Origin of the sequence: Allopusillimonas ginsengisoli, from assembly GCF_004153455.1 — a bacterium.
In the GTDB taxonomy this organism is placed as follows: Bacteria; Pseudomonadota; Gammaproteobacteria; order Burkholderiales; family Burkholderiaceae_B; genus Allopusillimonas; species Allopusillimonas ginsengisoli.
This window is the reverse complement of record NZ_SDQE01000018.1, coordinates 1-57133: the sequence shown is the minus strand read 5'-3', so window position 1 is coordinate 57133 and position 57133 is coordinate 1. Positions and strand designations below refer to the sequence as shown.

Below are 57133 nucleotides of genomic sequence, written 5' to 3'. Positions count from 1 at the left end.
GGTGTCAGAGGTGGGCCCGAATCGGGTGCGTATCAACGGGGTGCAGGGTCATGCGCGCCCAGACACGCTCAAGGTCAATATTTGCTACCGCGGCGGCTGGCTTGGCGAAGCAGAGATTTCCTACGCCGGCGTTCAGGCAGAAGCGCGGGCGCGGCTTGCCGCGGACACCATACAAAAACGCCTGGGTTCGCAGATCACACTGCGCTTTGACCTGATCGGCGTGCTCAGTATTTTTAGCGATGACGATGGCAAGCTGCAGGCCGGGGCCAAGCCCGGTCAGGCGCGCGATGTGCGACTGCGTGTGGCGGGATCCCATCAAGATCGGCGCGTTGCCGAGCGCATTCTGCGAGAGGTCACCGCACTGTATACCTGCGGCCCCGCTGGCGGCGGTGGCGTACGAACGTCCTTACGCTCGCGATTGGGCAGCCTCTCTGCGCTGATGCCCCGCGACCTGGCGCCGGCAGGGTGGCGCTTCGCCGATTAGCCGTTCGGCTGGTATCCCAGGAACTCACACCATGACCCAACACAAAGATTACATCGACATCCCACTGTACCGTCTGGCGCACAGCCGCACAGGCGACAAAGGCAATATTTCGAATATTAGTGTCATTGCCTACAACGAGGAGCACTACACCCTGTTGCAGGATCAACTGACAGCGTCCGCGGTCCACCAATGGTTTTCCTTTCGCGGACCCTCGAAAGTGGTACGCCATAGCGTTGCATCCCTGGGCGCGCTCAATTTTGTGCTGCACGACATCCTGGACGGCGGTGTCAACAGCGCACTCAATCTGGACACGCACGGCAAGGCCTTATCTTTTTACCTTCTGGATTTTCCAATACGCGTTCCCCGAAGCCTGGCTGAAAGCCTACCGGATATTTCCAGCTGAAGTCCTTTATCCATAACCAGGAGACAAACCATGATGCCTAATTTCATTAACGCCACGCTGCTGGCCTGCGCGCTCGGGCTGGGCATATCGCCCGCTGCCTACGCAAAGTATCCCGATGACCGCCCCATTACCTTTGTGGTCCCTTTTGGGGCGGGTAGCGCGACAGATCAGCTGGCGCGCGCGCTCGGCCAGGGCGTATCGGAACAGAGCGGACAGACCGTTGTCATTGAGAACAAAGCGGGTGCCAGTGCAATGATAGGCGCCACCGATGTGGCCCGCGCCGGGCCTGACGGCTATCGGGTGCTGATCACCACCAATACTTCGCAGGCCGCTAACCCGCACCTGTACAAACAACTGAATTACGACCCGGTATCCGACTTTCAGCCGGTCACGCTGCTGGGTATGGGTGGGCAGATTATGGTGGTCAACCCAAAATCCCCCGCGAAAAACGTGGAGGACTTCATCAAGCTCGCCAAGGAAAATCCTGGCAAACTGACGTTCGGCAGCGGCAGCTCAAGCAGCCGTGTTGCGGGGGAACTGTTTCAGCAAATGGCTGGCGTTGAGTTGCTGCATGTGCCATACAAGAGCAATCCATTGGTCATCACTGATCTACTGGGAGGCCAGATCGACATGATGATGGCTGACATGGCTACCGGCTTGCCCCAGGCCACATCCGGCAAACTGCGCGCCCTGGGTGTGACAACACCGCAGCGCTCTCCCTTGGCGCCAGATGTGCCGACGATCGCCGAGGCAGGCGTGCCAGACTATCAGATGGGCTATTGGTTTGGCGCTTATGTTCCTGCCGGCACGCCGCGCGACGTGGTGTCTACGCTGCATGACCTTCTGGTCAATGCAACGGCCCGACCCGCTGCCGTGCAGTTCTACACACAAACGGGAACCCAACCTGTAACATCCACACCCGAGGAACTTGCCGAGTTCCAGAAGCAAGAAACAGAGAAATGGGGGGAGATTATCAAGAAAGCAGGCATTGAGCCTGCGTAACGCTTGCAATCTGGAACCATCAGGATCGTTTACACCTAATACAATAATGAAATTACACGCCCGTTAAAACACGGGCGTGCCTGTTATGGCGATTCCGGAGAACTTATGGCTGTTGCACCCGTCGACTACGATGCCGCCCTGCGTGCCTGCGCGCGCGGCGACGAAAACGCCTTCCAACAACTTTATGAGCATGAAGCACCGCACATGCTTGCGCTCGGCCTGTCCATGCTGGGCCAGCGCGCCAGCGCAGAAGAACTGCTGCGCGATACATTCACCTTGATCTGGAAGAACGCGGAAAGCTTCGACGAAGACTCTGGCACGGGTCGTGCCTGGATGTATAGTATTTTGCGTTACCGTGCGCTCAAGCGACTGCGTCAGGCGGCTCGCAATCCGCTGCTGGATGCCCAGGCCGCAGACAATCTGCCCGATGCCACGGATGTGCGCAATGCGGCGACCAGCAGCCTGTTGCGCGCACTGTCCCAACTGGACGAAAGCCAACGAGCCCCCATCATGATGGCTTTCTACAAGGGATATACCTATGAGCAGATTGCCGCTCGCCTGAAAGTGCCGGCCGCACAGCTCAAGACACGTGTCCAGGTCGGCCTTAGCCTGCTCAAGGAGCTGCGGCAAGCATGAGCAGCAATAAAACACCCAACAGCCATAACATCCTGATTGCGGAATACACGCTCGGCCTGCTCGATCGCCATGATATGGCCAGAGCCCATCAGTTGCTCAGCCACGACGACAGCGCAGTCACGGCCGCTCTGGACTGGGAAAACAGTCTGCTGGAGCTGACCGACCTGCTGCCGCCTGTTGACCCCTCACCCTTGCTGCTGCAACGCATTCAGGCCACGCTGGGCCACGATGCCATTCCCGCTCCGTCCAGCCTGTATCGTCAGCCTGCCAGCCTGCGCCCCAAGGAACACGACGGATCCGGCGACCTTCCTGCGGCGTCCGCCGAAGCTGGCGCCACGCGCACTGCGCCGCCGGCACCGAACGCCCGCCCAGTTGTCACCGAAATACCGCGACCGGCACAGCCTCCCGCGCCACTGGCACCAGTCCCAGACAGGCCAGGCAGGCAGCCTGAGCCTCTCGCGCCCCAAACACTGCCCCAAACACCGGCGGCATCGCCTGCAGCCCCCCATTCATCCACCCCCAATGCATCAGGCGCCGTTGTCACCCCATTCGCGCGCCCTCCCGCGCCCGACCCGGCCTCGCCTGCCACGACACCCCCGACTTCGCGTACAAACGCGGGCGCGCCAACCAGCCGAAAAGAACCCTCGACCGGGCCCTCCCCGTCGACGATCTCGCCCATCAAGTCCGACAACGTCCGCAGCGCACCCATCGACAGAACCGCCGAGCGTAACGCGGTTGCCGGATCGAGATCCGTTGAACATACCCTGGGTTCCGAGGCCGGCGCTGCGCCGCCGTCGGTGGCCAATGCCATACCGCCCAAGGAAAGCACGCCTCCCCTGCCCGACGCCATCCCGATCACGGCGCCATCGTCGCTGCCACCCGCCCAGTCCCGCCGCCTTGTCAACAGTGTCTGGATCTGGCGTGGCGCCACTGTGATTTTTGCCGCCCTGGCGCTGGCACTCGCCCTCATGCCGGCAGCACCGACCGAACCGCCTGTGACGGTGGTCAAAGTGGCTCCGACCAAGGCAGCCATTCTTCAAGCTCCCGGGCAAAGCTCCACCCCTGCCTGGATCGTCACGTTCGACCCGCAAGGCAACGTGCTCATGTCTCCCCAGGTGCGCAGCGATATCCCCGCCGACGCTTCCGTGCAACTATGGACCTACAACGCCACCTTGCCTCAGCCCCGCTCCATGGGTTTGATCGACCCCAACAAGCCCATTACCGTACCTGCGACGCTCATGGGTGAGCTAGGGGACGAACAGTATTTCGAAATGACGCTGGAGCCACAGGGCGGGTCGCCAACGTCCAGCCCAAGCGGGCCGGTGCTGTTCATAGGCCGGGTCGTCACATTCGGTGCGCCCGATGCGGAGCCAAGCCTCTCGCAAGGCAACCACTCTCAAGGCGAAACACTGCCATCCTCGTAAGCCCAGCAGAAACACGGCAATCTATGAAAGACAGAAGACCCGGCCTCGACCCCGGACCTTCTGCCGGGGGAGGTCTGGCTCCCACACGGTTAAGGGCTCAACCGTGATCCTGAGAGGTCGTCGCGGCCTCTTGCAGCAGCGCATCCAGTTCTTCGTCGCTGAAGCCTGCAGCGCGACGGGCGGGTAGATTGAATGGGCCACGCAGCCGTGGCGCGCGATAGCGCTCAGCAAGCATTCTGAAGCTGGCGATGGGATCCAACCCACGCTGCGTGCAGAGGTGTCTATACCAGCGATTGCCGGTCGCCACGTGGCCAATCTCGTCACGCAGAATAATGTCTATGATAGCTGCGGCGGCCTCGTCGCCTGCGCCCGAGAGTTTGTCCCGCACAATGGGCGACGCATCCAGCCCACGGGCTTCCAGCGTGCGCGGCACCAGCGCAAGGCGGGCCAAGAGATCTTCGCGGGTTCGTTCTGCCATTTCCCACAAGCCGTCGTGTGCCGGCATATCGCCATAGGCATAGCCCATCGCCTGCAGATGCGCGCAGAGCAACTCGAAATGCAAGCCCTCTTCGCGCGCCACCTTTGCCCAATCTCTGTAAAAGGCGTCGGGCATTCCTGGGAACCGCCACAGGACATCCAGCGCCAGGTTGATGGCGTTGAACTCAATATGGCACAGAGAGTGTATAAGTGCGGCTCTTCCCTGCGGCGATCCGACCGAGCGGGACTTTACCTTGTGCGGCGGAACGAGCTCGGGTCGGTGGGGGCGGCCCGGAATCCCCGCCGGGACAGCCATTACCATAGCCGTGTCTATGACGAGCGTATCATCCAACCGTCTCGCGGCAGCGGCCTTTGCCGCAGGCTCGGATTCAAGCAGTGCAGAGAGCGCCCGCGATCGCAGTGAAGCGTCAATCATGTCTGGCAAAAGATGGCGTGTTGCGGCCTTGCGCGGAATCCGGAAATAGAAATACGCATCAGGTTGGCAAGGCGCCGATCAGAAGAGTTGCGAACCCTCTGTGCCATTCGATTCGTTTTCCTGCAACGCAGCCGACAGCATGTCTTTGACAGCCGTGAGGTCGTTGCGCAGCGATTGCAGTTCGGCGCCCGAAAGGCGTACAGCCGCGTCCTGGTCGCGCGAAATGTCATGCGTATCGCCCAGACGGTTGCGCGCGCCGCTGATGGTGAACCCCTGCTCGTACAGCAGGTCGCGGATACGGCGGATAAGCAAAACCTCGTGATGCTGGTAATAGCGCCGATTGCCGCGTCGTTTTACGGGCTTGAGTTGCGTGAACTCTTGCTCCCAGTAGCGCAGGACATGGGGCTTGACACAACACAGGTCGCTGACTTCGCCGATCGTGAAATATCGTTTTGCCGGAATGGGCGGCAGAATGACGGGGGTTTCGCTTGTGCTCATGGGCGGATTGTAAGCCGGTTGATAAGTCTACGGAAATAATCCCGGAAGTACCTGCGGGGCCACAATGGTTATAGCCCGAATTGCAGATGCGCCGCAACGCACCCGCAAACGATACTTTTATTGCTGATCGGACGCGGCATCGGGTTTGCTGGATAGTTCCACGATGCTTTTCAGTTTTTGACTGGCGTGAAAAGTCACCACCCGCCGCGCGGCAATTGGAATGATTTCGCCCGTTTTCGGATTGCGTCCGGGGCGTGGCGGTTTATCGCGCACCTGGAAATTGCCGAAACCAGACAGCTTGACTTCTGACCCGCTCGCCAGGCATTCCCGTATCTCTTCAAAGAAGGTATCGACAATGTCTTTGGCTTCGCGTTTGTTCAGGCCAACACGATCAAATAGCAGCTCTGCAAGCTCCGCTTTGGTTAGCGTGCGGTCGGTTTTCATATGTGCTCCTTAAGCGCGCTGGCGTACGCCATGCGCAGCAACCAGTGCATCCAGCAGCCTGGACAGGCATTGTTCTACCGTTGCATCATCCAGCGTTGCATCGTGCCCCTGCAGCCAGAAGCGAAAGGCCATGCTTTTTTCGGAGGTTTGCGCCGTTTTGTCACGCCAGACATCGAACAGTTTAATGTCTTTCACGATGCCAAGCGTATCATCAGATTGGATAGTATGGGTAAATGTATCCAGCAAGTCTTGATAGCTGACGGCTGTATTCACCCACAGCGCCAGATCGCGAATAACGACCGGCTGCCGGGAAAGCTCGCCTGGCGCGGGCAGCAAGCTGGCGGACACGGCATCGACGTCGATTTCGAACACAACGGGCGCCTGAGCCAGATCACAGCGCTGTGCCCAGCGCGGATGGATTTCGCCTATCCAGCCCACCGTCTGCCCAGCGAGCTCAAGACGCGCCGATCGCCCAGGATGCAAGGCGGGATGGGCATGAGCAATGCAGACCAGGTCGTGGGCTGATTCGCCCAACAGATTCTCGAGGTCTTTCTTGACGTCGTAAAAATCGACCTGACGCGTGGCGGTGCCCCACTGCTCATCCAGCGCCGGCCCCCAGGCAGCGCCAGCCAGCCGCACAGGCTGGCGCACACCCGCTACTGCGAGGTCGCCATCCACGACGGTATTGTCCCGCGCAAAGACCCGGCCCAGTTCGAATACGCGCACACGGCTCTGCTTGCGGTTCGCGTTATGGACGATGTTGGCAAGCAGGCCGCCGATCAGGCTTGAACGCATGACCGCCAACTGACTGGCGATCGGGTTAAGCAAGCGGATGGGATCGTCGTTGCCCGCATAATCGTGCTCCCAGGCTTCTTCGACGAAGGCAAAATTGATGACCTCCTGATAGTCGAGTGCCGCCATGCGGGCCCGCAGCATATGGGGACCGCGCAAGGTTTCGGGTTCGATCAGCATGTCTGCGCGCGCGACGGGGGGCAGATCCGGAATACGCTCAAAGCCATAAACGCGCGCCACTTCCTCAATCAGATCTTCTTCGATGGCAATATCGAAACGATAGGAGGGTGGCGTCACGATGAAGGCATCATCCTGCTGGACGTAAGGCAGCGCCAGGCGGGTAAAAATGGCCTCGACCTCGTTGCTGGCAACCGCCAGCCCGAGCACTTTGCGGCAGCGCGATAGCCTCATGGCGACGGGCTTGCGCTCCGGAAGGTTGATTACCTGATCGTCGACCGGACCCACCTGCCCGCCGCAGATATCGACGATCAGACGGCTCATGTATTCGAGATGCTCCGAGATGGAGGCAAAATCCACACCCCGTTCGAAGCGATGACTGGCCTCTGAGCTGAACTTGTAGCGACGCGCGCGCCCCATGATGGCTTCTGGCCACCAGAAAGCGGCCTCGACGTAGATATCAGTGGTATCCAGCGTGACGGACGATCCCTCGCCGCCCATGATGCCTGCCAGGCTTTCGATTTGATCTCCCGCGCAGATGACGCCCACGTCGGGGTCGAGCTGGACGGTCTGGCCATTGAGCAGCTCAAGTTGCTCGCCATGCCTGGCCCAGCGCACGGTCAGGCCGCCATCGACCCGCTTGAGATCGAAGACGTGCGTTGGACGACCCAGTTCCAGCATGACGTAGTTGGAAATATCGACCAGCGCCGAAATAGACCGCTGCCCTGCCCGTTCGAGCCGGGTTCTCATCCATGAAGGTGTTTGCGCCCGGGCATTGACACCCCGTATCACCCGGCCGGCAAAGCGCCCGCAAAGGTCGGGGGCATCGACGCGAACCGGCAAGATGTCTTCCAGGGTGACAGCAACCGGCTCATACGTTGGCACGACAAGCGGAGCCCCGGTAAGCGCCGACACCTCGCGCGCGACACCCAGGATGGACAGGCAGTCGGCCCGGTTGGGGGTTAGCTTGAGTGTGAATACAGTATCGTCCAGGTCCAGGGCTTCGCGAAGCGACTGGCCGGCTTGCAGCGCGGGGTCGAGCACCAGCAGGCCATCGTGATCCTGAGAAAGTCCGAGCTCGCGCGCCGAGCAGAGCATGCCGGAGGACGCCACCCCCCGCATCTTTACGACACCTATCTGCATGCCGTTCGGCAATTGCGCACCCACGCGCGCCAGCGGCACCTTGATGCCTGCCGCGGCGTTGGGCGCACCGCATACGATTTGCAGCGGCGAACCGGTGCCATCGTCCACTTGGCAAACACGCAACTTGTCCGCATCGGGATGGGGTGCAATATCGACGATGTGCCCGACCACCACACCCTCGAATGGCGGCGCAGCCGGGTCGGTTTCTTCGACCTCGAGGCCCGCCATGGTCAGGCGATGCGACAAGGCCTGCGTATCGATGTCGGGGTTAACAAAAGCGCGTAGCCAGGACTCTGGAAATAACATGATCCGCTCGTTGAGTTCGTGATAGTCGGGGGTTATCGGTTGAACTGGCGCAAGAAGCGCAAGTCGCCCTCGAAAAACTGACGCAGGTCGTTGACACCGTAGCGCAGCATGGTAAGGCGCTCGAGGCCCGAACCAAAGGCAAAGCCAATATATCGTTCGGGATCGAGACCGTAGTTGCGCACGACTTCGGGGTGCACTTGCCCGGAACCGGAAATTTCAAGCCAGCGCCCCTGATTCGGGCCCGACGTGAACATCATGTCGATTTCGGCGGAAGGTTCGGTAAACGGAAAAAAGGAGGGGCGGAACCTGACGCTCAGGTCGTCGGTTTCGAAAAAGGCGCGGAGAAAATTGGTATACACACCCTTGAGGTCGGCGAAGGAAATGTCTTCGGCAATCCAGAGGCCTTCGACCTGATGGAACATCGGTGAGTGCGTGGCATCGCTGTCCACGCGATAGGTGCGCCCTGGGGCAATGACCTTGATTGGAGGCTTGTGCATGCGCGCATAGCGCACCTGCATGGGGCTGGTGTGCGTGCGCAGCAGCAGCGGCAACCCTTGCGCGTCGTTCATGTCGACATAGAACGTATCCTGCATGGAGCGGGCCGGATGGTTTTCGGGGTTGTTCAGCGCGGTGAAGTTGGTCCAGTCGTTCTCGATCTCGGGGCCGTCCGCAACATCGAAACCGATCGAACGGAAAATGGCTTCGACGCGCTGCCAAGTCTGGATCACGGGATGTATGCCACCCATCGCCCTGCCGCGGCCTGGCAGCGTGACGTCGATGGTTTCGGCCGCAAGGCGTTTATCGAGTTCCGCCTGGGCCATTTGGGCGCGACGGTCATTGAGCAGGCCTTCTATCTGCTGCTTGAGCTGATTGATGCGCGCGCCCTCAGTTTTCTTTTGCTGTGGGTCCAGCTTGGCAAGGCCCTTGAGCAGAGCGGTTAGCTCGCCCTGCTTGCCCAGAAAACGGGCTTTGGCATTCTCGAGCGCAGCGGCGTCGGGCGCCTGTGCGAAAAGTTCTTTGGCCTGAAGGATCAGGTCGTCGACCGGAGGTGTCATAGTGTCGCGTGTCCAAATGCAAACGGAGCCCGACAAAGGCCCCGTTTGCAGTGTTACAACAGAAAATGCAGGCCGATCAGGAGGCCAATGCGTTCTTGGCCTGTGCAACGACGGCTGCAAAGCCTGCCTTGTCATTGACAGCCATGTCGGCCAGTACCTTGCGATCAAGCTCGATAGAGGCTTTCTTGGTGCCTGCGATGAACACGCTGTAGGAAACGCCCAGCTCGCGGCAGGCCGCATTAATACGGGTGATCCAGAGTGCGCGGAAGGTACGCTTTTTATTGCGGCGATCACGGTAGGCATATTGCCCAGCCTTCATGACCGCCTGTTTGGCTATACGGAATACATTACCGCGGCGACCGCGGTAGCCTTTGGCTGCTTTAAGGACTTTTTTATGACGGGCTCGGGCGGTAACGCCGCGTTTTACGCGTGGCATGGTAGTAGATCTCCGATAATCAAGCGAAAGGCATCATTGCCTTGACCGAGGTGACATCTGACTTGTGCACCGCGGTAGAACCGCGCAACTGGCGCTTGTTCTTGGTTGTTTTCTTGGTGAGGATGTGGCGCTTGAACGCCTGGCCCCGCTTGATTGACCCGCTACCGCGAACCTTGAAGCGCTTTGCGGCGCCCCGCTTGGTTTTCATCTTAGGCATGATGCAAAACTCTATGATTTATGAATGCAGGTGGACCCCAGCCTTCTGGCGACACTTGTTAGACCTTGCAATTCACTTATTTGATTTTCCCGGCCGCTGAGCAAGCGAAGCGCAGCCGTTGGCTACACGCCGCCCCGGCACGCGCGCCCTGACTGGGCACTGCAAAAAGCGATAACACCGGAAAAGCCCTTGATTATAAGACGATTTTCTAGCGCTTGTCCACTGCAATCCACCGTGCGCAACAGCGGCCCCTGATTGACGATCAACCTGCCGCAGCCTTGATCCGTTTCAAGAGCAGAGGCAACAGGAACACCAATGCGGCGAGACTCAGGAAAACAATGGACAGCGGATCGGCGACCAGCGCCATGGGACTGCCCTGCCCGATGGCCAGCGCGCGCCTGAGCTGAGTTTCGGCCATGGGCCCGAGTATGAGTCCAATCAGTACCGGTGCGATCGGAAAATCATAGACCCGCATCACATAGCCGGCCACGCCCACCACAAACATGATGAGCAAATCCATCCAGGAGGTGGAGATGCCCCATATGCCGACCATGGCAAAGATGAGAATACCGGCATAAAGATAAGGCCTGGGTATCAGCAGCAAGCGCACCCACAAACCTACCAACGGCAAATTCAGCACCAACAGCATCACGTTGCCCACATACAGCGATGCAATCACCGCCCAGACCAGATCGTGGCTATTGGTGAACAAAAATGGCCCTGGTTGCAGCCCATAGCTCTGAAAGGCGGCCAGCAGGATGGCTGCTGTCGCCGACGTGGGCAGGCCCAGTGTCAGCAAGGGAACCAGAATGCCGGCTGCTGCCGCATTATTCGCTGCCTCTGGCCCCGCCACCCCCTCGATGGCGCCGTGGCCAAACTCTTCAGGATGTTTGGACAGCTTGCGCTCTACGGTATAAGAAAGAAAAGTGGGAATTTCCGTACCACCTGTTGGCAAGGCGCCAATCGGAAACCCAAAAAGCGTACCGCGCAACCAGGGCTTCCAGGAGCGCTTCCAGTCGTCTTTGGTCATCCAGGCCCCGCCCGACAAGGGATTCATTTGTGGCGGCATGCTGCTGTAGCGGCTCGCGACATACATAATCTCGCCGACTGCGAACAAGGACACCAGCACCACGGTGAGCTCAATGCCATCAAGAAGCGCCGGCGACCCAAAGGTCAGCCTCGCCTGCCCTGTCTGGCCATCAATGCCCACGACGCCAAGCGCCAGCCCCAGCAGTAAAGCGATCAGGCCACGCACGCGCGACGTACCCATGACAACGGAAACCGACATCAAGGACAGCACCATCAAGGCGAAATAGTCGGCGGCCGTAAAAACAAATGCCAACTCCGCCACCAGCGGGGCAAAGAAAGTGATGCCCAGCGTTGCCAACGTACCGGCCACAAAAGAGCCGATGGCCGCCGTTGCCAACGCGGCTGCCCCTCTGCCCGACTTGGCCATTTTGTTGCCTTCTAGCGCAGTCATCATAGACCCGCTTTCGCCCGGCGTATTCAGTAGAATCGAAGTCGTTGAGCCCCCATACATGGCGCCGTACAAGACGCCCGCAAACATAATGAAGGCGGCAGTGGGAGCGATCTGTACCGTGACAGGCAGCAGCAAGGCGATCGTGAGCGCAGGCCCGATACCTGGCAATACGCCGATGGCGGTACCGAGCACCGAACCCAGAAGTGCCCAGAGCAGGTTGATGGGATGCAGCGCAACGCCGAACCCGGTCATTAACGCGTTCAGAGAGTCCATTTCACCACTCCACCAGAGGCATGATCTGCCCCAGGTTCACGCCCAGTTTCGAAAAGCCAATCCAGCAGATAACGCCCAGCACCAGCCCAATCAAGCAGTCGAACACAATGCGGCGCGACCCGAATGCCCGTGTAACGAGTGCAAACGAGAACATGGCGGTCAGGGGAAAGCCCAGTCGCTGCATGGTTAACAGCGGCACAGCAGCCGCCGCGGCGGCGTAAAACAATGAAGGCCAGGAAACCGCCGCATTGGCCTCTGCATTTTCGGTGTCCTGAGGCGTAAATTGTTCCCCGCGCGCTATCTGCACCAGCAGGATGACGCCCAGCAATACAATCAGGCCGCCGATGACGGTTACGAAGAATCCCGGCCCCAGCGCGGCGTAACCACCGAGCTGAGGCAGACTGCGTCCCTGAAAGAACCAGAGCAGCCCGATGGCAATCACAGCCAGCCCCAACCACCAGGGGCGTTGCTTCTTGGGCATCATCAATTACTTAATCAGGCCGACCGACTCAAGCACCTCTTTCTGGCGCTCTTTTTCCTCGTCAAGAAATGTCGCGAAGTCATCACCGGCCAGATAGGCATCTGTCCACTCATGATCCGCGAGCGCCTTTTTCCATTCTGGCGTCGCATGCATTTTCTCAAAACGATCCAACCACATTTTGCGGCCGTCGTCGGACATCCCGGGTGCGCCCACGATGCCGCGCCAGTTGCCAATGACGACATCAAGGCCAGACTCTTTCAGGGTGGGTACATCCGTACCTGGCAACCGTTCGTCGGAGGTGACCGCAATCAGGCGCAGCCTGCCTTGATCCGCGTAGGGCTTGAGCTCGGACAGGCCCGAAATCGCCAATTTCAACTGCCCGCCCGCCAGCGCGGTAATCATTTCAGCGCCGCCGGTGTAAGGGACATAATTGATGGTTTTGGGGTCGATATCCGCAGCCTGCGCCAGCAAGGCTGCCGTCACGTGATCCACGCCGCCGATAGACCCTCCGCCGATGGGATTGGCCCCAGGATTATCTGCCAGGGCCTTGGTGATGTCTTCGATGGTTTTGAAGGGAGAGTTGGGGGGAACAGCCACGGCCCCCGCATCGTCAGCCAACCGCACAAGGGGCACAACGTCGTCGAGCGAGACCGGTGACTTGTTCAAAATGATGGCGCCGACCAGAATCGACCCGATCGACATGATGGCGTTATCGTTGCCCTTGGCGGTACGGACAAATTCCGCAAGGCCTATCGTGCCGCCCGCGCCGCCCTTATTGGTGACTTGTGCGCCGTCCGTGAAGATGCCCGCTTCCTGCATGACCTGCAGCGGCACCCGCGCAGCGGCATCGTAACCGCCACCGGCCCCGCCTGGCGCCATGACGACGGCAGGATCTGCAAACGCGACGGAAAGCGGCAATGCCGCCACCACGACAGCCGAACAGATTTTCTTTAACAATGCCATTGAATGTCTCCTTGTGGTTTTCTTGTTGCTGCGCCTGAGTGTCAAGCATTGACCGCATGTGGATCTAAGGATACTGGATGCGTGACAAAAAGGCACGTTTTGCCATGTTGAAAATATTTACGCCTCACCCCAGACCCAACCCCAAGCTTTGTGTCGAGGGCGTTCCCACACCTATGTCTCCCAGGGCTGACGCAGCCGAATGGCATCGGCAAGATGGGCGGCGGCAATCCCGCGGGCGTCATCGAAATCTGCAATTGTGCGCGCGATGCGCAACAGGCGATGCAAGACACGGGCAGACCAGCGCCATCTTGCCAGGCCCCGGCTGAGCATTTGCCGCGCATCGGCCTCCAGACGGCAATGAATGTCAATCTGACTGGCATCCAGCATCGCGTTCACGCACTGCTGCCGTGCCAGCTGACGTTCCCTGCATTTGAGCACTCTTGCCCGCACCTGTGCCGAGGGTTCGCCTGGCGGCGCGTTGAGCCAGTCTATATCCGCTGGCGGTAAAGACACCTGAATATCTATTCTGTCGAGCAGCGGACCGGATATTTTCTCGCGATATCGACGCACGGCGTCAGGGCTACAGTTGCACGGCTTGAAGGGATGCCCCATCCACCCGCAAGGGCAGGGATTCATCGCCGCGACAAGCTGGAAGCTGGCAGGATAGGTCAGCGTACGGCTGGCCCTTGCGATGGTGACCTTGCCAGTTTCCAGTGGTTCACGCAGCGATTCTAGCGCCTGGCGATTGAACTCGGGCAATTCGTCCAGAAACAATACTCCGCGGTGCGCCAGACTGATTTCACCGGGTTTCGGAAAACGCCCGCCGCCCACCAATGCGGCCACCGAAGCCGTATGATGCGGAGATCGAAAAGGCGGCAGGTCGCTGAATGGCTGCTGTCCTCCCGCGATATTGGCCAACGCCACCGCCTCCAGCGCCTGGTATCTGTCGAGGCGGGGCAAAATGCCAGGCAGGCGCTGGGCGAGCATGCTTTTGCCAGTACCGGGCGACCCGGACATCAATAAACTATGTCCACCTCCCGCGGCCACTTCGAGCGCTTTGCGCGCCAACGGCTGGCCCCGCACTGCGGACAGGCAGGCTTCGGCGCCGTGCTCAGCAAGCCCGCCCTGGCTGTGGTCCGGCCCCAACTGTGTGTCAAGGGCTTCATGCGCATCGGCGGCCTCCCGCCCCGCAAGCGCCTGGCGCCTTCCCTGCCTCACTTCACATCCCTCTTGACTGTGCAGCACAACAAAGGGCAAGGGCTGGCTGCCTGTGAAATGCCCCACCAGATCCCCCAGGGTCGGTGGCGCCAGCACCTTGAGGCCAGGCACTTGCGCCGCTGCCTGAGCGCAAGCGGGAGGCATTACCAGTATGGCTTGCGGATCGGTGCGCGCCACGGCCAGCGCAATGGCCAGCGGCGCGGCCACGGGCATGACAGCCCCCGTAAGCGAGAGCTCTCCGGCAAACACGTAGTTGATCAAGGATGCTTCACCGCCTGGCGCCGCGAACGTGATCTGTCCCGACGCCAGCAATATCCCGAATGCAATCGGCAGGTCGAAACGCCCAGATTCCTTTGGGATATCAGCTGGCGCGAGATTGACCGTGATACGTCCCGGGGGAAATTCGTAGCCGCTGCTGACAATGGCGGAGCGAACACGGTCGCGGCTTTCGCGCACCCCTGTATTGGGCAAACCTACCATGGTGAAGGTAGGCAGCCCACTGCCAACATGAACTTCCACTCGAACCGAGTGACCCTCCAGGCCGCAAAGCGCCCGGCTGGCCAGTACAGCAAGCGACATGCCCCCCTCCGTCAACCCATGCGCATGTCACAGCGCCAGAACAGTCGGCCTGTGACATGCGCAGGAAAACAAAGGGAATCAGTATGTCATTTCGCCACCGACCCCGGGATGGGGTCTGGCCAAAGATGTCCGAATCAATACGCCGGGATAAGGAATACCAGGCACCCGCCCTACCATGGCGGGCATCACGCGGCCGTCAGCATTGCCCAAGACCGTGCCGCAGTGCGGTCAGGAGCGGACAGTGCCTTGCTGAAGCGGCGTGTCTGGCCGGCCTTCCAGGGCCTGTATGCGAGATTCGAGCGCCGTGACACGCGTCATGGCCCGTTCCAGCATCTCTGCCTGAACATCAAACTCTTCGCGTGTCACGAGATCCATCCGGGAAAAGGTCTGGGCCATCATTGCCTTGATGTTGCGTTCGATGTCGGCGGCGGGGCTTTTGGCAATCAGTTCGGATATGTTTTTCTGAAAATCTTCAATCCATTCATTGCGGGCGATCATGGCTGCCTCCTGATGCAGTAATTCCTCTAGTTTATAGCAGACAGCCTCCCAATTCCGGAACGACTTTCCGGTATTGGGAGGCTGCCAGTGACTAGCCGGACCGCAGTTCGACTACTCGCGTTGTGCTTACCCCTGGTTTTCAGGCGGCGTTTCATCCGTGCTGGGCGAGCCATCACCCAGGTTTTCCTGGATGGATTTATCTGCCTTGTCGGCGCCCTCACGAATCGCCTCGCCAGCCTGATGGGCTTTCTCCGCCGCGGCATCCTTCACGTCACCCGCTTTTTCGGAAATTGTGCTGCCTGCGCTCTTGGCGTCGGCCTTCAATTGGTCACCGGCGGATGGCTCCGTGCTGGTGCCGTTCGCCGCGGAAGGAGCCGGGGTGACTGAAGAAGTATCCGGCGCAGTCGAGGAGGTGTCCGGTGCGGTAGATGAAGTATCTGGCGCAGTGGATGAAGTATCTGGCGATGCAGGCGGTATGGCAGGCGCGCTTTCTGTCGCCGGTGCGGGTTCAGTGGTTGTGGCGCCCGTGTCCGCAGCATCCGATTCTTCCTTGGAGCATGCCGCGAGCAGGCTCATCGAAGCAGCCAATGCAATGATGGCGAGATGGGTACGAGTCTTGTTCATAAATACCTCACTTATCCAGCGTCGCAGATTAGATCTGGCTGAGGCCGGTGCGACTAACGGTTCAGCAGCGAGCTTGTTACAACTGGCTGAAACCATTCTAGCCAGCGATGCTGCCTCTGCGAGGAGCCTAGTGTAAATCCTGATTTCAATAATTATTTTTTTTAGGTTTGAATTTTCATTCAGTCCCTTGCCACGGGCGGCGTCCCGCAGTTTCGCTTGTTTTTCGCGCAAATACAGTTAGATACAAAGGCTGTCTGCCGAGCGTGTCTTGTTACACATTTGTGCAAAGCCGGCTCCCCCGGATTGACGGGCACATCCCCGGGATGGCCCGCTCCAGCTTGGTGCGCGGTTCTGGCCCCCGCACCACATTGGCACACCTCATGCGGATCGGCGCACCGCATTGCAGCATTTCCGGCCCGCAGCGCCAGAAACTCGCAATGTGGGCAACGAAAAACTGGCACGGCTATTGCATTACCTGTATCGACGACCACAACAGGAACCGCCATGAAGCTAATTACCGCAATCATCAAACCGTTCAAGCTGGACGAGGTTCGCGAAGCGCTTTCGGACATCGGCATACAGGGCATGACCGTGAGCGAAGTCAAAGGGTTTGGCCGCCAGAAAGGCCATACCGAACTGTATCGGGGCGCTGAATATACCGTGGACTTTCTGCCCAAGCTCCGGCTGGAGCTTGCCGTGTCCGACGCCCAAACGGAACAGGCGCTCGAATGTCTATGCAACGCCGCGCGGACGGGCAAGATCGGCGACGGCAAGATCTTCGTCACCACCATTGAGCAGACCATACGCATCCGAACCGGCGAACAAGGCGATAACGCGCTTTAGTTGCTCGCCGCCCTTCTATCGACAACCTCTGTGGCGTAACAACGAAAAGGTTTGCGCGCATTCTTCAGGAGTACAAAATGGATAAAGCCGATCTGGCATGGGTAAGCATCTCGACGGTGCTGGTACTGTTCATGGTCATGCCCGGCCTCGCACTGTTCTACGGCGGGTTGGTGCGTTCCAAGAACGTATTGTCAGTGCTGGTGCAGGTTACCTCGATATTCGCGCTGGTCCTGGTGGTCTGGTTCGTCTATGGCTACACACTTTCATTCACCGATGGCTCGGCCGTGCTGGGCGGATTTTCCCGCACGCTGTTTCGCGGCATGCTCGATCTGGGCGCCGGCACATACAACATGTCGGGCAGCATTCCCGAGCTGAGCTTTGCCACGTTCCAGGCCACCTTCGCCGGCATTACCTGCGCACTGATCGTGGGTGGATTCGCCGAACGGGCCCGTTACGGCGCCGTCCTTGTGTTTACATTAATCTGGATGACCCTGTCCTACATCCCCATCGCCCATATGGTGTGGGGGCCGGGGGGATTTCTGCTTGAGCGGGGCGCCCTGGATTTCGCCGGCGGCACCGTCGTGCACATCAACTCGGGCGTTGCGGCGCTGGTAGGGGCCTACTACCTGGGCAAACGCGTCGGTTACGGGCGCGAATCCATGCAGCCTCACAACCTGCCTATGGCGATGATCGGCGCCTCGCTGCTGTGGGTAGGCTGGTTCGGTTTCAACGCCGGCTCTGCGCTTGCCGCAGACGAAACAGCGGTTCTCGCATTGTTCAATACCGTTATTGCCACGGCGGGCGGCATACTCTCCTGGATCGCAGTCGAGTGGGCGATCAAGGGCAAGCCTTCATTATTGGGTGCCGTTTCAGGGGCTGTCGCAGGCTTGGTTGGCATAACACCAGCCGCAGGGCTCGTCGGGCCTGGCGGGGCTCTCATCATCGGCCTTGCGACCGGCGCAGCCTGCGTATGGGGAGTAAATGGCCTGAAGCGCATGTTGGGCGCTGACGACGCGCTCGACGTATTTGGCATCCATGGTGTAGGAGGAATCGTGGGCGCCCTGCTCACAGGCGTGTTCAATGCCAAGCCTTTGGGTGGGCCAGGCCTGGATAGCCTGGGCGACATCCCCTGGCAGGTCTGGCTGCAGCTTGAAGGCGTGCTCATCACCATCGCGTGGTCCGCGATCGCCGCCCTGATCGCCTACTTTGTCGCGGACAAGCTATGCGGGGGCATGCGCGTCAACGCAGATCAGGAACGCGAGGGGCTGGACATCAGCGCACATGGCGAAACCGCTTATCACCCCTAGATCCGGTAGCTGAGCAAGAGAAACAAACAGGCTGATGGCCGCGGTGCCATCAGCCTGTTTGTCAGGAAGATTCCGTCAGGGCCTGTTGCTAGCTTGACAGCGTGGCCAGATCAATGCGCTCTGCCCGGTTCAAAGCCATGGCGACCTTGAGACGCAACGCGTTGGAATGCGCCTGGCGCACCTCTTTCTTGACATCAAGCAACTGCTGTGGATGCATGGAAAACTCAGTCAACCCCAAGCCCAGCAGCATGCGGGTGACACGGGAATCACCTGCAATCTCGCCGCATACGGCAACCGGCTTGCCGGCGCGTTCTCCTGCGTTGATCGTGTGGGCAATCAGTCGCAACACGGCAGGATGCATCGGATCGTATAAGTCCGCCACGTCCGAGTCGCCACGGTCTACCGCAAGCGTATATTGAATCAAGTCGTTGGTGCCGATAGAAAGAAAATCCAGGGCCTCGACAAAGGGCTCAATCGCAATTGCAATGGCCGGAATCTCCACCATCGCTCCCAAGGAATAATTGCGCGCATAGGTGACGCCACGCGCGTCAAGCTCGCGGCACGCTGACTCGATAGCCAGCCGCGTCGCATGCACCTCATGAATATGAGAAATCATGGGAATCAAAATGCGAACATGCCCAAACACCGATGCGCGCAGCAAGGCGCGCAACTGGGTGGCAAACATTTCCGGCTTGGCCAGGCAATAGCGTATGGCCCGCAGTCCCAGTGCAGGATTGGTCGCAACCGTCACGTCGCCGTCCAGGGTTTTGTCCGAGCCGATATCCAGGGTGCGTATTGTCACCGGCCGCCCGTCCATCGCCTTGACGACCGCTGCATAGGCTTCGTATTGCTCTACTTCGGTAGGCAGATCCGAGCGACCCATGAACAGAAACTCACTGCGGAACAAGCCAATGCCATCTGCGCCGGCCTTCTTGGCGGCTTCGGCCTCTTCGGGCAATTCGATATTGGCCTCGAGTTTGATCACGATGCCATCGAGCGTTACAGCCGGTGCATCACGCAACAAGGCCAGCTCGGCACGCTCTCGCTCGTATTCGGCCTGGCGTTCGCGATATTCCTGCAATACCTGCCCCGACGGATTAATCAAGACTGTACCAGTGAACCCATCGACAACCAGAATGTCGCCATCTCGAACCAGACCGCGAAAGTGCCCAAGACCGACGATCGCCGGCACATTCATGCTGCGCGCCACAATGGCGGTATGCGAGGTTGGACCGCCCAGGTCCGTGAGAAAGGCAGCAAAGCGCCCACCGCGCAGCCGAAGCATGTCGGCTGGTGAGATATCCCGGGCAACCACAATCAGTGAATCTTCCGCATCGCTGGCGTAGAGACTGGGCAACAACGATGTTGACCCGGACATCACCCGCAGAATGCGCTCAATGACCTGGCGTATGTCAGCACCACGCTCACGCAAATATTCGTCATCCATGAGCGCAAACTGCTCGGACAGCAGTTGACCCTGGCTGGTGAGCGCCCACTCGGCGTTGTAGTGGCGTTCCGTGATCAATTCACAGGTCTGCTGCAGCAACATGGGGTCGGCCAGCAGGAGGCTATGCACGGTAAGCAGCGGACCCAGCTCCCTGGGAGCGTCATCGGGCAGCGTGGCGGCAATGGCATCGAGCTCTTCACGGGCCTTGCACATGGCCTGCTCAAGCCGTGCACATTCGCCCGGGACGTCCTCGGGCGCTATCCTGTAATGCGCAACCTCGAGCGCCGCCGCGCTCATGATCGCAGCCTTGCCTATTGCATAGCCTTTTACGACGCCTTGCCCATGGGCGCACACCATCGCACACATGCCAGATGGTAGATGGGAGGGTGCTTGTTTCATGGGAATATGCGCCATTCCTTAATGGGGGAAAGCTTACTCTGGCTCGCCAAATTTTCCGTCGAACAACGCGCGAATATCGCGCAATGCAGCATCAGCGTCTTCGCCTGCGGCATCCACCTTTACCGTTACGCCCATGCCTGCTGCCAGCATCATGACACCCATAATGCTTTTTGCATTGACGCGCTGCGCGCCTCGAGAAATGAAAATCTCGCTGGCGAACTTGCCAGCCAGTTGCGTGAGTTTGGCCGCCGCTCGCGCATGCAGACCCAGTTTGTTACTGATCACGATATCAATAGAAGGCATAGGCTCTTTGTAGCTAGATACTTATGATGACGACCGCCGTGTCCAGCCACTAAGGCTGGTCGGCGCTGACGATACCTCGAAGCGCTCCCTGACGAACACTTTCACTAAGTTTATCCGGATTTTCCTGCTGTTCGGTCAAGGCCTTCAAGACCATGCACAGATTTGTCCCCGTAATAAGATGCGCATCAATGCCTTGAGCCGTCGCAAGGCGTATGCCTCGCTTCGCGATATTGAACGGCGTCGCGCCGTAGATATCGCACAGCACCAGGACCGCATCACCCTGCTCCTGCAGAAGACGGGCAAGGCGAGTGACCTCGGCCTCGGGATCCGCATCCGGCGCAACATCAAAAACAGTGAGCGGTGAGCTTTGACCCAACACATGCCCGGCACAGGCGGCAAACGCAGCACCCAAGGGCTCGTGCATGACCAGGACGATGCTAGCCATGATGCGCCACCGACTGTTCGAGCGCGTCGGCAAAACAGCCGCCTACGTCAAAGCCGGTTTGCTCTGTGATTTCGACAAAACATGTTGGGCTGGTCACATTGACCTCGGTGACATAATCTCCAATGACATCAAGCCCTACCAGCAACAGTCCGCGTCCTTCCAGTTGCTTGCCGACTGCCTCGGCAATCTCCTTGTCTCGCTCACTGAGCGCCTGTGCCACACCCCGGCCGCCGGCGGCTAGGTTGCCGCGCGTTTCGCCCGCCAGGGGAATGCGCGCCAGTGCATAAGGCACGGCGTTGCCTGCAATCAGCAGAATGCGCTTATCGCCATGAACGATTTCAGGGATATAGCGCTGCGCCATGATTGTGCGCGATCCATTGTCAGTCAGCGTCTCGAGAATGGAGCCCAGGTTGTACTCCGAATCGCGCAGCCGGAAGATGCCAGTTCCGCCCATACCATCCAGCGGCTTGACGATAACGTCGCCGTGACTGGCATGGAATGCACGCAAGCGCGCCATATCGCGCGTAACCAATGTCGGCGACGTAAATGACGCGAATTCGGTAATGGCCAGCTTCTCGGGGTGATTGCGTATCGCCTCGCCGGAATTGAAGACGCGCGCGCCTTGCTTTTGCGCATACTCCAATAAATGCGTGGAATACACATACTCCATATCGAAGGGAGGATCCTTGCGCATCACGATGGCGTCGAAATCCGGCAGAGGACGCTCGGCGGCTTCGGCCCGCTGACGCCACCATGCATGGCCGTGCAGATCTGCCCCCGCCACCAGTTCGATGCCGGCTGCAACGCACTTGACTATACCTTCGTCAATATAAAGGTCGCCCTGATGGGTGACACTAAGCTGATGGCCACGTGCAGCCAACGCCTGCATCATCGCCACAGATGAATCCTTGTATGCCTTCAAGGACAACAAGGGGTCGATCACAAACAAGACGTGCATAGGACACCCGCGTGCGTTGCGACGCCGGCGTCAGGCCGGCGTTGCCATGAATAGACAATCGGATCAGGAAGCGGACTCGCCCTTGCCTGGCGTGGCTTTTTTGCGCGGCGCAAGCACCATCACCATCTGACGCCCCTCAAGCTTGGGCATGGCTTCCACCTGGACGAGCTCATTGAGATCGTCGCGCACGCGTTCGAGTACGCGCATGCCGAGTTCCTGGTGGGCCATTTCGCGGCCACGGAAACGCAAGGTGACCTTGGCTTTGTCGCCCTCTTCGATGAAACGGCGCAGATTGCGCAGCTTGACCTGGTAATCGCCTTCATCGGTTCCGGGACGAAACTTGACTTCCTTGACCTGTATAGTCTTTTGCTTGGCGCGCGCTTCTTGCTGGCGCTTTTGCTCCTGGTACTTGAACTTGCCATAATCCATCAGGCGGCAAACTGGCGGCACCGCATTGGGTGCGATTTCGACCAGGTCCACTTCGTGTTGCTCTGACAAACGTATAGCCTCGGCGGTTTTCAGAACGCCAAGTTGTTCACCATCCGTGCCAATGAGGCGAACCTCCGGGACACGGATTTCACCATTAATGCGATGAGATTTATCGGTTGCGATGTCTAGGACTCCTAGTTGTTGAATAAGGTCAGGCGGAAGCAGCTTCGCCGCTGCTCAGCCTGTTATCGATTTCGTTCTTCAGGCGTGCCGAAAACTGGTCAAGAGGCATGACGCCCAAATCCAGCCCGCCACGGCCACGTACTGCCACATTGCCGGATTCGCGCTCTTTTTCGCCTACCACCAATATATATGGCAACTTCTGCATGCTATGTTCACGAATTTTACGGGTGATTTTTTCACCACGCAAATCAGAATCAACTCTAAACCCTTGTTTTTTCAGGCTTAGGGCAACTTGAGAGGCATATTCTGCAGACGCTTCTGAAATGCAGCACACCACGGCATGCTGCGGCGCAAGCCATGCAGGCATGGCGCCAGCGTGATTCTCGATGAGCATGCCGATAAACCGCTCAAGCGAACCCAGTATGGCACGATGCAGCATGACAGGGGTGCGACGCTGGTCACTTGCGTCAACATACTCGGCGCCCAAACGCTGCGGCATGGAAAAATCCACCTGAATAGTGCCGCACTGCCAGTGACGGCCAATGGCATCCGTGAGTGTGTATTCAATTTTGGGGCCGTAGAAGGCGCCCTCGCCTGGCGAAATTTCGTATTCACAGCCGGTGTGATCCAGGCTGTCCATCAAGGCCTTTTCAGCCTTGTCCCAGACATCGTCAGCGCCGATCCGCTTTTCAGGCCGCGTGGCTACCTTATACAGTATCTGGTCGAAACCGAAATCCGCATAGACTTTCTGCAATAGCGCCGTAAAAGCCGCGCACTCTTCCTGGAGCTGATCCTCTGTGCAAAAAATATGGCCGTCGTCTTGCGTGAAACCGCGCACACGCATCATTCCGTGCAGCGAACCCGAGGGCTCGTTGCGGTGACACTGGCCGAACTCTCCGTAACGCACCGGCAGTTCGCGATACGAATGCAGGTTGCTGTTGAAAATCTGCACATGCCCGGGACAGTTCATGGGCTTCAGGCCATAAACCCTGTTCTCGGAATCGGTCGTGAACATGTTTTCGGCGTAATTATCCCAGTGGCCGGTTTTCTTCCAGAGGGAAAGATCCAGTATCTGCGGCGCCTTGACCTCTTCGTAGCCATTGTCCTGATAGACACGGCGCATGTATTGCTCGACCTGCTGCCACAGCGTCCATCCCTTGGGATGCCAGAAAATCAAGCCTGGCGCCTCATCCTGAAAGTGGAACAAATCGAGTTCACGACCCAGCTTGCGGTGGTCTCGCTTCTCGGCCTCTTCCAGCATGTGCAGGTAAGCCGCCTGCTCTTCCTTGGTGGCCCAGGCGGTGCCATAGATGCGCTGCAGCATCTCGTTGTTGCTGTCACCGCGCCAATAGGCGCCAGCCACCTTCATCAACTTGAAGACCTTCAGTTTGCCCGTGGACGGAACGTGTGGGCCACGGCACAGATCGATGAAATCGCCTTCGCGATACAGGCTGATGGGCTCGTTGGAGGGAATCGAAGCAATGATCTCCGCCTTGTAATGCTCGCCGATCCCTTCAAAATACTTGACTGCGTCGTCGCGCAGCCATTCTTCACGCGTAACGATTTCGTCCTTCTTGGCGAGCTCCGCCATTTTCCGTTCGATGGCAGCCAGATCGTCGGGCGTGAAAGGACGTTTATAGGAAAAATCGTAGTAAAAGCCATTGTCGATGACGGGGCCAATGGTGACCTGCGCATCCGGAAACAGCGATTTGACCGCGTAGGCCAACAGGTGAGCCGTGGAGTGACGAATAAGGTCCAGGCCATCGGCATCCTTGGCCGTAACAATAGCCAGCTGAGCGTCACGGTCGATGACGAAGCTGGTATCCACCAACCGGGGCTCAGCGCCATCCTGCGTCACCCTTCCCGCCAAGGCAGCGCGACCGAGCCCGGTGCCTATGGAGTGGGCAACGTCGCTAACGGAAACGGGGCCTGGATACTCGCGCAGCGAGCCATCGGGCAAGGTAATCTGAACCATAAAACATCCTGAAAAAACAAAAACGCGGCCCTGGCCGCGTCATCGGTAAATTGGTTTTGCTAGCAGGCAGACAAAACAGTACGCGGCGGCAATCATGGGTGCCGTGTCGTAGTTCGCGTAGTGTTTGTGCTCATGGAGAAAAAGGTATATATAACATTCGTTCCTTAGTGTAACACCCACGGGTGAAATCACCGTCACTGGCCGACAGATTCGTTCATATCCAGGCCGAAAACCAGGCGCAATGTTGCGAAAAAGCCCTTACGGCCACTTATCAGGACAGATATCGCCAGTTTTTGCGCATCGTCGGCCTGCCGGGCCGCAACCCGCTAAGCGTGATCCGTGATGACCAAATAGCGTGAACGAGGCTTCATAGCCGCGGCGCGATCAGGCCTTTTTCCTTTTTGCAGGACGGACGCGCGCAGCAAACTTATTCACACAGCATGTGAATAAGCCTGAGTACAACTCGTGAACACTTCGCGCAAAGCCGCAAGGATGACGCCGGTGACGTTGCCTGGATAGATTTTGCGCACTCATCGTGGTAAATGTTGGCTCGCTATGCCCACCTATGCCATCGATCCGGGCCTGTGCCTGCGGTTTGACAAGGTAAAAATATCCGGGTTAGAATTGCGTTCTTTCTTCAGGCGGTTAGCTCAGTTGGTTAGAGCGCTACGTTGACATCGTAGAGGTCGCTGGTTCGAATCCAGTACTGCCTACCAAGACCTCGTTTCCCAAGACATCGACAAGATGTCCATTACTGCCCATAACCCGCATCACATAAGCGTTTGCGGGTTTTTTTGTGCCCCAATCACTTGCCATAGCTGTCAGACACGTTCAATGTAGGCTCTTCCTCATTTCGGGGCATGGGTATGCGTTTGGCCATGGGGACATGGCAGCAGTTATTGCGCCGCAGATAGACATCAAGTGTCGGCAAGCAACATGCGCATCCGGTGGCAAAACCAAGCGCAACACGGCCCTACCCTGCAAATGGGAGATCCGGAGCAAGGCAGCCACGAAGCGTCGATGGCACAACGTCAAGGCGCCGGGAGCTCGCCGCGTACCGCGCGCATGAACGCCGCCATTTTTTCGGCTGACTTGATCCCTGGCTTGACTTCGACGCCACTGCTGACATCGACGGCGTACGGCCGAACACGTGCAATGGATGCGTGGACGGTCTCGGCGCGCAGGCCGCCAGCCAGCACCAGCGCACGGCTGTCTTGCGCTTTACGCACTTGCTCAAGCAAGTTGATATCCAGGGCTTGCCCGCTGCCACCGTAACCTTCGCTAAAGCTATCGAACAGCCAGGCGCACGCGGAATCGTAGCGGCGACAAGCTGCCAGCACTTCATCAGCCGTGGCGAGCCCTGGTGCGCCTATCCTGAACGCCCGCATATACCGGTGGCCGAACCCGGCGCAAAACCCGGGTGTCTCGTCGCCATGGAATTGGAGTATGTCTGGCGCGACGTGCTCCAATACTGCCTCCACGTCTTGCGACGCGGGATTCACAAATAACGCCACAACACTGACAAAAGCAGGCACAGCCTTGCGCAGATCACGTGCCTGCGCCAGGCTGACCGCCCGCTTGCTGCCCGGATAGAGCACCAGGCCTACCGCATCTACGCCTGCCCGCACGGCGGCATCGACATCCTGCAGGCGAGTCAGGCCGCATACCTTGACACGAGTACGCGCAGACAACTCACTTTGCATTGCTATTCCTACTGAAAGGCGGCACCCGCATCATTGTCCGAATCACCATAAATGCCTGTGCCATAGTTTGCACCGCTGCCGAAGTCGACAGTGGAAGGGTCAACCAGGCTCTCGCCATGCTTGTAGTGTGTCACCATTCCGGGAAACACCATCACTGCCGCCACCATGAGGATCTGGATCATGATGAAAGGCACTGATCCCCAGTAAATCTGGCCTGTGGTGACCTTGGGAATCAGTTTGTTCGTAATGCGATCCCGGTAGTCTTCGCGCGGCGCCACCGATCTCAAATAGAACAAGGCAAATCCGAAAGGCGGGTGCATGAACGACGTTTGCATATTGACTGCCAGCAGCACTCCGAACCAGATCAAGTCTATGCCCATCTTGTCCGCAACGGGCCCCAGCAGCGGAACGATGATGAAGGCGAGTTCAAAAAAGTCCAGAAAGAATGCCAGGAAAAAAGTAAGCAGACTGACGACGATCAGAAAGCCCCACTCGCCTCCGGGTAAGCCAATCAGTAGTTCCTCTACCCACAAATCGCCGTTGATGCCCCGGAAACTCAGGCTGAATACTGTGGAACCCACCAGAATGAATACGACGAAACACGACAGCTTGGTGGTGGTTTCCATGGCTTGCCGCAATAGCGACCATGAAAACCGCCCGCGAGAAACGGCCATGATCAATGCGCCCACAGCCCCCATTGCACCGCCTTCCGTGGGCGTTGCCACGCCGATGAAAATCGTGCCCAGCACCAGAAAAATGAGCGCCAGCGGCGGGATCATGACAAACACCACGCGCTCGGCAATTGGCGAGAGCAGTTTCAGGCGAAATATGCGGTTGATGAGCGCAATCGCCAGGGCGGTAATGCCCCAGGCCACCAGACTGATGACAACACGCTCATCCACGGGTACCTGAGTATGCGCGCGGAAATAGTGCTGTGTGGCAAAATAGGCCACGATCGCCGCCACAAGCGTCAACGCGAACAAGGACCTCAGGCCGCGCCGGCCATTGTCTTCGTCATACAGGCGAGCCTCGGGTGGCAGCGCAGGGGCATACGTAGGCTTGATGAACGACATCAGGACCACGTAAGCGATATACGAACCCGCCAGCAAGAGGCCTGGCAACATCGCGCCACGGTACATGTCCCCGATGGAACGGCCGAGCTGATCGGCCAGGATGATGAGCACGAGAGATGGCGGAATGATCTGCGACAAGGTACCCGACGCTGCAATGACGCCGGTTGCCAGCCTGCGGTCATAGCCGTAGCGCAGCATGATGGGCAGGGAAATAAGCCCCATCGAGATGACCGAAGCGGAAACCACCCCTGTGGTGGCTGCCAGCATCGCGCCAACCACCACGACGGCGATGGCGAGGCCGCCTCGAATCGGCCCGAACAGCTGGCCAACGGTTTCGAGCAGATCCTCGGCCATGCCTGACCGCTCAAGAATAAGCCCCATCAACGTGAAAAACGGCACCGCCAGCAAGGTGTCGTTCGACACGATACCGAAGACACGCTGCGGCAACGCCTGGAACAGCGCCGGCTGCATCAGGCCAAGCTCAATGGCCACCAGACCGTACAGAATGCCATTGGCTGCGAGTGAAAATGCCACGGGAAAACCCAGCAGCAGGAACACGATCAGGTTGATGAACATGATCGGCGCCAGGTTGTCGATAAAAAACTCCATGATCAGCGATCCCTGCCCTGTGTATCGATATTGTTCTGGTGCAGTGTTTCGTGCCCCGCGTTATCTTCCAGCGCTGCCTGGCGCGCGATTTCGTCGGCCAGTTCCTGCTCGGCGGTTTTACCTTCCGGCCTGGCCGTTGGGTCGGGACACATGCCTCGCAAATATCCAATGCATTTGATGAGATGGGATACGCCCGCCAGAATAAGCAGAAAGAATCCGATAGGGATCAGAATCTTGACGGGCCAGCGCGTCAGCCCGCCGGTATTGGACGATTGCTCATGCAGTACGAACGACTCGTAAAAGAAGGGCAACGACAGCCAGAATATCAGGCAGCAGGCCGGCAACAGAAAGAAGATAACCCCGAAGATTTCGATCTTGATCTGTGTGCGCTTTGAGAGCATTTGGGACAGAACGTCCACCCGAACATGTTCGTTGCGCAGAAAGGTATAGCCGGCAGCCAGCAGAAAAATCGCGCCAAACAGATACCACTGAAGTTCCAGCCATGCATTGGAACTGACGCTGAAGACTTTGCGCACGACGGCGTTGATAGCGCTTACCAGCACAACGACCAGCGTCAGCCAGATGACGGATTGCCCGACTTTAGTATTGATGTAGTCAATTATTCTGGACAAAGAAAAGAGAAATTTCATGAGCCCCACTCGGAAGGACAGCAGAAACCTGTGGCGGGTGACACACGCAGGCTGACGATTGGCCTGTCATGCTTGGCCGGGTTAGCCAATATGCATCAAGCCAAAACTTCCAGATTCTATCCGATTCACAGTGGCCGCGCTGTCGGTATCTGCCCCTACATGCATTAAGGACGTCACACAGAGCCAAAATGGCCAGTCATGCCCGTATGAGCGGCCAGGGCGGCGCCCGCCTGCGCAATGGGAAGCCCGAACTGCACCGGGTATTGAACGTGGGCCAAATACAGGCCATGGGGTGAGAACGTCGGGGCGGCGCGGCACCGATCACGCGCAGCCAGCAATTCGTCCATCCATTCCGCGTCTTTCTTGCCCTGGCCGACATACACCAGTGCACCCATTAGATTGCGCACCATGTGATGCAGAAAAGCGTTTGCGGTAAACCTGAAAAAGAAATATTCGCCGCATTGCTCAACATCGAGCGCGGCAAGCTCGCGCACGGGACTGGCTGCCTGGCATTCGGACGACCGAAAGCTGCTGAAATCATGCTTGCCGACGACACGCTGCGCGGCATTGCGCATGCGGTCCAGCTGCAGGGCGTGATACACCCATCCGACCTTGCCATGGGACATAGGAGAGCGCACGCGGGCATTTCGGATGACATAGATATAGGTACGCGCCGTTGCGGAGAACCTGGCATGGAATTCATCCGATACCGGCTGCGCCCATTGGATCGCAATACTGTCTGGCAAGAGAGCATTAAGCCCTCTGACCCAGGATTCTGGCCGCCGGACAACATCGGTGTCCAAGTGCACGACCTGAGTAAAGGCGTGAACACCTGTATCGGTGCGCCCTGCGCAAATCGTGGACGCCGGGCGAGCCAGGAACCGGGACAGTGCCGACTCCAGCGTGTCCTGCACAGTGCGGCCGCCTGGCTGGGTTTGCCATCCCAGCCAGGGACTGCCGTCGTATGCAAGGCCCAGGGCAACACGCGCCATGAGAACCTATTGGCGCGGGGTGCGCGTAGGGTCGCCGGGCCCTTCCAGATCCAGATTGATCTGATCCAGTTTTTCTTGAACCATAGCTTCGGTAATGACACCGTCTCGCCCATCGCTGCGCGCCGCATTAACTCGACGCAGCAGCCACGCGATGATGAGCACAATAAGCGCCAGAATGCCGGTAATCACACCCAGCGCATTTTCTTGGAACCACGACACGGTTTGCCCTGCCTTAGTAGAGTTTTCGTCTGGCGCCGTCGCCGAGCCTTCTGCGCCTGCGGAGTTTGAAGAGGATGCGGTGGAACCATCTGCGCCCTGTCCGCTTGCAGACGACGTGCGATCATCCGACCCGACACCCGGGCCCGCCCCCCCTGCTGCAGCAGCCGCTGCATTGCCATTTGAGGAGCCTGCACGACCTTCTGAGCTGCCAGCCTGGCCGTTGACGGCATCGGTGCTGGTCGCGGCGGACGGCGCATCATTGCCTGCTGCACTACCGTTATTCGCAGCGCCCGGCGCAGCGTCGCTGGCAGCAGCGTCACGCGGCGCGGCGCCTGGCGCTGCAGTCGCGGGTCCGGCACCCGCTGCAGTTCCACCCGCTGCAGTTCCACCCGCTGCAGTTCCACCCGCTGCAGTTCCACCCGCTGCAGTTCCACCCGCTGCAGTTCCACCCGCTGCAGTTCCATCAGATGCTTTTCCACCAGATGCAGTGCCACCAGAAGCAGCACCACCAGAAGCAGAACCACTAGCAGCAGCGCCACCAGCAGTGCCATCACCCGCTGTACCACCAGACCCAGCGCCATCGCCGACGCCCCCGCCTGCGCTTGACGCAGCGGCAGGCGCTTGACCTGACACCCCGTTCGCACCAGCATGATCGGCAGCGGCGTTGGGCTGGCCTGGACGGCCATTCGAACGGACCGCCGCCGGGTCATTGACCTGGTTGCCGCCTTCAGCCTCTGCCGCCGTGCTGGTAGAGTTCGCGGATGCGGTCAAAGTTTCGGACAGCGTCCGGGCGCCTTCCATCAGCAGGCTGCTCGCCGCACCACCCTGCGCTTGCAAGGCCTCGTTAAGATGCTGGACATTTTCTTCGAGCTGAGAGACGCGCTGGACGGATTCGTCGATATTGGCCCGGGTGGCGGCATTGTCGTCTGCATTTCCGTCTTCGGCCTTTTCCGACAGCCGCAGTTGATCGCGCGGGCCCTTGTCAGCGTCGTCGGCCAGAGGCCCTTCGCCGCCCGCAGAAACCACGCCGGACGCTGCCGCATCCTTGTCGCCTACAGCGCCGACGCCCGCGGCCAGCCGCTGCCGATAGAGCGCAAAGGCTTGCGCCTGCTCCTGGAAGAGCCGCCTGGCTTCTCGATCTGATATGGCCGTCAGCGCGGCCATATCTGGCATTTTGAGCGTAGCGCCAGCCTTGACGAGATTGATGTTCTCTTCAATAAAAGCTTGCGGATTGGCGCGTTGAAGCGCCATCATCATCTGGTAGACGGTGACGTCCTTGACTGCATGTTTGTAGGCAATCTTGAACATATTGTCGCCGCGGCGCACCCGAATGGATGGCGCATCGGCGACTTTGGCGGTGTAGCCCCCCTGCCCGCCGGCCCCGCCGCCCACGTCTGCGCCCGAAACTGGCTGAGGTGCGGCGGACTGGCTGCGCGTGAGCAGACTGACCTGATATCGCTGCTGCCCCGACGGCGTGCTGACATCCAGCAGCAGGTCGGCCACCGGCTTGTCGAACGCCTGGCTGGAGCGCACCTGTATGATTTTGCTGCCGCGGGTATAGCCGTCGGCCACGCTCAGCTTGAGACTGGCAAGGTCCACGGGAGGTACCAGGCCTGCCGCGAGCCAGTCTGACTGCGGCGCGGGACTGGCGGCAAGCTTGCCGACGTCGGCAGGCGCCAGGCCTGCAACCTGAACGTCTATGCGCAAGGGTTGACCCAGAGCCGACACCAGCCTGGAATGCCCTAGCGTCGCGGCCATCGAAACCTGACACGCAAGTGCCGCCGACAACGCGACAATCCACGGTTTGACGTTGCATACCGATGCGATAGACGGTGAGTTAGATGGCGACGTGGACCCGTACCTGACCATAATTTTTAGAGTTCGCCCAAGGAAATTCGCAGCATGCGGCGCAGTGGCTCGGCAGCGCCCCACAGGAGCTGGTCGCCCACCGTAAAGGCGCTGAGATAATCTTTACCCATCGACATCTTGCGCAAACGGCCGACGGGAATGTCCAGCGTGCCGGTTACGGCGACGGGCGTGAGCTCCTGCATGCTGGGATCGCGCTCGTTGGGGATCACTTTGGCCCACTTTGAACCTTCGCGCAGCATATCGCTGATTTCATCCAGCGGCACATCTCGGTTGAGTTTGATTGTGAGCGCCTGGCTATGGCAACGCATGGCGCCAATGCGCACGCACAAACCATCGATCGGTGTGGCGGGCGTGCCAAAGCCTGCGCCCCGACCCAGAATCTTGTTGGTTTCGGCTTCGGCCTTCCACTCTTCTCGGGAAACGCCGTTTCCGAGATCCTTGTCGATCCAGGGGATCAGGTTGCCGCCCAGCGGCACGCCAAAATGCCCTGCCGGCAGGGCCGGATCCTGTTGGGCCTGAAGCACGCCCCGGTCGATCTCCAGAATGGCGGAGGCCGGGTCGTCGAGCAATGGCTTGACCGCGCTGTTGAGCTCACCGAACTGGGTGAGCAGTTCGCGCATGTGCTGCGCCCCCCCGCCCGAGGCCGCCTGGTAGGTCATGCTCGTCATCCATTCGACAACATCCTGATTGAACAGCCCGGCCAGGCCCATCAGCATGCAACTGACCGTGCAATTGCCGCCAATGAAATTCTTGACGCCCCGGTTCAGGGCTGCATCAATGACCGGTCGATTGACTGGATCCAGCACAATAATGGCGTCATCTGCCATCCGCAGCGAGCTGGCCGCATCGATCCAGATGCCATCCCAGCCTTCGGCACGCAGCTTGGGATAGACTGCGGTTGTGTAGTCTCCCCCCTGAGCCGTAACGATGATAGGCAGCTTCTTGAGCGCGCCGATGTCGTAGGCATCCAGCAGCGTGTCCGCACCGTCTGCCCAGGCAGGCGCTTTACCACCGGCGTTGCTGGTGGAAAAGAATACTGGCTGAAAAAGAGAAAAATCGCCTTCGTCGCGCATACGCTGCATGAGGACGGAACCCACCATGCCGCGCCAGCCGACCAAACCCACTGCTTGGCTCATGTAACTGTCACTCGTAAAAACTATTCAGAAATATCATTCTAGTGTAAAGCCTTGAGCACCGCATCGCCCATTTCGCTGGTAGAAACCTTGACTGTGCCCTCTTCGTAGATGTCCGCAGTGCGCAATCCTTGCTCAAGAACAGCCTGTACAGCGGCTTCTACGCGATCGGCCTGGGCGGCCTCGTTGAGGGAATAACGCAACAGCATGGCGGCCGACAGTATGGTTGCCAGCGGATTTGCCATGTTTTTGCCGGCGATATCGGGCGCTGACCCGTGGCTGGGCTCGTAAAGCCCTTGATTCGACGCGTTCAAGGAAGCCGAGGGCAGCATGCCGATAGACCCGGTGAGCATAGCGGCTTCGTCTGACAGAATATCGCCGAACAGGTTGCCGGTGACCACCACATCGAACGCCTTGGGAGCGCGAACCAGTTGCATGGCTGCGTTATCGATATACATATGGCTGAGTTCGACCTCCGGATATTCCTTGGCCACTTCGATCATGATGTCGCGCCAGAATTGGGATGTTTCAAGCACGTTGGCCTTATCGACACTGCACAGACGTTTTTTGCGCTTGCTGGCGGCCTGAAACGCCACATGAGCAATGCGACCCACCTCGGACTCGGCATAGTGCATGGTGTCAAAGCCCTGGCGCTCGCCCTTGAACGCTCCTTCCTCGACTGTACGCACGCCGCGCGGCTGTCCAAAATAGATGTCGCCGGTCAATTCGCGCACGATCAGTATGTCCAGGCCCGCCACGATTTCAGGCTTGAGCGACGACGCGTTGGCGAGTTGGGGATAAAGAATGGCGGGACGCAGATTGGCAAATAGCCCCAAGGCTTTGCGCAGCCCGAGAATGGCCTGCTCGGGACGCAATGCGCGCTCAAGACTGTCGTATTTCCAGTCGCCCACAGCGCCAAACAGCACGGCATCGGACGCCTTGGCCAGTGCCAGCGTGGAAGGCGGCAAAGGATGGCCGAGCGCATCATAGGCGGCACCACCCACTGGCGCGGATTCCATTTCCAGTGCCAGGCCGAGCGCGCTCAGCACGCGCTGGGCCTGCTCAGTGATTTCTATGCCGATGCCGTCGCCAGGCAACACTGCGATTTTGTGAGTCATTAAACGTATCCAGATAGGTATAAAGAGAGTATCGGGCGGGCAACTTCACAGCCCGTCCGGCTTGCGCACCGGATGGCGCGGGCTGGTTGGGCCGTGTCAGGCGATGGGCCGGGACTCCAGCCAGGGATGACGGGCCAGACGCTCGGCCTCGAACGCCCGGATCATGTCTGCCTTCTGCAGCGTCAGCGCGATATCATCCAGGCCATTGAGCAGCAAATGCTTGCGGAACGGCTCGATGTCAAAAGCAAGCTCCCGGCCGTCCGGGGCAAGCACCACTTGACGCTCGAGATCAACGGTCAGCTTGTAGCCCGGAAAGGCCTTGACCTCGTCAAACAGGCGCGCTACCTGCAATTCGGGCAGGATAATCGGCAGCAGGCCGTTCTTGAAGCTGTTGTTAAAGAAAATATCGGCATAGGACGGCGCAATAATGGCTCTGAAGCCATATTGCGTCAGCGCCCAGGGCGCATGTTCACGGCTTGAACCACAGCCGAAATTCTTGCGCGCCAGTAAAATGGACGCCCCGTCGTAGCGCGGCTGATTGAGCACAAAATCCGGATTGAGCGGACGCTTGCTGTTGTCCATGCCGGGTTCGCCATGGTCCAGATAACGCAATTCGTCGAACAGATTGGGGCCGAAGCCTGTACGCTTGATGGACTTCAGAAACTGTTTGGGGATGATGAGGTCGGTATCGACGTTTTCGCGATCAAGCGGTGCGACCAGGCCGGTGTGTTGGGTAAATGCTTGCATGATGCGTCCTATCCTAAATTGCGTACATCGACAAAATGGCCTGCGATGGCCGCAGCGGCCGCCATCGCCGGGCTGACCAGATGGGTACGCCCTCCCTGGCCCTGACGCCCTTCAAAGTTGCGATTGGACGTTGAGGCGCAACGTTCGCCGGGCTCGAGACGATCGGCGTTCATCGCCAGACACATCGAACAACCCGGCTCGCGCCATTCGAAGCCCGCCTCGGTAAAGATTTTGTCCAGCCCTTCTTTCTCGGCCTGAGCCTTGACCAACCCGGAGCCAGGCACCACCATCGCCTGCTTGACGGACGAGGCAACGCGCTTTCCGCGCGCGACCACCGCCGCAGCCCGCAAGTCTTCGATACGGGCATTGGTACAGGATCCGATAAAGACCCGATCAATGCGAATATCGGTAATCGGCGTATTCGGTTTGAGCCCCATGTATTGCAGCGCGCGCTCCATGCCGCTGCGGCGTACGTCGTCTTTTTCTTTGTCGGGATCGGGTACGCGAGCGTCGACGGGCAGCACCATTTCGGGCGAGGTGCCCCAGGAAACCTGCGGCACGATTTCGCGTGCATCGATGTCGACGACACGATCAAAGCTTGCGCCCTCGTCTGAGTGCAGCGTGCGCCAATACTGCACAGCCTGATCCCATAGCACGCCGGTAGGCGCATAAGGACGCCCACGGAAGTAGTCGATGGTTTTCTGGTCTACCGCAACCATGCCTGAACGCGCTCCGGCTTCAATCGCCATATTGCAGACGGTCATCCGGCCTTCGACAGACAGTTCGCGTATGGTGCTGCCGGCAAATTCGATGGCATGGCCCGTGCCGCCTGCCGTACCGATCTTGCCGATGATATGCAGCACGACGTCCTTGGCCGTGCAGCCAGCGGGCAACTTGCCTTCGACCCGTATGAGCATATTCTTGTTCTTTTTCATGAGCAGCGTTTGCGTAGCCAGCACATGCTCGACCTCGGACGTGCCAATGCCAAAGGCCAGCGTGCCCACCGCGCCGTGCGTGCTGGTATGGGAATCACCGCAGACGACCGTCATGCCAGGCAGGGTTGCGCCTTGCTCAGGCCCAATGATGTGCACGATGCCCTGGCGCTTGTCGTTCATGCGAAACTCGGTAATGCCGTATTTTTCGCAGTTGTCGTCGAGCGTATCAACCTGCAGGCGCGATATCGGATCGGTAATGCCTTCGTTGCGCGCCGTGGTGGGCACGTTGTGATCCGCCACGGCGAGATTGGCGCTGACGCGCCATGGCTTGCGATCCGCAAGCGCCAGCCCTTCAAAGGCCTGCGGACTGGTGACCTCGTGCACCAGATGGCGGTCTATATACAGCAAACAGGTGCCGTCTGACTCCTGGTGCACGACGTGCGCGCGCCAGAGTTTATCGTACAAGGTTTGGGGCATGATGGATTCCTGGATAGCCAAAGGTGGGTTCGCGGGCAGACAAACGGTGACAACACCCCTGTTTACCCTGTATGCGAACTATTATGCCAGTATCATTTCCCAGGACAAGACGAGCATTTATACTGGTATTCGTGCTAACAGGAACGCGTCACCGGTTCGTGCCCTGGCCGTCTGAACCGGCTGACAGGTCGACAAGTATCCAGCAATGCCTTCCCCGTGAAAGCAGCTTCGCAGCGCAAGGCGTACGCGCCCGTGTTCGGAAGCCTGGCAGGCTCCTCAAGGAGCGCGATGCCATTCCCACCTCTTAGAAACAGGTCGTGACGGCATCCACGACATTTCCCTGCCCATCGACGACCGGCAGCCAGGCCCATTTGTCGAAGGTGGTGCAAGGATGCGACATGCCAAGCACAACACGATCGCCTACCTCGGGCGCCGCCCCGTCGGGATCGTACCGCAGATAAGCATGCTGGTCATTCAGGGCGTCAATAAGCCAGCCTTGCGGCGCAGGCGCCCCCGACAAACACCCGCGTGGCACATGGCTGACAACGACAGGCAAGGCCAGGTCAAAGGAAATATCCCGTTTACCGCAGGTCAAAATCGCCAAGCCGGGCTGAGGGGTGGACTGGACCATGGACCAGACTTCCAGGGCCGGTCGCAAGCTGGCGTCCAGGCCCTGGCGCTGCTCCACGTTATGCAGCATGTGGCGATAGAAGCCATGGTCGTGCGTAATGTAGCAACCCGAGCGCAACACGCCCCGCACCGCGCGAGACAGCTTCACCGCCATCGCCGGGAGAACAAGGTCAAACACCGCAGAACCACCTGCGCTGACGATAATCTCAGGCGCAACGAACAATCCTGCCTCATCCAGTGCCATCGCGATATCGCGCACGATGTCCATGAAGGCGCCAACGCGTTCACGGTCGTTCTCAAGCTCGCAATGAGCGAGTCCGCCTTCATAGCACGCTATGCCACCGAGGCGAAGCACTGGGCAGGACTTGGCCCGCTGCGCGACGGCGAGTGCATGCTCGCGCGTTCTGCACCCTGTACGCTGATCCGCCGCACCGACCTCAAGCAGACAGTCGAACGTCACAGAGGCCTTGCTGCTTGCCGCCCAGGCTTCAATGCAGTCGATTTGCGCCACCGAATCGATCAAAAACCAGATGGTCAGGTCTTCATGGCGCGCCAGTATTGCGGCGAGCGCATCCAGATCTGCACGCGCCAACACCTGATTGGCAATGATGATGCGCCGCGCACCGGCCCGCACCCCTGCTTGCACCTGAAAAACCGTGGCGAACGTCAAACCCCACGCGCCGGCAGCGAGTTGACGGCGGAAAATCTGCGGCGACATTGTGGTTTTTCCGTGTGGCGCAATATCGACACCGTGTTGCGCCGCATAGGCCTGCATCCAGGCAAGGTTGTGGCTCAACGCGTCTTCCTTCAGAACGGCGACGGGATAAGGAAGGTCGTCTCGATAGAGATTCCAGCTTTGCTTTGCAATGTTCGAGATTGCGCACGGCTCGGCAGCAGTCGGGTAGCCTTTGTAGCGCGCATCTATCTGCACCGCGTCAAGATGGTCCTCACCGCTGCCCGAGCCAGTCTGCGCGTGCTGGGCGGACATATTCACGACGCTGTTCTTATCTGCTGAATGTTCCATTATTTCGGGTACCTGCATTCTTCAATTCGTTCGGCCTATCAGTGAGCGGAGCGCATATCATCCTGGCCGCGCTGTTTCCCCTTACGCCTGCCAAGACACCAACTTGCCCGGGTTGAAGATATTGTTGGGATCGTAGGCGTGTTTGACAAGCCGCATGAGTTGGAGCGCGGCTTCCCCATGCTCCTCCTTCAGAAACGCCATCTTGTGAATGCCCACGCCATGCTCGCCCGAGCACGTGCCATCCATCTGTATGGCGCGGCTGACCAGACGGCGATTGATCTGCTCGGATTTTTCCCACTCGTCTTCGCTGTCCGGGTCTATCAGCATCTGCACGTGAAAGTTGCCGTCGCCCACATGCCCGACAATCGTGTACGGAAAAGGCATGCCTTCGAGATCAGCCGCGGTTTGTGTGACGCACTCCGCAAGCCGGGAGATCGGCACACACACGTCGGTGGCCACGCTGCGAGAGCCAGGCCTGAGCTGCAGACCGGAATAATGCGAATTATGGCGCGCCGTCCACAAACGCGTGCGATCCTCGGGGCGTTCGGCCCATTCAAAATCCATGCCTCCGTTGTCACGGGCGATTTCCTGTACGACTTCCGCCTGTTCCTGCACGCCTGTTTGGCTGCCATGAAATTCGAACAGTAGTAACGGCGTTTCTTTCAGCCCCAGCTTGCTGTATCGGTTGACCGCCGCAACGGTACGCTGGTCCATGAATTCAACCCGGGCAATCGCCACGCCACTCTGCATGATCTCGATCACGGACTGCACGGCGGCAGATAGCGAAGGAAAGTTACAGATGGCCGCGGTAACCGCTTCCGGCTGGGGATACACCCGCACCGTAACCTCGACAATAATGCCCAGCGTGCCTTCGCTTCCCACAAACAGCCGGGTCAGATCATAGCCGGCCGATGACTTGCGGGCACGGCTGCTGGTGCGGATAACCTCGCCATTAGCCGTAACGACCTTGAGCGACACCACGTTTTCGCGCATCGTGCCATAGCGCACGGCGTTCGTGCCAGACGCGCGGGTAGCCGCCATGCCGCCTATGCTCGCGTGCGCACCCGGATCAATGGGGAAAAACAGACCTGTATGCCGGATTTCATCGTTCAACTGCGTGCGGATGACGCCCGGCTGGACAGTCACGGTGAAGTCTTCGGCATTGATGGCCAGGACTTTGTTCATTTCCGCAAAATCGAGGGTGATACCGCCTTCTATCGGAAGTACATGGCCTTCGAGCGAGGAGCCAATACCAAACGGGATGATGGGCACGCTGTATTGATTGCACAGTTTCACCGCTGCCACCACATCGTCAATATCCCGGGGAAATATCACGGCCTCTGGCGGGCAGACGGGATAGGGTGACTCGTCCGTGCCATGGTGTTGCCTCACGGCTTCCGATGTAATGAATCTGTCGCCAAAATGCGCCCGAAAGGCGTCCAGGCCATCCTGCGGCAATACCCGCCGCGCAGAGTGATGAATTGAAGAGAGCATGTGTATCCAATTCTGATGCGAGTGGAAAACCGGGATAATCGGCGGCACCGTCTGTGCCGGGCCGACGACGACCGGATTTAGTGATTGTTGCGCGATTCTCCGCGCTGCTCAATGATCTTAATATACTTGGTGGCAGCTTCCAGACAGCCGCCTGTGCCATGCTGGCCCACCATACCGCGATAGATTTCCTCCCAGGGCGTCTGGTTCTTGAGATCGGGCGGCGTCCATGCTGCCTTGCGCCGGGCCAGCTCTTCATCGGGAATCAGTACGTCGACGCGACGCTCGTTCAGGTCGATGCGTACCCTATCGCCGGTTTGCAGCAAGGCCAGGCCACCACCCACGGCCGCCTCTGGCGACACATTGAGAATGGACGGGCTGGCGGATGTACCGCTCTGCCGGCCATCGCCCATTGTGGGCAACGTATCTATACCGCGCGCCATCAGCGCTGCCGGTGGCTGCATGTTCACGACTTCGGCGCCACCCGGATATCCTACCGGGCCCGCGTTGCGGATGACCAGCAGGCTGTGCTCATCGACGCCCAGATCAGGGTTTTCGATCCGGTCGTGATAATCTTCGGGCCCTTCGAACACAATGGCCTTCAGCTCCATAACATTGGGGCGTTCCGGGTCGGACAGAAACCGCTTGCGGAAGGCTTCGTCGATCACGCTTGTCTTGATGACGGCATTGTCGAACAAGTTGCCGCTCAATACGATATAGCCGGCATCCGCTTTGAGAGGCTGATCCCATGCGCGAATGACTTCCCGGTCGGGCTGGCCTGTATTCCGCAGATTTTCCGCCAGGGTTTTACCCGTAACCGTCATGGCGTCGCCATTCAGCTTTCCGGCATCCAGCAACTCCTTCATTACCGCGGGAACGCCACCCGCGCGGTGAAATGCTTCGCCAAGAAAGCGGCCTGCCGGCTGGCAGTCGACAAGCAAAGGGATCGAGGGCCCCAGACGCTGCCAGTCGTCCAGGGTGTGATCCACCCCCATGTGCCGCGCGATGGCGATCATGTGGATCGGGCAGTTGGAAGAGCCGCCCAGCGCTGCTGCGGCGACAACCGCATTTTCGAACGCCTGCTTGGTCATGATGTCTGAAGGCCGAAGATTTTCGTGCACCATCCCCACAATGCGCCGGCCGGTTTCATACGCCATCCAGCCGCGCTCGCGGTATGGTGCCGGAATTGCCGCGCAGCCGGGCAAAGACATGCCCAGCGCCTCAGCCAGGGAATTCATCGACAGCGCGGTGCCCATGGTGTTGCAATGACCTGTCGACGGCGCTGACGACGCCACATTGCTCATGAATTCTTCATAACCGATTTCACCCGCCGCCAATCGCTTGCGCGCATCCCAAACAACAGTGCCCGAGCCGGCCAGCTTGCCGCGCCACCATCCGTCCAGCATCGGCCCGCCAGACAAGACAATGGCCGGAATATTGACGGTGGCCGCCGCCATGAGACAGGCTGGTGTCGTCTTGTCACATCCTGTCGTCAGCACGACCCCGTCCAGCGGATAGCCATGCAACACTTCGACCAGGCCAAGATAAGCCAGATTACGGTCCAGCGCAGCGGTCGGACGTTTTCCGGTTTCCTGAATGGGGTGTACGGGGAACTCAAGCGGGATGCCGCCCATATCGCGAATGCCATCGCGTACTCGCGACGCCAGTTCAAGATGGTGGCGGTTGCAAGGCGACAGATCTGAGCCGGTCTGTGCAATGCCGATAATAGGCTTGCCCGATTGCAGCTCCTCTCGGGTGATGCCGTAATTCATGTAGCGTTCGATGTACAACGCCGTCATGCCGGGATCGGCTGGATTGTCGAACCACCTGCGACTGCGCAGCATGGGTTTTTCTGACTCTGACATGTGAATAGACCTTTCTAAAATCGGATGCACAGCGCAATAGCCATCATCGGCCGGGCACGTGAGTGTGCCCGCGCCCGGCGGGCACGGCATCTTGAAACACGCTGCATCCTGGCAACACCAGGATGCTTTCAGAAAAAGGCGCTCAGGACTTGGATGCCTCTTGGGCCGCACCCAACACAGCGTCTACTGTCTCGGGCCCGATTTCCTGCTTCAGCTTGGAGACAATAGGCTCCAGTTGTTCGCGGATGGCTTCCTTCTCCGCTGTGGAAAACTCGGACACCTTGACGCCATGTTCCTTGAGGTAGGCCAGCGCTGCCACATCGCCTTCCCGACTTACTTTGCGTTGAAATGCCTGTGAGCGCTTGGCCGCTTCCTCGATAACCGCTTGCTCGTCTGTCGATAACCCGTCCCACCAGCGCTTGGACGCCAGAAGCACAAATGGCGTGTAAACGTGATTGGAAATCGTCAGGTATGGCTGGACCTCGTAGAACTTGCTGGTCTGTATGGTGCTCAGCGGGTTCTCCTGTCCATCAACGGTCTTGGTTTCCAGCGCGGTGAACAATTCGGTGAACGGCATGGGAATGGCATTGGCGCCCAATCCGTTGAACACGCTCAGCGCCACCTGGTTCTGCATCACGCGCAGCTTGATGCCGTTCAGATCGGACGCCTTGTTGATTTCGTGCCTGGAATTGGTGATGTTCCGGAAACCATTCTCCCAATACAACAGCCCGATCAACCCCTTGGGCGGCAGCGTGTCCAGCAGTTTGCGCCCCTCCGGCCCGTCCAGCACCGCGTCGGCCACCTTCTCGTTATCGAACAGGAAGGGAAGATCAAATACGCCGAACTCCTTGACCATGCCGGCCAGCGGCGCCGTGGAGACAAACGTCATTTCCTGCGATCCGCCGATTAGCGCATTCTGCATCTGCTCGTCGGACCCCAGCGCGCCATTGCCATAGGTTTTTACTTTCATCTTGCCGTCGCTCAGACGCCCTACCTCCTCGGCAAAAAAGCGCGTTGCCTTGCCGGTGGGGCTGCTGTCGGCCAAGCCATAGCCGAAGCGGATGATGCGCGTCTTGATATCCTTGGCGACCGCATCATGGGCGACCAGACCCATGGCAGCCACGGTGGCCAGGCCCAGCATCATGCTCTTGAGCCCCAACGTTGTTTTCATTGCAGATCTGACTGTCATGCCATTCCATCCTCGAAAAAAAACACTCAATAAAACCAGCGCAACGGCGCCAGAACGATTTCCGGAAAAATCACCATAAGCGTGATCAGCGCTGTATACGCCAGCACATATGGCCACACGCCCTTGATGATGTCTTCCATTCGAACGCGGGCCACGCCGCAAACCACATTCAGTACCGTACCGACCGGCGGTGTCAGCAGGCCGGCGCAGCCGACCATGATGAATATCACGCCAAAGTACGTGGGATCTATGCCGGCCTTTTCCACCACGGGCATCAGCACCGGGGCGAGAATCAATATGGTGGGCGTAAGATCCATGGCCGTTCCGATCAGCGTCAGCAGAATGACCAGAGTGAACATCAGAAGCGTCGGCGAATCCACCAAGGGTCCCAACATTTCAATAATCGCCTGAGGCAAGTCGGCCAGCGTGATCATGTAAGACGTAACCAGCGCCGCGGCAACAAGAAACATCACGATGGCGGTTGTCATGGCGGCATTGACCAACAGCGGGAACAATGACTTGAAGGTAATTTCGCGATAGACAACCATGCCGACAAACAAGGCGTAGACCGCTGCCACTGCGGCGGCCTCGGTCGGTGTGAAAATACCGCCCCGCAACCCACCGATAATAATGATGGGCAACAGCAGTGCCCAGGATGAATCCCTGAACGCTTTGCTGCGCACCGTCCAGCTCTCTTTCGGCGACGACTGCATGGTTTTGGAGCGGGACGAGATGAATGCCCACACGGTCACCAGCGTCAGCCCCATCAAGAGCCCCGGCACAATGCCCGCGATAAAAAGCTTGGTGACCGAGATATTGGCCGCGACGCCAAAAATAATGAAGGAAATGGACGGCGGAATAATCGGTGCGATAATGCCGCCCGCGGCAATCAGGCCTGTCGCCTGATTCATGTCGTACCCTCGACTGCGCAACATGGGCACCAGCATCGCTGCCAGCGCCGCCGCATCGGCCACCGCCGAACCCGACAGCGCCGCCAGCAATACGCTCGCCATGATGGCAACATACCCCAACCCGCCCTTGATATGCCCGACGAAAGACGCCGCCAGATGCACCATGCGCCGCGACATTCCGCCCGCATTCATGGCCTCGCCCGCGAGCATGAACAAAGGCACCGCCATCAGCGAGAAATTGTCCGCGCCGGTCAGCATGTTCTGTGCAATGATCTGCGGGTCGAAAAAGGAAAGATGGAACATAAGCGCAATCGCGCTCAACAACAAGGCGAACGCGATCGGCACGCCGAACGCCATAAAACCCAGCAAGGTGGCTACGAAAATAAATACGGTCATGTGTACCTGTTATTGGTTTAGATCTGGCAGCGCACTGCGTTGCCGGCAGGCTCGCAATCGCGGGCTGTTCATTTGCATAGGTAAGTCGGCATCAGCGCTCAGACATCGTCAACGGTGTCGACCGAAGTTCGAAAATGCACAGTGTTCTCGGGCACGGCAGGCGTTCGCAGCGCCACATAAATATCGAGTATCGTCATCAACGCCATCGCGACGGCTGAAAAAAGCACAGCGCCACTGAACACTGCAATCGATACGCCTGCGACAGGCGTCACCGTGCTGAAACCAATAATGGTTTGATCCCAACCGCCATCTATCATCAGCCACAGCACCCACAAGATAAGCAGCTGCCTGAACACGTGCACGACTTTCTGCGTGGACGGGGAGAAGCGATCCACGAGCATATTGATGGCCAGATGTTGCTTGGCGCGAAATGCCAGCACGGTGCCGGCGAACGTCAGCCAGACAAAGCACATGCGAGCCACCTCTTCGGAGATGGTGATGCCCGAATTGAATACATAGCGCAGAACCACATTGCCAAAAACCAGCAGCAGCATCAACAGCAGGCTCAGCGCGATAATCATTGTGAGTACGGCGAACAAGTGGTCCGCCAGCGTCGCGGCCATTCCTTTCTCGCCTTGATCTTTTTCCGTCATTTATATTCCTGTCTCAATAGGTAGCACGGCCACCGGAGATATCAAACACCGCCCCTGTGCTGAATGAACAGTCCTCCGAAGACAGCCAGCACACCATTGCCGCGATCTCCTCCACACGAACAAACCGCGCCAGAGGTATCTTGGAAAGCATGTAGTCAATATGCTGCTGTGTCATGGTGTCGAACAAATCCGTCTTGGCGACAGCAGGCGTAATGGCGTTGACCAGAACACCCTTGTCCGCCAGTTCCTTGCCCAGCGATTTGGTGAGTCCAATCAAGCCCGCTTTGGACGCGCTGTAGTGCGAGGCATTGGGATTGCCTTCTTTGCCGGCAATGGAAGCAATATTGACGATGCGCCCATACCCAAGCCCAAGCATGTGGGGAATCACGCTGCGGCTGGTGTAGTACGGCGCGACAAGGTTCACCTCTATGACTTCTTTCCATGCCTGCGCGTCAAGTTCCCAAGCCAGTGCATTGCCTCCCGTGATGCCAGCGTTGTTCACGAGTATGTCAATTTTTCCGTGACGTTCGACTGTTGCTCGTGTTGCCGCCTCCACGGCTTCCAGATCGGTCAGATCGACAACATGTGTACTCACGGTGCCGGCCGTGTGCAGCGCGTCCTGCGCCTGCCCCATGCGGCTTTCATCCTTGTCCCAAATCGCAACGGCGGCGCCCGACGCAAGCATGCGCTGCGCAATGGCAAAACCGATGCCGCGCGCGGCGCCGGTGATGACGGCCACCCGGCCGTTCAGATCGAATTGATTCATTCTTGATTGTCCTTGCATGCTGGAAACTGCAGTTGATATCTGACGGCGAGCTCACGCATTGCGGGCTCAATGGCCTCTTGCAGCAGAACCCCCTGGTCGAGCTGCTGCCGGCGCAGGGCAAGCGCCCTGTCGCCTGGCAAACGCACTGCCGGAACGCCGGGACGAGGCCGGTTTTGGCGGCACTGCGCGGCCAACCAATCCATCTGGCGCACGAACTCGTCCTTGCCCGCAAAACCAACGGTGTCGTACAGGTTGATGAACACGCTCGCGCCCCACCCTTGCGCATCATCCGCCCTGCCGTATCCGCCCAGCCCACCCGTCAGCGCTTCGACCAGCAATCCCAACCCGTAGCCTTTGTGTCCAGCCGACAAACCGCCAACCGGCAATATGGTGCCCGGCGGAGAATCGAAGAGTATCTGCGGATCATGGCTGGGATTCCCCTTTGCGTCGATCAGCCATGCCTCATCGAACGTTGCGCCCTGCTTCGCAAGGCGACTGCACATGCCGTTGGTTGTCACTGAAGCCGATATGTCAATCAACAACGGTGAACTGGCGGGAATGCCTGCAGCAATAGGGTTGGGCGTGAAAACGGCCTCTGTGCCACCAAATGGCGCAACACTCTTTCCGCCCGGATCGGACGAGGCCAACACAATCAACATACCCTGCTCTACCGCCTTGAGCAGGTAGCTTGCCAGGCAGGCGATATGATGACTGCGCCGGATAACCAGCGAGGCAGATCCAAACTGTCGCGCTCTGGGAATCAAGGCGTCAATTGCTTCGCACACCAGCCAGGGGCCGGGCAACCGCTCCCCATCCCAGAGCAAGGCAGCGCCTTTGTCAGCCAGCACTTTGGGCGCGCCCGCCCGCGTCATACCGCCTTGTTCAAGTTCCGCCGCATACGGCGCCAGCAGCGCCAGTCCATGCGTGGAATGACCCAGCAGATCGCCTTCCACCAGAACTCTCGCGACGGTGTCGGAAAGCCTGTCGTCCATACCTGCCTTTGCCAGTACTTGCGCAGCAAAAATCTCCAGGTCCTGCGCCACATAACGCTGCTGCTCAATCACGTCTCTACCCTCCCTATCTTCCTGGTCATTCTGTATGCGCCTCTGATCAGGGGAAATAGCCAGACAAGCAGCGCGAAAATGCCCAACGCACAGGCTATCGGCCGACTGAAGAACATCAGGAAATCCCCGTCGGCCTTGATCATGGAAAAAACGAAGTGCTCTTCCAGCATCCCTCCCAACACGACCCCGAGCACAGCGGGCGCAATCGGGAAATCATTTTCTTCCATGAGATACGCCAGCACGCCAACGGCCAGCATGACCATCACATCGAACACACTGTTGTTGATGGCAAACGTACCAACGATGCAGAAAATCAGAATCAATGGCATCAGGATGTTGCGCGGCACGTTCAGCACCTTGCGGGCCGCTTTGACCGCCAGATACCCCAAAGGCAGCATGATGATGTTCGCCAAAACGAAAACAATGAACACGGAATAGATTTCGACCGGACTATTGGTGAATATCATGGGGCCCGGCGCGAGGTTTTTCATGTACAGCACGCCAATTACGATGGCGGTGATGGAATCCCCCGGAATGCCGAACACCAGCGCCGGTATCCATGCGCCAGCCAGCGCGGAATTGTTGGCGGCACCTGCTTCCACAATGCCTTCCACGTGACCCGTGCCAAACTTCTCGGGCTCGCGTGAAAACCGCTTGCTCACGCCATACGACATCCAGGCGGCGATGTCGGCGCCAGCCCCTGGCAAGGCGCCGACAATCGTGCCCAGTACGCTGCCGCGCACGATACCCTTTGGGTACTTGCGCGCCAACGTCCACATGCCGGTAAACAGATTGCCGATCTGTGTTGTGATTTCTACCTTTTTCTGTGCAGCATCCGTGGCATAGCGCAGTACCTCGGAAATGGCGAACATCCCCACCATCATCGGCAAAAGCGTTACGCCATTGAGCAAATCCTCGTTGCCAAAGGTAAAGCGCGGATAAGCGGCAGGATTGTTCATGCCGACGCAAGCCAGCAGCAAGCCGATCAGCAGAGAAACAAACCCGCGCAACGTACTGGAGGGAGAAATGAAGATCGCGCACGAAAGACCGAGCACAACCAGCCAAAAGAACTCATAAGACGAAAAATTGAGAGCAAAATCTGCCAGCACGGGCGCAGAGGTGATGAGCACCAGCGTACCGAAAAGCCCGCCTACACACGAAAATACGATGCTCGCTCCCAGGGCCTGGTTGGCCAGCCCTTTCTTGGTCATCGCGTAGGCTTCATCGGTATACGCAGCCGAGGACGGCGTTCCCGGAATGCGCAGCAGGCAGCCCGGTATATCGCCCGAGGTAATCGCCATGGCCGTCGCCGTCACCATCATGGCCACAGCGGGAACCGGGTCCATGAAAAAGGTAATGGGCACCAGCAGCGCAACGGCCATGGTGGCACTCAGGCCAGGGATCGCACCAACAAACAGGCCAAACATGGCCGCGATCAGAATCACGCCCAGCACAAATGGATCGGTAACCTGGGCGAATGCCGCCGACAAATTGGCTAAATCCATAGGCTCACCATGCAAAGGGCTCAAGCAGGCCCCACGGCAGTGGCACCTTGAGCACGCTGTAAAACATGAAATGAATGACCAGCACGCTGATCAATGCCACAAGCGCCGCGCGAAGCCAGCGCACACCAAAGGCGAGCAGCAGCACGCAAAGCAGAATGAAGGAACAGGGAAGAAAACCCAGCGTCCCCGCCAGTTCAAAATAAAACACCAAGGACGCTGGCACGAGCAAAAAACGCCATACAGCGCGCGGATCACGCAGCCAGGGCGCACGCACATGACGTGGCCGGCCTGATGCCCGGCCGCGCACGCCTTGGACAACCAATAACAGCGCACAGATAAACAGACCAACGGAAATGACGGTGGGGAAAAGGCTTGCGCCAAAGTTCTGGCCGGGGATCACGGGGAATGCCTGGGCCATGATGAATACAATGACGGAAAAAATGCCTAGCGCCACGCCGATCAGGGTGTCATCAAATTTCATAGGCAGCTCGCGTTGTTTCAAGCAGTCTTTTCCCGCCGCATTCGACGCGGCAGGAAAGGAGGACGGTGCTTAGTCAGCCACGGGACGTGCCATACCGATTGCCGAGATCACCTCGCCAAAGTCGTCCATGGACTTTTTCATGAACTCGCCGTACGCCTGACCACTGGCATAGCCAATGCCAAACCCGCGCTTCTTCATGAAATCCTTGAATTCCTGACTCTCATTGACGTTCTTCAACGCCGTTTCCATCCGGCTGACCACATCATCGGGCAAGCCCTTGGGGCCTGCAATGCCGCGCCAGACACCAATCTTCCAGTCGCTGCCTATGGACTCTTTGAGGGTGGGAACATCGGGATACAGTGGCTCGCGTTCATCTGCCATGACAGCCAGCGGCCTCGCCTTGCCGGCGTCTATCATCGAACGTGCTTCGGGCAGCGAGGTCGGCACGATGTTGATACCGCCTGCCGCCAGTTCCAGCATGGCAGGGGCTGCGCCATTGGACGGCACGAACGGTACGGCGGCAGGATCCAGCCCCATGTTCTTGAGCAGGCCAGCAATGGCAATATGCCAGATGCCGCCCTGCCCCGTGCCGGATGCCTTGAGCTTGCCGGGATTGGCCTTGATCGCCTCCATCAGCGCAGCCATGGTTTTATACGGCGATTCAGCGCTCACGGAGACCGCTGCCGGATCCACATTCATCAATGCAAGCGGCGTGTAATCGGCAGGCGTCAACTTGGTCAGACCTTGATGCCTCATCATGGCAATTTCCACGGTCAGCATGCCCAGGGTATAGCCATCAGGTTTGGCCTTGGCTATCGCGGCGTGGCCGACAACCCCGTTGCCGCCTGTTCGGTTCACTACATTCACTGGCTGGCCCAGTTCCTTTTCCAGCAGCGAAGCAATAATGCGCGCGGTGGCATCCGTGCCTCCGCCGGCGCCCCAGGCGACTATCATTGTAATTGGCCGTTCAGGCCATGCCGCGTGCGCGGCTCCGACGACAACACTGGCGCATACAGCTACCGCCAGTTTGAGCAGGCGTTGTGTTTTCATTGTCTCTCTCCAGTTACTGTTATGTCTAAGCTACCAGGGGACTGCTGTACTCCTATGTGGCGCCGGAATCGCCACAACGACTTTTTATGAGTAAAAACTTATTTCTGATTGTCCAGGATATCGTAAGACAGGAAAACGGGGCAATCAATCCAAAATCACCCTTTTTTACCTAGGGATTTCCCTCCATCCTTAAAATGCAAAGCAGTGGATAATCACGTTAATATCTTTTCATATATAAAACAAACATGAACACAACCACACCGAATCGCTATAGCGCGCCAGCGCTGGAAAAAGGCTTGGACATACTGGAAGCGCTTGCGCAAAGCGAAGACGGTTACACGCTCAACGAGCTTGCCAGGACGCTCGGACGCAATGTCAACGAAATTTTTCGCATGGTCATGACCTTGCAGCACAGGGGGTATATTCAGCAGGCCGAGCCGGACGATCGCTATACGCTGTCGATGCGGCTCTTCCAGTTGGCGCATTACCAGCAACCGATCAAGTCACTGCTGCAGGCGGCGCTGCCTCTGTTGAAAGAATTGGCGGAACGCTCGCGACAGTCTTGTCATTTATCATTGTTTCGCAGCGGACGCATGGTCATTGTCGCGCAAATCGACAGTCCTGAACGGTGGTCTTTCGGGCTTAGAGTGGGAGAAGCCATGGGGCTGACCGACACCTCATCCGGCCACGTCATACTCGCCTATCAGGACGAGGTAGAGCGCACCCGCATGCTCAGCAGCCACATCAAGGTCGAAGGCGAGCTGCAGATGGATCCTGGCGAGCTTTTCTCCATCCTGAAGGATGTACGCGCCAAGGGCTATGCTTCGATGCCCAGTATCCAGATCGGTGGGATCACCAATATTGCGTTTCCTGTTTTCAGCAATGGCGGGCGCGTCGTGGCCGCCATCAATGTGCCGCACATCGCACGCATCGATGGCATGCCGCGACCCGATATCGAGCAGATCAAGGAAATCATGTCCAGCATCTGCCTGCGCCTGTCCACCCGCATTGGGTACAACCCGGACGCAAGTGATGACATGCTGGACAGCGCATAGCGCGCCAGCGGCAAGCGCTCGGTCGCGCTTGCGAACGCTGGCTTATCCCGCTTTGGCCGACTGCTGATACAGCGGCAGTACCTTATTGGCGGCTTCGGTCAGATCTGCCGTACGGCTGGCCGCAGAGGGGTGGGTAGACAGAAACTCGGGCTGCTGGCTACCGCCGCCGAGCGCACCCATTTTTTGCCATAACGTCACGGCTGCCCGCGGATCGTAGCCAGCCCTGGCCGCCAGTTCCACGCCAATCCGATCGGCTTCGGCTTCTGCCGTCCGGCTATTGGGCAAGGTAAACATGACTTTGGACAGCGCGCCCCCCAGGTCAGCCGTTGCCGGCATTCCGGTAACAGCCCCCAATACCGACAGGCCGATGTTGGTCGTCATCTGCTGGGAAACCTGCTCGCGTGTATGTTCGCGCAGTGCATGGGCCATTTCGTGTCCGATGACGGCGGCAAGCTCCGCATCGGTAGGCTTTATCTGCCGGATCAGGCCGGTATACACCGCAATCTTGCCGCCCGGCATGCACCACGCATTGACGTCGTCTGATTTCAGAACGTGGACTTCCCATTTCCAGCTGCTGGCGTCCGGGCGGAACGTACCTACCTGCTGAATCAGCCTGTTCGCGATTTTCTTGACGCGTGCGGTTTGAGTGGCGTCTTGGTCGAGCGCTCCCTGGGCCTTGGCCTTGGACATCAGGCTGGAATACTGCTGTGCCGCTTCCTGCTGCAGAGCAGCCTCCGACACCATGCCCGACATGTACTGCTTGCGTTCTACACCGACAGCCCCCGAGCCGGTCGTCTGTACCGCTGTGCACGCCGCCAGCACTGTGACAACCGACAGAACACCGGCGGTGGACAAGCGGCGCAGAAGCAAATATTTCTTGTGCATGATGTTGTTTCTCCTTCGAAGGTACAGTTTCCTGGGCAGTCTGTTTGCGAACACTCGGGCGAGTGCTGATCCTCGCCGCCTAAGGCAGGTTCGGCACGCTAGCGCATTGAGCACGATGACGCAGGGCGTGGTCCATCAGCACAATGGCCAGCAGCGCTTCAACAATAGGCGTGGCACGGATGCCCACGCAAGGATCATGCCGCCCCAATGTCTGTACCGGAACAGGCTCGCCGGCGCGGTTGATGGACTGGCGCTCGACACGAATGCTGGATGTAGGCTTGATAGCCACAGATACGGTAATGGCCTGGCCCGACGAAATCCCGCCCAGCACGCCGCCCGCATGATTGCTGGCAAAGCCCGTTGGCAGGATTTCGTCGCCGTGCTCGGATCCACGCTGGGCTACGCAATCAAAACCCGCGCCGATAGACACCCCTTTGACGGCATTAAGCCCCATCATGACATGGGCAATATCCGCATCCAACCTATCGTACAGAGGCTCGCCCCACCCTGTGGGCACGTTGTCCGCAACCACCTCGATGCGCGCGCCGATGGAATCGCCATCGCGCCGCAACTGGTCCATGAACGCCTCCAACTCGGGAATGATCTCGGCATTTGGTGCATAAAAAGGATTATTACCAACCTCATCCCAGGATTGAAAGGGAATGGACAGCGGCCCAAGCTGGCTCATGTAGCCGCGTACACGGACCCCATAAGCCTGGGCCAGCCATTTCTTGGCAATTGCACCAGCCGCGACGGACGGGGCCGTCAGCCTGGCCGATGAACGCCCCCCGCCCCGCGGATCACGATCGCCATATTTGCGTGTGTAGGTGAAATCCGCGTGTCCGGGCCGGAAGGTATCGACGATATTGCCGTAGTCTTTGCTGCGCGCATCAGTATTGCGGATCAGCAGCCCGATGGGCGTGCCCGTTGTCAGCCCTTGATAAACCCCCGACAGAATCTCGACCTGATCCGGCTCTTTGCGCTGGGTCACATGTCGTGACGTGCCCGGGCGACGGCGGTCCAGCTCGAGCTGGATATCGGCCTCTGTCAGCGGAAGGCCGGGCGGGCAGCCATCGACCACAGCGCCGATGGCCGGGCCGTGGGACTCACCAAAATTCGTAACGCAGAAAAGCTTGCCTAAGGTGTTGCCGGACATGATCTATGTTCTTTTACCTGTTATGGATGGATGATTTTATCAGCGTGCATAGGGATTCAGGACGAACAGCTGACTTCGAGCAGCCCTGCCCATTCCGGGGGCTCGGCAGCATACTGTTCGAAACCCGGCCTTTCTGTGCAAGGGTCGCGCAGCAGGCTGAGCAGCGTGTCGATTTCGCTGGCGTCGCCTTTGACGGCAGCACGGATCGCGTTTTCGGCAAGATGATTGCGCAATACATAGAGCGGATTGACGCCGTTCATCTGCGCCACGCGCTCGCCGTCATCCCGGCCATCTCGGCCGACGCGCTGCAGATATACATCCAGCCAGGCCCGAGCCGCCTCGCGTTCAGGGAAATGCTGCAGGAAGGCATCGTTGTCCTGAACCGCCGCAGCAAGCCGACGAAAACTCAGGCTAAAATCGGCTTCCTGGGTGTGCAGCAATTGCCACCAGCCATCCATCAGCACATCATCGCCCTCTTCGTAGCGCACCAACCCGAGCTTTCGAGATAAATTGCCACGGTACGCCTCGAGAAAAACCGGTTCGTAGCGGCGCAATGGCTGCCTGAGCGCCTCTTCGTCTATGCCTAGCTGCAGCAGCGTGCTGGCCAGGCGATACAGATTCCAGTGCGCGACCGAAGGCTGCGCATTCCAGGCGTACCGGCCCTCAGTGTCGCTATGATTGCAGACATGGTTGACCTTAAAGGCATCCATGAAGCCATACGGGCCGTAATCCAGCGTTAGCCCGATAATGGACATATTGTCGGTATTCATGACGCCATGGCAAAACCCTGCCGTCTGCCAGTCCGCAATCAGCCGCGCTGTCCGCTCGACCACTGCGCCAAGAAAGCGCAGCGCCACGCCCTGCTCATCGTCGGGTTCGCCCGCGGCGGGCTGCAAACACTCGGGGTAGTGTCGCTGTACGACATAATCCAGCAACGCCTTGAGCATGTCTGGTCGGCGCGACCAGTGTTCAAATGACCCGAAACGCACGAAACTCGGCGAGACACGCGTCACAATGGCCGCCGTCTCAACGGTTTCGCGATAGACCGGGTCTTTTGATCCGACCAGCGCCAGCGCCCGAGTTGTGGGAATACCCAATCCCGCCATGGCTTCGCCCGCCAGATATTCACGCACGGACGAGCGCAGCACCGCCCGCCCGTCGCCCATGCGCGAATACGGTGTACGGCCAGACCCTTTGAGTTGCAACTCCCAGTGGCCATGAGCCGTTACGATTTCGCCCAACAAATGCGCGCGGCCATCGCCCAACTGTCCAGCCCAGATGCCAAACTGATGGCCGCTGTAGACGGCAGCGAGCGTGTCACCGCCCGGCAAGGGGGCCTGACCCGAAAATACCTGCAAAAACTGTGAGCTATTGACTGCCTTGGCCGACAGGCCCAGCATGGTGGCTATCGGTTCGTTAACGTGCAACAGCGTTGGATCGGTCAGGGGCTGCGTTTTCAGGCGCGTATAGAACGGCGCTGGCAGCCCTGCATATGAATTGACGACTTCCAACTGGTCCAGGGTGTCCTTCATCTAAGTGCTCCAGCGTAGCCGGCCCAGGGGCCGGAATTTAAAAGGATTCACGATGCCGTCTTGGCCCTGGCTTCGCGCTTGGCCGCTTGCTTGGCGGGGCGCAGGTAAAAAATGGCACAGCAATAAAACACCAGTGACAGCACAATTTCGAGCGCCGCCAGGACGGCGGAAGCTGGCGCCGGATCCGACCAGACACGCACCGCCCCCTCCATCAGATACAACAGAATCAGCATCGCAGCCCACTGCAGGGTATACAGCCGCCCTTTGAGGACACCACGCAACGGCAACAGCAGTGGCAAGGCCTTGAGCGCCAGCAACGATCCACCCGGCCTGAGCGGCGCAAGCCAGAGCTCCCAGGCCAGACAAAGAACAATCAGCAAAACGAGTGCCGTGGATGCGCCGTGGCGCAGAACGGGGTTCAATTGTGTAGTCATGCTGGTATTATCACTCGAAAGACATCCGCCCTGCCGGACCCGTGTTCCCGAGATTCAAAAGGTTCTGACACGCATGGTTGCACACGATACAAGCAGTACACCGGATAAGGCCACCGACCGGGCTGGGCAGCACAAGCCTAGAACGCCCTTGCGCAGAGCCATCGCGTTGCCGGCCGACACCAGCAAAGTCGTCCGCTTTGTGCTGCGGCGCGCAGGCGAAAAGAAACTGACACAAGTCGCCTCCAGCCTGACCTTCACCACAGTGCTCAGCATCGTCCCCATGCTGGCGGTGGTTTTGGCGCTGTTTACCGCGTTTCCTTTGTTCGGCGAATTTCGGCTTGCGCTCGAAGACTTTCTCACGACAAATCTGATGCCGCCAGCGGTATCCGACAACGTCATGCTGTATCTGAACCAGTTCGCAGCCAAAGCGTCCGGACTGACGGCGATAGGCAGCTTGTTTCTGTTCGTGACATCGATATCGCTGATCATGACGATCGATGAGGCCTTCAACGACATCTGGCAGGTCGAACAGCAACGCCCAATGCGCCAGCGCATGCTTGTGTACTGGGCCATCGTATCGTTGGGTCCCATCCTGGCGGGCGCCAGTCTCTGGGCAACGTCTCTGCTGGCGCGCGAGTCCCTCGGGCACGTCGACGACCTGCCGACTTCCGTCGGATTCGCCCTGTCCTTTATACCGCTCGTGGCCACCGGCCTGGGCTTCACGGCGCTCTTCTGTCTGGTGCCCAATCGCAAGGTGCTTTGGCGAGACGCATTGATCGGCGGTCTCGGCACCGCCATCGTGCTCGAAATCATGCGCACCGCCTTCGCGTTCTATTTGACCCGATTCCCGTCCTACACCGTTATTTACGGGGCATTCGCCACGCTGCCCATCTTCTTGCTCTGGATCTATATGTCCTGGCTGGTTATTTTGGTGGGCGCTACAGTGGCCGCCATTCTCCCCTCGATCCGGCAAAGGCGCTGGGCGCTCGAACACTACACCGGCGACCAGTTCATCGATTCTTTGCGTGTGTTGCGGGTGCTGTGGGAAACACAAGCCAACAACCCTTGTCCTGGATGCAGCATCGTCCAGTTGTGCGAACGCCTGCAGTTGCATCAAGATGAGACAGCAAGTGTCCTGAAGCAACTCAAAGATCTCGGGTATGTGGTCGATACGCTGGAAAACGATGATCAGGTATGGGTGTTGGCCTGCGATCAGCGCAGTGCGGATCTCGGGCCGTTGCTGGATGCCATGCTGGTAGACCGCAAGCAACCAGGGATGCACGGTAACCGCGAGCTGCTGGATGCCATCGCCATAACGCTCACGCAAGCGCCCATGCGGCTGGAAACACTCTTCCACAAGACAGCACTACCCGAAAGCCAAGGGATAGGGCAAAATACAATAAAAACAACGCAGGGACAGGAGCACCGCCATGTTGAAAGTTAATGAAATCCTGAGGGTCAAGGGCAATACGCTTTATACAGCCACGCCGGATATGCCTATCTTGCGCGCACTCGAAACCATGAGCGAGCAGGACATCGGCTCCCTGGTTATCATGGATCACGGTCAGTTGGCAGGCATGGTCACTTTCCGGGAAATCATCCGCCATCTTCATGCCAACAACGGCAATACCGGCAACAACACTTTGCGCAGCATCATGGACGACGCACCCGTCAGCGTTTCGCCCAATACCAACGCCGACGAAGTCCAACGCCTCATGCTTGAAAAGCACGCGCGTTATATCCCGGTTATGGATGGCCCAACGTTGCTGGGCGTCATTTCGTTCTACGACATGGCTCAGGCCATTGTCGCGGCGCAACAGTTCGAAAACGATATGCTCAAGGCCTATATTCGCGACTGGCCCTCAGACAACGAAACGGCGCGGCCAAACTAGGCAGAAGCGTCATTCCGCGCAGGGCGAGCTTTGCTTAGCCGCTTCTACGGTGCGATAACCGCCTCGCCGGCGCTGTTGCGGCTGGCGATGTCTTCCCAGGCGCGCGCAAACAGCCCAGGATCGTTGGCATTGAGCTGGGCGGGATCCGATAAGGTACGGCGCCACTGACGCGCCCCTGTTCTGCCCGCCATCCAGCCCAACATGGCCCTGGCGATGATACGCAACGGCACGCCCTTCTGTATTTCGCTATCAGCGTAGTCGACCATGGCCCGCACAACCTCATCAGTAGACAACAACGCCACATGCGGTTGGTCATCGCGCACGATATCCGACAGAATGCCGGGATTGTGCCACGCTGCGCGGCCCAGCATCACGCCATCGAACTGTGCCATCAGCGACAGGGCGTCTTCCTTCTGGGTGATGCCGCCATTGAGCACAAAAATGCAATCGGGAAAATCCGCTTTGAGCCGGGCGGCGGCATCGTAACGCAGCGGAGGCTTTTCTCGATTGTCTTTGGGCGACAGGCCTTTGAGCACCGCATTGCGCGCATGCACGATAAAAACGCGACAACCAGTATCGTAAACTTTGCCGACGAAATCGCGCACAAAGCCATAGGACTCGTCGTAATCCAGCCCCAAGCGGTGCTTGACAGTAACTGGTATGGATACCGCATCTTGCATGGCCTTGACGCAATCGGCCACCAGGGCGGGTTCGGCCATCAGGCAGGCGCCAAATGCGCCACGTTGCACGCGCTCGGAGGGACAGCCGCAGTTCAGATTCACTTCGTCGTAGCCCCATCGCTCACCCAGCAGCGCACTGCGGGCCAGCGCATCAGGCTCGCTGCCTCCTACCTGCAAGGCAACCGGATGCTCGGCGGGATCAAAGTTCAGATGACGCGCGACATCGCCATGCATCAAGGCGCCGGTGGTGATCATTTCGGTGTAAAGCCGCGCACCGGGTGCCAGCAGACGGTGAAAATACCGGCAGTGCCTATCGGTTACGTCTATCATCGGCGCAACGCAAAGGCGCCAGCCGGCAGAGGGAGGAATTGAGCTGAAGGTCACGAATAACGTTGAACTGGGTACACTACAGTCTTGTATTTTAAGCCATACGGACGCGATCACCATGAAAACCAAAGCTGCTATTGCCTGGAAAGCAGGCGCGCCCCTTACCATCGAAGATGTCGAGCTGTCCGGCCCCAAGGCGGGCGAAGTACTGGTCGAGATCAAGGCCACGGGCATTTGCCACACCGACTATTACACGCTGTCGGGCGCTGATCCCGAGGGTATATTCC

The 57133-nt window shown here is 58.8% G+C and carries 54 protein-coding genes, 1 tRNA gene and 1 pseudogene (1 of these 56 cut by a window edge); 12 read left to right on the top strand and 44 right to left on the bottom strand.

All coding sequences use genetic code 11. The features are described 5' to 3' along the window. The 5 genes from ERE07_RS20605 to ERE07_RS20585 all read left to right on the top strand — a co-directional run. A protein-coding gene (locus tag ERE07_RS20605) for an acyclic terpene utilization AtuA family protein (RefSeq protein ID WP_130010908.1) crosses the window boundary here: on the top strand, positions 1 to 484 show its end. It extends 866 nt beyond the left edge of the window; the window shows 484 of its 1350 coding nt (coding positions 867–1350); its start codon lies off the left edge, out of view; its stop codon occupies positions 482 to 484. Positions 485 to 515: 31 nt separating this feature from the next. Next, complete coding sequence (locus ERE07_RS20600) at positions 516 to 887, top strand: AtuA-related protein (RefSeq protein WP_130010907.1); 372 nt, start codon at positions 516 to 518, stop codon at positions 885 to 887. 30 nt (positions 888 to 917) lie between these two features. Beyond that, a complete protein-coding gene (locus ERE07_RS20595) occupies positions 918 to 1889 on the top strand; it encodes a Bug family tripartite tricarboxylate transporter substrate binding protein (protein WP_130010906.1) in 972 nt (323 codons plus the stop codon). Between the two features lie 105 nt (positions 1890 to 1994). Beyond that, on the top strand, positions 1995 to 2525 hold the full coding sequence (locus ERE07_RS20590) for a sigma-70 family RNA polymerase sigma factor (RefSeq protein ID WP_130010905.1): 531 nt from the start codon (positions 1995 to 1997) through the stop codon (positions 2523 to 2525). After that, positions 2522 to 3949, top strand: coding sequence for an anti-sigma factor domain-containing protein (locus ERE07_RS20585; RefSeq protein WP_209021205.1), 1428 nt, complete (start codon positions 2522 to 2524; stop codon positions 3947 to 3949). The genes ERE07_RS20590 and ERE07_RS20585 overlap by 4 nt, the downstream gene beginning before the upstream one ends. 97 nt (positions 3950 to 4046) lie before the next feature. Here the strand turns inward: ERE07_RS20585 and ERE07_RS20580 are convergent, their stop codons facing one another. The 13 genes from ERE07_RS20580 to ERE07_RS20520 all read right to left on the bottom strand — a co-directional run bounded on the left by ERE07_RS20580 (position 4047) and on the right by ERE07_RS20520 (position 16046). Further along, entirely contained in the window at positions 4047 to 4862 is an 816-nt protein-coding gene (locus ERE07_RS20580; RefSeq protein WP_130010904.1) for a ferritin-like domain-containing protein, read from the bottom strand. A gap of 78 nt (positions 4863 to 4940) precedes the next feature. After that, complete coding sequence (locus ERE07_RS20575; protein WP_130010903.1) at positions 4941 to 5360, bottom strand: MerR family transcriptional regulator; 420 nt, start codon at positions 5358 to 5360, stop codon at positions 4941 to 4943. A gap of 117 nt (positions 5361 to 5477) precedes the next feature. Next, the gene (locus ERE07_RS20570) at positions 5478 to 5804 is read right to left on the bottom strand and encodes an integration host factor subunit alpha (protein ID WP_130010902.1); all 327 of its coding nucleotides are present in this window, start codon (positions 5802 to 5804) and stop codon (positions 5478 to 5480) included. A gap of 9 nt (positions 5805 to 5813) precedes the next feature. Then, complete coding sequence (gene pheT, locus ERE07_RS20565) at positions 5814 to 8222, bottom strand: phenylalanine--tRNA ligase subunit beta (protein ID WP_130010901.1); 2409 nt, start codon at positions 8220 to 8222, stop codon at positions 5814 to 5816. Between the two features lie 32 nt (positions 8223 to 8254). Then, positions 8255 to 9277 carry a phenylalanine--tRNA ligase subunit alpha gene (pheS, locus tag ERE07_RS20560; protein WP_130010900.1) on the bottom strand — a complete coding sequence of 341 codons (1023 nt, stop codon included), beginning with the start codon at positions 9275 to 9277 and terminating at the stop codon, positions 8255 to 8257. A 76-nt stretch (positions 9278 to 9353) separates the two neighbouring features. Then, a complete protein-coding gene (gene rplT / locus ERE07_RS20555) occupies positions 9354 to 9713 on the bottom strand; it encodes a 50S ribosomal protein L20 (RefSeq protein WP_130010899.1) in 360 nt (119 codons plus the stop codon). A gap of 19 nt (positions 9714 to 9732) precedes the next feature. Further along, positions 9733 to 9930, bottom strand: coding sequence for a 50S ribosomal protein L35 (gene rpmI / locus ERE07_RS20550; protein ID WP_130010898.1), 198 nt, complete (start codon positions 9928 to 9930; stop codon positions 9733 to 9735). 262 nt (positions 9931 to 10192) lie between these two features. Continuing rightward, positions 10193 to 11683, bottom strand: coding sequence for a tripartite tricarboxylate transporter permease (locus ERE07_RS20545; RefSeq protein WP_130010897.1), 1491 nt, complete (start codon positions 11681 to 11683; stop codon positions 10193 to 10195). A gap of 1 nt (position 11684) precedes the next feature. Continuing rightward, on the bottom strand, positions 11685 to 12167 hold the full coding sequence (locus tag ERE07_RS20540) for a tripartite tricarboxylate transporter TctB family protein (RefSeq protein WP_130010896.1): 483 nt from the start codon (positions 12165 to 12167) through the stop codon (positions 11685 to 11687). 3 nt (positions 12168 to 12170) lie between these two features. After that, the gene (locus ERE07_RS20535; RefSeq protein ID WP_130010895.1) at positions 12171 to 13127 is read right to left on the bottom strand and encodes a tripartite tricarboxylate transporter substrate binding protein; all 957 of its coding nucleotides are present in this window, start codon (positions 13125 to 13127) and stop codon (positions 12171 to 12173) included. A gap of 171 nt (positions 13128 to 13298) precedes the next feature. After that, positions 13299 to 14924, bottom strand: a complete 1626-nt coding sequence (locus tag ERE07_RS20530; protein WP_130010894.1) for a YifB family Mg chelatase-like AAA ATPase — start codon at positions 14922 to 14924, stop codon at positions 13299 to 13301. Between the two features lie 228 nt (positions 14925 to 15152). Continuing rightward, entirely contained in the window at positions 15153 to 15422 is a 270-nt protein-coding gene (locus ERE07_RS20525; protein ID WP_130010893.1) for an accessory factor UbiK family protein, read from the bottom strand. Between the two features lie 126 nt (positions 15423 to 15548). After that, the gene (locus ERE07_RS20520; protein WP_130010892.1) at positions 15549 to 16046 is read right to left on the bottom strand and encodes a RodZ family helix-turn-helix domain-containing protein; all 498 of its coding nucleotides are present in this window, start codon (positions 16044 to 16046) and stop codon (positions 15549 to 15551) included. Between the two features lie 504 nt (positions 16047 to 16550). Between ERE07_RS20520 and ERE07_RS20515 the strand changes: the two genes are divergently transcribed. Further along, a complete protein-coding gene (locus tag ERE07_RS20515; protein ID WP_130010891.1) occupies positions 16551 to 16889 on the top strand; it encodes a P-II family nitrogen regulator in 339 nt (112 codons plus the stop codon). Positions 16890 to 16966: 77 nt separating this feature from the next. Beyond that, complete coding sequence (locus ERE07_RS20510; RefSeq protein ID WP_130010890.1) at positions 16967 to 18196, top strand: ammonium transporter; 1230 nt, start codon at positions 16967 to 16969, stop codon at positions 18194 to 18196. Between the two features lie 88 nt (positions 18197 to 18284). Here ERE07_RS20510 and ptsP read toward each other — a convergent pair whose 3' ends face one another. The 6 genes from ptsP to thrS form a co-directional block, all read right to left on the bottom strand. Continuing rightward, positions 18285 to 20000, bottom strand: coding sequence for a phosphoenolpyruvate--protein phosphotransferase (gene ptsP / locus ERE07_RS20505; RefSeq protein WP_245153817.1), 1716 nt, complete (start codon positions 19998 to 20000; stop codon positions 18285 to 18287). A 75-nt stretch (positions 20001 to 20075) separates the two neighbouring features. Further along, a complete protein-coding gene (locus tag ERE07_RS20500; protein ID WP_130010888.1) occupies positions 20076 to 20345 on the bottom strand; it encodes an HPr family phosphocarrier protein in 270 nt (89 codons plus the stop codon). A 49-nt stretch (positions 20346 to 20394) separates the two neighbouring features. After that, positions 20395 to 20790: a PTS sugar transporter subunit IIA gene (locus ERE07_RS20495; RefSeq protein WP_130010887.1), complete on the bottom strand. Its 396-nt coding sequence runs from the start codon at positions 20788 to 20790 to the stop codon at positions 20395 to 20397. Next, positions 20783 to 21748 (bottom strand): glutathione synthase, encoded by a 966-nt coding sequence (gene gshB, locus ERE07_RS20490; protein ID WP_130010886.1) that lies wholly within the window; start codon positions 21746 to 21748, stop codon positions 20783 to 20785. Before gshB ends, ERE07_RS20495 begins: the two co-directional genes overlap by 8 nt. Positions 21749 to 21811: 63 nt before the next feature. Further along, entirely contained in the window at positions 21812 to 22384 is a 573-nt protein-coding gene (gene infC / locus ERE07_RS20485) for a translation initiation factor IF-3 (RefSeq protein WP_245153816.1), read from the bottom strand. 4 nt (positions 22385 to 22388) lie between these two features. Beyond that, positions 22389 to 24335 (bottom strand): threonine--tRNA ligase, encoded by a 1947-nt coding sequence (gene thrS, locus ERE07_RS20480; RefSeq protein ID WP_130010884.1) that lies wholly within the window; start codon positions 24333 to 24335, stop codon positions 22389 to 22391. 639 nt (positions 24336 to 24974) lie between these two features. Here thrS and ERE07_RS20475 point away from each other — a divergent pair. Beyond that, positions 24975 to 25051 (top strand) — tRNA-Val (locus tag ERE07_RS20475). Positions 25052 to 25366: 315 nt separating this feature from the next. Here ERE07_RS20475 and ERE07_RS20470 read toward each other — a convergent pair. The 20 genes from ERE07_RS20470 to ERE07_RS20375 all read right to left on the bottom strand — a co-directional run bounded on the left by ERE07_RS20470 (position 25367) and on the right by ERE07_RS20375 (position 48885). After that, the gene (locus ERE07_RS20470; RefSeq protein WP_130010883.1) at positions 25367 to 26038 is read right to left on the bottom strand and encodes a phosphoribosylanthranilate isomerase; all 672 of its coding nucleotides are present in this window, start codon (positions 26036 to 26038) and stop codon (positions 25367 to 25369) included. Positions 26039 to 26046: 8 nt separating this feature from the next. Next, positions 26047 to 27720, bottom strand: coding sequence for a TRAP transporter large permease (locus tag ERE07_RS20465; protein WP_130010882.1), 1674 nt, complete (start codon positions 27718 to 27720; stop codon positions 26047 to 26049). A 2-nt stretch (positions 27721 to 27722) separates the two neighbouring features. Continuing rightward, a complete protein-coding gene (locus ERE07_RS20460) occupies positions 27723 to 28370 on the bottom strand; it encodes a TRAP transporter small permease subunit (protein ID WP_130010881.1) in 648 nt (215 codons plus the stop codon). Between the two features lie 173 nt (positions 28371 to 28543). Further along, complete coding sequence (gene truA, locus ERE07_RS20455) at positions 28544 to 29362, bottom strand: tRNA pseudouridine(38-40) synthase TruA (RefSeq protein ID WP_130010880.1); 819 nt, start codon at positions 29360 to 29362, stop codon at positions 28544 to 28546. A gap of 6 nt (positions 29363 to 29368) precedes the next feature. Further along, on the bottom strand, positions 29369 to 31339 hold the full coding sequence (locus ERE07_RS20450) for a type IV pilus assembly protein FimV (RefSeq protein ID WP_167671036.1): 1971 nt from the start codon (positions 31337 to 31339) through the stop codon (positions 29369 to 29371). Positions 31340 to 31455: 116 nt separating this feature from the next. Next, the gene (gene asd / locus ERE07_RS20445; protein WP_130010878.1) at positions 31456 to 32586 is read right to left on the bottom strand and encodes an aspartate-semialdehyde dehydrogenase; all 1131 of its coding nucleotides are present in this window, start codon (positions 32584 to 32586) and stop codon (positions 31456 to 31458) included. Positions 32587 to 32624: 38 nt separating this feature from the next. Next, on the bottom strand, positions 32625 to 33701 hold the full coding sequence (leuB, locus tag ERE07_RS20440) for a 3-isopropylmalate dehydrogenase (protein ID WP_130010877.1): 1077 nt from the start codon (positions 33699 to 33701) through the stop codon (positions 32625 to 32627). A gap of 96 nt (positions 33702 to 33797) precedes the next feature. Further along, positions 33798 to 34448 (bottom strand): 3-isopropylmalate dehydratase small subunit, encoded by a 651-nt coding sequence (leuD, locus tag ERE07_RS20435; protein WP_130010876.1) that lies wholly within the window; start codon positions 34446 to 34448, stop codon positions 33798 to 33800. 8 nt (positions 34449 to 34456) lie between these two features. Then, the gene (gene leuC, locus ERE07_RS20430) at positions 34457 to 35860 is read right to left on the bottom strand and encodes a 3-isopropylmalate dehydratase large subunit (RefSeq protein WP_130010875.1); all 1404 of its coding nucleotides are present in this window, start codon (positions 35858 to 35860) and stop codon (positions 34457 to 34459) included. Positions 35861 to 36164: 304 nt separating this feature from the next. Further along, positions 36165 to 37514 carry an amino acid deaminase gene (locus ERE07_RS20425; protein ID WP_245153814.1) on the bottom strand — a complete coding sequence of 450 codons (1350 nt, stop codon included), beginning with the start codon at positions 37512 to 37514 and terminating at the stop codon, positions 36165 to 36167. 81 nt (positions 37515 to 37595) lie between these two features. Next, entirely contained in the window at positions 37596 to 39008 is a 1413-nt protein-coding gene (locus tag ERE07_RS20420) for an FAD-binding oxidoreductase (RefSeq protein ID WP_130010874.1), read from the bottom strand. A 77-nt stretch (positions 39009 to 39085) separates the two neighbouring features. Next, positions 39086 to 40870 carry an IlvD/Edd family dehydratase gene (locus ERE07_RS20415; protein ID WP_130010873.1) on the bottom strand — a complete coding sequence of 595 codons (1785 nt, stop codon included), beginning with the start codon at positions 40868 to 40870 and terminating at the stop codon, positions 39086 to 39088. A 142-nt stretch (positions 40871 to 41012) separates the two neighbouring features. Then, positions 41013 to 42059, bottom strand: coding sequence for a TRAP transporter substrate-binding protein (locus ERE07_RS20410; RefSeq protein WP_245153813.1), 1047 nt, complete (start codon positions 42057 to 42059; stop codon positions 41013 to 41015). A gap of 26 nt (positions 42060 to 42085) precedes the next feature. Beyond that, positions 42086 to 43366 carry a TRAP transporter large permease subunit gene (locus tag ERE07_RS20405; protein WP_130010872.1) on the bottom strand — a complete coding sequence of 427 codons (1281 nt, stop codon included), beginning with the start codon at positions 43364 to 43366 and terminating at the stop codon, positions 42086 to 42088. 98 nt (positions 43367 to 43464) lie between these two features. After that, the gene (locus ERE07_RS20400) at positions 43465 to 44019 is read right to left on the bottom strand and encodes a TRAP transporter small permease (protein ID WP_245153812.1); all 555 of its coding nucleotides are present in this window, start codon (positions 44017 to 44019) and stop codon (positions 43465 to 43467) included. 13 nt (positions 44020 to 44032) lie between these two features. Beyond that, positions 44033 to 44785, bottom strand: a complete 753-nt coding sequence (locus ERE07_RS20395) for an SDR family NAD(P)-dependent oxidoreductase (RefSeq protein WP_130010871.1) — start codon at positions 44783 to 44785, stop codon at positions 44033 to 44035. After that, positions 44782 to 45849 carry an Ldh family oxidoreductase gene (locus ERE07_RS20390; protein ID WP_130010870.1) on the bottom strand — a complete coding sequence of 356 codons (1068 nt, stop codon included), beginning with the start codon at positions 45847 to 45849 and terminating at the stop codon, positions 44782 to 44784. The genes ERE07_RS20395 and ERE07_RS20390 overlap by 4 nt, the downstream gene beginning before the upstream one ends. Continuing rightward, on the bottom strand, positions 45846 to 47354 hold the full coding sequence (locus tag ERE07_RS20385) for a tripartite tricarboxylate transporter permease (protein WP_130010869.1): 1509 nt from the start codon (positions 47352 to 47354) through the stop codon (positions 45846 to 45848). The genes ERE07_RS20390 and ERE07_RS20385 overlap by 4 nt, the downstream gene beginning before the upstream one ends. A 4-nt stretch (positions 47355 to 47358) precedes the next feature. Beyond that, positions 47359 to 47835, bottom strand: coding sequence for a tripartite tricarboxylate transporter TctB family protein (locus ERE07_RS20380; protein ID WP_130010868.1), 477 nt, complete (start codon positions 47833 to 47835; stop codon positions 47359 to 47361). Positions 47836 to 47904: 69 nt separating this feature from the next. Further along, positions 47905 to 48885: a tripartite tricarboxylate transporter substrate binding protein gene (locus ERE07_RS20375; protein WP_130010867.1), complete on the bottom strand. Its 981-nt coding sequence runs from the start codon at positions 48883 to 48885 to the stop codon at positions 47905 to 47907. Positions 48886 to 49130: 245 nt separating this feature from the next. Between ERE07_RS20375 and ERE07_RS20370 the strand changes: the two genes are divergently transcribed. Continuing rightward, positions 49131 to 49940 carry an IclR family transcriptional regulator gene (locus tag ERE07_RS20370; protein WP_130010866.1) on the top strand — a complete coding sequence of 270 codons (810 nt, stop codon included), beginning with the start codon at positions 49131 to 49133 and terminating at the stop codon, positions 49938 to 49940. A gap of 42 nt (positions 49941 to 49982) precedes the next feature. Here ERE07_RS20370 and ERE07_RS20365 read toward each other — a convergent pair whose 3' ends face one another. From ERE07_RS20365 to ERE07_RS20350, 4 genes are all read right to left on the bottom strand, one after another. Next, a complete protein-coding gene (locus tag ERE07_RS20365) occupies positions 49983 to 50825 on the bottom strand; it encodes a M48 family metallopeptidase (RefSeq protein WP_130010865.1) in 843 nt (280 codons plus the stop codon). A 79-nt stretch (positions 50826 to 50904) separates the two neighbouring features. Beyond that, the gene (aroC, locus tag ERE07_RS20360) at positions 50905 to 51981 is read right to left on the bottom strand and encodes a chorismate synthase (protein ID WP_130010864.1); all 1077 of its coding nucleotides are present in this window, start codon (positions 51979 to 51981) and stop codon (positions 50905 to 50907) included. 56 nt (positions 51982 to 52037) lie between these two features. Next, complete coding sequence (locus ERE07_RS20355; RefSeq protein WP_130010863.1) at positions 52038 to 53513, bottom strand: protein adenylyltransferase SelO; 1476 nt, start codon at positions 53511 to 53513, stop codon at positions 52038 to 52040. Between the two features lie 47 nt (positions 53514 to 53560). Next, positions 53561 to 53947, bottom strand: coding sequence for a DUF2069 domain-containing protein (locus tag ERE07_RS20350; protein ID WP_130010862.1), 387 nt, complete (start codon positions 53945 to 53947; stop codon positions 53561 to 53563). A 73-nt stretch (positions 53948 to 54020) separates the two neighbouring features. Between ERE07_RS20350 and ERE07_RS20345 the strand changes: the two genes are divergently transcribed. Both ERE07_RS20345 and ERE07_RS20340 read left to right on the top strand, forming a co-directional pair. Beyond that, a complete protein-coding gene (locus ERE07_RS20345) occupies positions 54021 to 55391 on the top strand; it encodes a YihY family inner membrane protein (RefSeq protein WP_130010861.1) in 1371 nt (456 codons plus the stop codon). After that, complete coding sequence (locus tag ERE07_RS20340) at positions 55378 to 55839, top strand: CBS domain-containing protein (protein WP_130010860.1); 462 nt, start codon at positions 55378 to 55380, stop codon at positions 55837 to 55839. The genes ERE07_RS20345 and ERE07_RS20340 overlap by 14 nt, the downstream gene beginning before the upstream one ends. A 44-nt stretch (positions 55840 to 55883) precedes the next feature. Here ERE07_RS20340 and dusA read toward each other — a convergent pair whose 3' ends face one another. Then, complete coding sequence (dusA, locus tag ERE07_RS20335) at positions 55884 to 56888, bottom strand: tRNA dihydrouridine(20/20a) synthase DusA (RefSeq protein WP_280634389.1); 1005 nt, start codon at positions 56886 to 56888, stop codon at positions 55884 to 55886. Positions 56889 to 56964: 76 nt separating this feature from the next. Here dusA and ERE07_RS20330 point away from each other — a divergent pair. Next, positions 56965 to 57133, top strand: a pseudogene (locus tag ERE07_RS20330) (alcohol dehydrogenase catalytic domain-containing protein); the annotation flags it as partial.

What these genes read in the sequence shown, in the direction of transcription:
- ERE07_RS20370 (WP_130010866.1), top strand. Translation starts at nt 49,131, where the DNA reads ATGAACACAACCACACCGAATCGCTATAGCGCGCCAGCGCTGGAAAAA.
- thrS (WP_130010884.1), bottom strand. Translation starts at nt 24,335, where the DNA reads ATGGTTCAGATTACCTTGCCCGATGGCTCGCTGCGCGAGTATCCAGGC.
- ERE07_RS20345 (WP_130010861.1), top strand. Translation starts at nt 54,021, where the DNA reads ATGGTTGCACACGATACAAGCAGTACACCGGATAAGGCCACCGACCGG.
- ERE07_RS20375 (WP_130010867.1), bottom strand. Translation starts at nt 48,885, where the DNA reads ATGAAAACACAACGCCTGCTCAAACTGGCGGTAGCTGTATGCGCCAGT.
- ERE07_RS20395 (WP_130010871.1), bottom strand. Translation starts at nt 44,785, where the DNA reads ATGAATCAATTCGATCTGAACGGCCGGGTGGCCGTCATCACCGGCGCC.
- ERE07_RS20465 (WP_130010882.1), bottom strand. Translation starts at nt 27,720, where the DNA reads ATGGAGTTTTTTATCGACAACCTGGCGCCGATCATGTTCATCAACCTG.
- ERE07_RS20415 (WP_130010873.1), bottom strand. Translation starts at nt 40,870, where the DNA reads ATGTCAGAGTCAGAAAAACCCATGCTGCGCAGTCGCAGGTGGTTCGAC.
- ERE07_RS20540 (WP_130010896.1), bottom strand. Translation starts at nt 12,167, where the DNA reads ATGATGCCCAAGAAGCAACGCCCCTGGTGGTTGGGGCTGGCTGTGATT.
- ERE07_RS20545 (WP_130010897.1), bottom strand. Translation starts at nt 11,683, where the DNA reads ATGGACTCTCTGAACGCGTTAATGACCGGGTTCGGCGTTGCGCTGCAT.
- leuB (WP_130010877.1), bottom strand. Translation starts at nt 33,701, where the DNA reads ATGACTCACAAAATCGCAGTGTTGCCTGGCGACGGCATCGGCATAGAA.
- ERE07_RS20570 (WP_130010902.1), bottom strand. Translation starts at nt 5,804, where the DNA reads ATGAAAACCGACCGCACGCTAACCAAAGCGGAGCTTGCAGAGCTGCTA.
- ERE07_RS20500 (WP_130010888.1), bottom strand. Translation starts at nt 20,345, where the DNA reads ATGCCTTCTATTGATATCGTGATCAGTAACAAACTGGGTCTGCATGCG.
- rpmI (WP_130010898.1), bottom strand. Translation starts at nt 9,930, where the DNA reads ATGCCTAAGATGAAAACCAAGCGGGGCGCCGCAAAGCGCTTCAAGGTT.
- ERE07_RS20385 (WP_130010869.1), bottom strand. Translation starts at nt 47,354, where the DNA reads ATGGATTTAGCCAATTTGTCGGCGGCATTCGCCCAGGTTACCGATCCA.
- ERE07_RS20365 (WP_130010865.1), bottom strand. Translation starts at nt 50,825, where the DNA reads ATGCACAAGAAATATTTGCTTCTGCGCCGCTTGTCCACCGCCGGTGTT.
- rplT (WP_130010899.1), bottom strand. Translation starts at nt 9,713, where the DNA reads ATGCCACGCGTAAAACGCGGCGTTACCGCCCGAGCCCGTCATAAAAAA.
- ERE07_RS20520 (WP_130010892.1), bottom strand. Translation starts at nt 16,046, where the DNA reads ATGAACAAGACTCGTACCCATCTCGCCATCATTGCATTGGCTGCTTCG.
- leuD (WP_130010876.1), bottom strand. Translation starts at nt 34,448, where the DNA reads ATGCAAGCATTTACCCAACACACCGGCCTGGTCGCACCGCTTGATCGC.
- ERE07_RS20495 (WP_130010887.1), bottom strand. Translation starts at nt 20,790, where the DNA reads ATGGCTAGCATCGTCCTGGTCATGCACGAGCCCTTGGGTGCTGCGTTT.
- gshB (WP_130010886.1), bottom strand. Translation starts at nt 21,748, where the DNA reads ATGCACGTCTTGTTTGTGATCGACCCCTTGTTGTCCTTGAAGGCATAC.
- leuC (WP_130010875.1), bottom strand. Translation starts at nt 35,860, where the DNA reads ATGCCCCAAACCTTGTACGATAAACTCTGGCGCGCGCACGTCGTGCAC.
- ERE07_RS20600 (WP_130010907.1), top strand. Translation starts at nt 516, where the DNA reads ATGACCCAACACAAAGATTACATCGACATCCCACTGTACCGTCTGGCG.
- asd (WP_130010878.1), bottom strand. Translation starts at nt 32,586, where the DNA reads ATGAGCCAAGCAGTGGGTTTGGTCGGCTGGCGCGGCATGGTGGGTTCC.
- ERE07_RS20510 (WP_130010890.1), top strand. Translation starts at nt 16,967, where the DNA reads ATGGATAAAGCCGATCTGGCATGGGTAAGCATCTCGACGGTGCTGGTA.
- ERE07_RS20400 (WP_245153812.1), bottom strand. Translation starts at nt 44,019, where the DNA reads ATGACGGAAAAAGATCAAGGCGAGAAAGGAATGGCCGCGACGCTGGCG.
- ptsP (WP_245153817.1), bottom strand. Translation starts at nt 20,000, where the DNA reads ATGGTGTGCGCCCATGGGCAAGGCGTCGTAAAAGGCTATGCAATAGGC.
- ERE07_RS20425 (WP_245153814.1), bottom strand. Translation starts at nt 37,514, where the DNA reads ATGGAACATTCAGCAGATAAGAACAGCGTCGTGAATATGTCCGCCCAG.
- ERE07_RS20585 (WP_209021205.1), top strand. Translation starts at nt 2,522, where the DNA reads ATGAGCAGCAATAAAACACCCAACAGCCATAACATCCTGATTGCGGAA.
- ERE07_RS20580 (WP_130010904.1), bottom strand. Translation starts at nt 4,862, where the DNA reads ATGATTGACGCTTCACTGCGATCGCGGGCGCTCTCTGCACTGCTTGAA.
- ERE07_RS20450 (WP_167671036.1), bottom strand. Translation starts at nt 31,339, where the DNA reads ATGGCCGCGACGCTAGGGCATTCCAGGCTGGTGTCGGCTCTGGGTCAA.
- aroC (WP_130010864.1), bottom strand. Translation starts at nt 51,981, where the DNA reads ATGTCCGGCAACACCTTAGGCAAGCTTTTCTGCGTTACGAATTTTGGT.
- ERE07_RS20590 (WP_130010905.1), top strand. Translation starts at nt 1,995, where the DNA reads ATGGCTGTTGCACCCGTCGACTACGATGCCGCCCTGCGTGCCTGCGCG.
- ERE07_RS20575 (WP_130010903.1), bottom strand. Translation starts at nt 5,360, where the DNA reads ATGAGCACAAGCGAAACCCCCGTCATTCTGCCGCCCATTCCGGCAAAA.
- pheS (WP_130010900.1), bottom strand. Translation starts at nt 9,277, where the DNA reads ATGACACCTCCGGTCGACGACCTGATCCTTCAGGCCAAAGAACTTTTC.
- pheT (WP_130010901.1), bottom strand. Translation starts at nt 8,222, where the DNA reads ATGTTATTTCCAGAGTCCTGGCTACGCGCTTTTGTTAACCCCGACATC.
- ERE07_RS20595 (WP_130010906.1), top strand. Translation starts at nt 918, where the DNA reads ATGATGCCTAATTTCATTAACGCCACGCTGCTGGCCTGCGCGCTCGGG.
- ERE07_RS20460 (WP_130010881.1), bottom strand. Translation starts at nt 28,370, where the DNA reads ATGAAATTTCTCTTTTCTTTGTCCAGAATAATTGACTACATCAATACT.
- ERE07_RS20355 (WP_130010863.1), bottom strand. Translation starts at nt 53,513, where the DNA reads ATGAAGGACACCCTGGACCAGTTGGAAGTCGTCAATTCATATGCAGGG.
- truA (WP_130010880.1), bottom strand. Translation starts at nt 29,362, where the DNA reads ATGGCGCGTGTTGCCCTGGGCCTTGCATACGACGGCAGTCCCTGGCTG.
- ERE07_RS20530 (WP_130010894.1), bottom strand. Translation starts at nt 14,924, where the DNA reads ATGTCGCTTGCTGTACTGGCCAGCCGGGCGCTTTGCGGCCTGGAGGGT.
- ERE07_RS20420 (WP_130010874.1), bottom strand. Translation starts at nt 39,008, where the DNA reads ATGCTCTCTTCAATTCATCACTCTGCGCGGCGGGTATTGCCGCAGGAT.
- ERE07_RS20410 (WP_245153813.1), bottom strand. Translation starts at nt 42,059, where the DNA reads ATGACAGTCAGATCTGCAATGAAAACAACGTTGGGGCTCAAGAGCATG.
- ERE07_RS20515 (WP_130010891.1), top strand. Translation starts at nt 16,551, where the DNA reads ATGAAGCTAATTACCGCAATCATCAAACCGTTCAAGCTGGACGAGGTT.
- ERE07_RS20470 (WP_130010883.1), bottom strand. Translation starts at nt 26,038, where the DNA reads ATGCAAAGTGAGTTGTCTGCGCGTACTCGTGTCAAGGTATGCGGCCTG.
- ERE07_RS20405 (WP_130010872.1), bottom strand. Translation starts at nt 43,366, where the DNA reads ATGACCGTATTTATTTTCGTAGCCACCTTGCTGGGTTTTATGGCGTTC.
- ERE07_RS20340 (WP_130010860.1), top strand. Translation starts at nt 55,378, where the DNA reads ATGTTGAAAGTTAATGAAATCCTGAGGGTCAAGGGCAATACGCTTTAT.
- ERE07_RS20350 (WP_130010862.1), bottom strand. Translation starts at nt 53,947, where the DNA reads ATGACTACACAATTGAACCCCGTTCTGCGCCACGGCGCATCCACGGCA.
- ERE07_RS20535 (WP_130010895.1), bottom strand. Translation starts at nt 13,127, where the DNA reads ATGGCATTGTTAAAGAAAATCTGTTCGGCTGTCGTGGTGGCGGCATTG.
- ERE07_RS20380 (WP_130010868.1), bottom strand. Translation starts at nt 47,835, where the DNA reads ATGAAATTTGATGACACCCTGATCGGCGTGGCGCTAGGCATTTTTTCC.
- ERE07_RS20525 (WP_130010893.1), bottom strand. Translation starts at nt 15,422, where the DNA reads ATGATCGCCCGCAATGAATGGATTGAAGATTTTCAGAAAAACATATCC.